Source organism: Glycomyces lechevalierae (assembly GCF_027622945.1).
GTDB lineage: Bacteria > Actinomycetota > Actinomycetes > Mycobacteriales > Micromonosporaceae > Glycomyces > Glycomyces rutgersensis.
Genome location: NZ_JAPZVQ010000011.1, coordinates 108,569 through 165,753 on the forward strand (window position 1 = coordinate 108,569; position 57,185 = coordinate 165,753).

Sequence of the window (57,185 nt, forward strand, 5' to 3'; positions counted from 1 at the left end):
CACTCCCCCCCCAACGTCTTGGGGGCCTCGCCCGCCCGGGGGGGCCCCCCGGGGGGCCCCCCCCCCCCCCGCCCCTTGAACGTTTGTTCACCGCATTCGACGCGAGGGATACTCGCCCCGTGCCTCCCCGCTTCCTCCCCGAACGCGACCGCGACATCTGGCGCGACGCCCTCGCCATGTCGATCGGCATCTGCATCGTCGGCGTCTCCTTCGGCGCCCTGGCCACCTCGGCCGGGCTGCCCTGGTGGATCCCGGTCGCCATGTCCTTCCTGACCTTCGCGGCCACCTCCCAGTTCGCGATGCTCGCCGTCGTCACCGCCGGCGGCGGCGTGCTCGCCGGCCTCGCCGCGGGCGTGCTCGTCCACCTGCGCCACACCCCGTACGGGCTCGCCGTCGGGAACCTGTACTGGGACAAGTGGTGGACGCGGATCCTCGGCACGTTCATGCTCATCGACCAGTCGACGGCGTTCGCGCTCGCCGCGGGCGACGACCGCCGCAGGGCCAAGGCCGCGTACTGGATCACCTCGTCGATCATGTTCGTCGCGTGGAACGTCGGCACGGTCGTGGGCGTCCTCGCGGGCGGCTTCATCCCCGACCCGGACGTGTTCGGGCTCGACGCCGCGTTCCCCGCGCTGCTGCTCGCACTCGTCATGCCCGCGTTGAAGGACCGCGACACGCTCCTGGCCGCGCTCGTCGGCGCCGCGATCGCCGCCGCCACCGCGCCGTTCCTGCCCACCGGCGTCCCGGTCCTGCTGGCCCTCGCCGGGCTCCTCGCGACCTGGCCGCGCCGCAAACCGAAGGAGGACGCGGCATGACCATGACCGCCGTGCTCGCCCTCGCCGTCGGCGTGTTCCTCGTGCGCCTCGCCGGGCCGCTCATGCGCAGCCGCATCAACGTCTCCGAGCGGACCGAGACGCTCATGAAACGCGGCGCGATCGTCGTCCTCGCCGCACTCGTCATCACCGGCGCCCTGTTCGCCGATGGCGGCTTCGCGGGCTGGGCGCTCCCCGCCGGCGTCCTCGTCGGCGGGCTCCTCGCCTGGCGGCGCGCCCCGATCCTCGTCGTCGTCATCGCCGCCGCCGCGACGACCGCGCTCCTGCGCCTCGCCGGGATCGCCTGATTCAACCTCCGCCCGACGGGTACTCGGGCGCGATGCGTGCCCGCAACGGCCTCACCGCGCTCATCGGCCGCGACCTGCTGCGCGACACCGCCGCCTACAGCGTCGGCATCGCCGTCGCCGGCGCGTCCTTCGCCGCGCTCGCCACCGCGCAGGGGCTCCCCTGGTGGATCACCCTCGCCATGTCGATGCTCGTGTACGCCGGGACCGCCCAGTTCGCGGCCATCGGCGTCGCCGCCGCCGGGGGCGGGCCCGCGGCCGTCCTCGCGACCGGCCTGATCCTCAACCTCCGCCACCTCCCCTACGGGATGGCCGTCGGGCACCTCTACTGGGACCGCTGGTGGACCCGGCTGCTCGGCACGCACAACCTGCTCGACACGACGACCGCGTTCGCGCTCGCCGAAGCGGACCCGCGGCGCGCCAGGATCGCGTACTGGACGACCGGCGCGGGGAACTTCGCCGCATCGGCGGCCGGCAACGTCGTCGGCATCGCCGCCGGGCGGCAGATCGCCGACCCGGCCGCACTCGGGCTCGACGCGGCGCTCCCCGCGATCGTCCTGGCCCTCGTCCTGCCGTCCCTCAAGGAGAAGAGCACGCTGCTCGCGGCGCTGACGGGCGCGGCGATCGCCCTGGCCGCGAGTCCGTTCCTGCCCGCCGGGATCCCGGTGCTGCTGGCCCTCGCCGGGCTCGTGTTCGCCTGGCCGAGCGGGGAGACCGAACCGGAGGAGGCCGAACGGTGAGCATCTGGACGGTGCTGGCGCTGGCGGTCGGCACGTTCGCGATCCGGTACGCCGGGCCGCTGCTGCGCGACCGCGTGGCGATCTCGAAGCGCACCGAGACGTTCCTGAACCGGGCCGCCACGGTCGTGCTCGTGGCGCTGGTGGCGACCTCCGCGATCATGGTCGACGGCGCGTGGGCCGGGTGGGCGCTGCCGGCCGGGGTGCTGGTCGGCGGGTCCTGGCCTGGCGGAAGGCCTCGCTCGCGGTGGTCGTCATCGCCGCCGCAGCGACCACGGCGCTGCTGCGGCTGGCCGGGATCGCTTGAGGCGCACGAGAAAGGGCCGCGCGAGACGCGCGGCCCTTCCCGTTATCGAGTTAGCGGTCCCTCAACGGGAGCCGGTGCTACCAGTCCTGCGCGGCGCGGCGGCGGCGCATGATCAGGAAGATCGCGGCTGCGGCCACGATGAGCGCGGCGGCCGAGCCCAGCATGATCGTCATCGAGCTACCCGTGGTGGGGAGCTGCGGCTGCGCCGACGGGGTGTCGCTCGGCGAGGGGGTCTCCTCGTCGCACGGCAGCCAGTAGACGTCGCCGCCGATGGCGTCCTTCGGCGTCTCGACGTAGTAGTTCACCCACAGGTCCTCCTGGCCTTCACCGGAGACCTCGACGGTCTCGGACTCGCCCGGGGCGAGGGTGTAGGTCTGGGGGTCTTCGCCGAGGCTGGTCCAGATCTCGAAGTAGGTCTCCTCGCCGTCCTGGGGGACGGTGAGGGTGAAGGTCAGGCCGTCACAGGTGTCCTCGACCGAGATGTAGGAGCAGAGCGCGTTGTCGTACCACTCGAAGGTGTCGACCAGCTCGCCGTCGACGAGGACGTCGACCGAGAGGCCCGCGTCAGCGTCTTCGACGTAGAAGTACCAGCCGAAGCCCTCTTCGACCTCGGGGGTGTAGCTCTCCTCTTCGCCGTCGCTCGAGACGAAGGTGAACTCCGCCAGGGCGTCGGGGTTGAGGTTGTCGGCCCAGACCCAGATGCCGGCGCAGTCCACGTCGCTGTCGATCGAGAACTCGGGCTCGGGCTCGGCCGGGGGCTCCTCGGAGCAGCCGCCTTCGGGCTGGGAGACGATGGCCGCGCCACCGGTCTCGATGACCCCGTTCGACCACTCGACCGTGAGCTCGAGGCTCGCGGTGTCGACGTCGGCGGGGAGGATCTGGGTGCCCTTGAGGGTGTCGGCGGCGTCGATGGCGGGAAGCGCCGCGCCTTCGGCGAACAGGTCGCCGGAGACTTCGCCCTCGACCTCCCAGGACTTGACCTTGGCGGTCAGGTCGGCCGGCTTGCCCTGCCAGTCGCCGTCGGTGGCTTCCCAAGTGACGGTCCAGGTGCCGTCCTCGTTGCAGGACGAGGTGCCCCAGTACTCAGAGTGGTGGGCTTGGGCGGCGGAAGCGAAGGTGACCGCTCCTGCGAGGCCGAGGACGACGCTGCCGCTCAGTCCCAGCACCCGCTTGAGGGTACGGTTCATGGTTCTCCTAAGGATGGCAATTGCATTGGGGGGATTGGAAGCCGCGCGGCCGAGGATGTGAGCGCTCGACCGGCTTCGGCAACTTACCAAAAGAGACACGCCGCAATGCGAGGAGAGGTCGCATAACGATCGCATAACGGGACGGGCGCGGCCGCGAGTGACTCGATGAGACCCGAAGGGGCGCAGTGAAACGCCTGGCCGCGCAGGGAAACGACCGGCGGCGCGGCAAACGGCTGAAACAGCCGGGGCGCAGCGAAACGGCCGGGCTCGCGCCCGGCCGTGGAGGACTCGTCGCTTTCGGGACGGTCAGCCCTCGTCGTCGGGGGCGTCGTCGATGCCCTCCTCGGTGGCGTAGCCGGAGTCGACCACGATCTCCTGGTAGTTCTCGGCGGTCACGTCCACCGGGTCGAGCAGGTAGGACGGGACGAACTTGAACCCGTTGTCGTACGTGCCGAGGTCGTTCACGTCCGGGGTCGAGCCCTCGACGATCGACTGCACCATCTTCACGGCGACCTCGGCGAGCAGGCGGGTGTCCTTGAAGACCGTCTCCGACTGGCCGGTGCCCTCCTTGATCGCCTTGAGCGACCGCAGCTCGGCGTCCTGGCCGGTGATGACCGGGAAGTCGTCCGAGCCGGGCTCGTAGTCGGCGGCGACCAGCGCCTCGACGATGCCGCGGCTGATGCCGTCGTACGGCGAGAGCACGGCGTGCAGCGGGCGGTCCTGGTAGAACTCCTCGAGCAGCCCGGTCATGCGGTCCCGCGCGACCTCGCGGCTCCACTTGTCCGTGGAGGTGGGCTCGAGCTCGGTCTGGTTGGAGGGGATGACGACCGCGCCGCTGTAGATGTAGGGCTCGAGGGTGTCGAGGCCGCCCTGGAAGAAGTACTGCGAGTTGTTGTCGTCCAGGGACCCGGCGAACAACTCGATGTTGAACGTCTCGCCGGTGTTCTGGTCGAGGCCGAGCTTGGAGATGATGTGCTTGGCCTGCAGCACGCCGACCTGGTTGTTGTCGAACGAGGCGTAGTAGTCGACGTCGGGGGTCTCGAGGATGAGGCGGTCGTACGAGATGATCGTGACCCCCTTGTCCTTGGCATGGCTCAGGACCTCGCCCAGGGAGGTGTTGCCGATGGCGGCGACGATCAGGAACTCCACGCCCTTGTCGATCATCGACTGGATCTGGCGGACCTGGGTGGGGATGTCGTCCTCGCCGTTCTCCAGGATCGTCTTGTAGCCGAGGGCCTGCAGCCGCTTCTCCAGGTCGGCGCCCTCCAGCACCCACCGGTCGGAGGTGGTGGTGGGCATGGCGATGCCCGTGTAGCCCGTGAGCTTGTCCGACTCCTCGCCAGCGCCGCAGGCGGCGAGCGATACGGCTGCGACGCCTGCCGATCCGTACAGCAGGCCGCGACGACTGAGGTGCATGGGGGAAGTACTCCTTCGTACAGGTGAGGGGGTTGGATCACACCCTCGAAATTTACACGAGTGGAAACTCGCCAAATCGGGTCATTCCGTGATCGAACCGTGTCCTGGAAGGAGGGACGAAACGGGATTCGCAGGCGCATCGACGCCTTATTACCCCGCTGCGTTCAAGGACCGTGTCCGGCGATTTCGCGGTATTCCCAATCGAACGTAGAACCCTCCTGTAACACGGTTCCCGGCGGCCCCCGCGCAAAGCGACGGGACTCGCTCCCACTTAGATGCGGTGATCACCGTCGATATGTCCGGGCGCGGACCGCATACCATTGCGCCCATGAGTGATCGGTGGATCGAAGTGGCCCCCCGCGTGTGGGTGCGGCGCCTGGAGGAACTGGACCAGTCCGTGGGGCTGGTCATCGGCGACGAGTGCTGCCTGGTGATCGACACGGGCATCAGCGCCGAGTCCGGGTTCGCCCTCGCCACGGCCGTGCGCGAGAAGACGGACCTGCCGTGGCAGGTCGCGTACACGCACGACCACTTCGACCACTGGTTCGGGACGTCCGCGTTCGGGGAGTCCGCGATCTGGGCCGTCGGGGACGGCGCGCACTACGTGAGCGTCGGCGACGAGCAGCGCAAGGCCTGGGCCGCCCGGTACCGCCGGGAGGGCCGGGAGGAGGACGCGCGGCGCATCGGCGCCACGAAGCTCGTGCCGCCGAACTGCCGCGTGAGCGGCGCGATCGGGCTCGACCTGGGCGGTCGCACCGTGGTGCTGCGCCAGGTCGGCTTGGCGCACAGCGACAACGACATGGTCGTCGAGGTGCCCGACGCGGGCGTCCTGTTCGCCGGGGACCTGCTGGAGAACGGCGCGCCGCCGTCCTACGACGGGGCGTTCCCGTACGAGTGGCCGCAGGCCGTCGAGTACCTGCTGAGCTGGAAGCCCGCGATCGTGGTCCCCGGGCACGGCGACCCGGCGGACTACTGGTGGGCGCGGGCGCAGGCGCGCGACCTCGCCGAGATCGCGCGGCTCTGCGGCGAGGTGGCGCAGGGGTTCCTCTCTGAGGAAGAGGCCTTGGCGCACAACCCGTTCGGCGAGGCGGTCATGCGCACGGCCCTCGACCGCTGCAAGGCCCTGGCCCCGGCCGCGCCCGAGCCGCAGGCGCCCGCGGCGGCGCCGACGCCTCCGCCGCCGGCGGTCGTGTACGAGGTCTTCGACTACAGCGTGGACCTCACGCAGCGCTAATCCCCGAACGGCTGGTCCTCGAATCCGAGGTGGAGCTTGCGCAGGAGCGCGCCGAGCTGGGCGCGCTCCGCTTCGGTGAGCACTGACAGCGTCTCGAGTTGCAGGTCGATGCCGGTGCGCACGGCCTCCTCGATGACCTCGCGGCCGCGTTCGGTCATGCGCACCTTCAGGCCGCGCCGGTCCGCCGGGTCGGGCAGCCGCTCGACGAACCCGGCGGCCTCAAGTTTGTCGAGCCGCCCGGTGAGTCCGCCGGAACTGAGCATCAGGGTCGCCCCGATCTCCTTGGGCGAGAGCGTGAACGGCTCCCCTGAGCGCCGGATCGAGGCGAGCACGTCGAACTCGTTGCGGCCGAGTCCCTGCTGCGCCCGCAGCTCGTGGAGGCGCGCGCCGAGCTTCTGCGAGATCCGGTGGATGCGCCCGTAGAGGGCCATGGACTCGAGCTCGAGGTCGGGCAGCTCGCGGTGCCACTGCGCGACGATCCTGTCAACGGCGTCTTCGGTCATGCCGGTCATTATGGCCTGCTCCCGTGATCTAACTCAAGTCCAAGTATCTTGACTAAAAGTATCTTTAGAGTAAGCTACTTCTTGTCAAGCTACTTCAAGGAGCCCCCGATGAACCGCAGCACGAAAGACCTCCTCCTCACCGCCCTCGCCCCCGTCATGTGGGGCACCACCTACGTAGTCACCACCGAGTTCCTCCCCGCCGACCGCCCCTTCCTCACCGCCATGCTCCGCGCACTCCCCGCCGGACTCCTCCTCATACTCCTGTCACGAAGGCTCCCAACCGGATCCTGGTGGTGGAAGTCCGCCGTCATCGGCACCCTCAACATCGCCGCGTTCTTCGCCCTGCTCTTCATCGCCACCTACCGCCTCCCCGGCGGCGTCGCCGCCGTCGCCGCAGCCGTCGGCCCCCTCGTCACCGCCGCAGCGACCATGCTGATCCTCCACCAGAAGGTCACCCTCCGCTCCTGGCTCCTCGGCCTCGCCGGCGTCGCGGGCGTCGCCATGGTCGTCCTCACCGCCGAAGCCCGCCTCGACCTCATCGGCGCCCTCGCCGGCATCGGCGGCGCCGTCTCCATGGCCATCGCCGTCACCCTCACCAAGCGCTGGGGCATGCCCAAGGAAGCCGGACCGGCCGCCCTCGCCGGGTGGCAGCTCACCGCCGGCGGCCTCCTCCTCATCCCCCTCGCCTTCGCCGCCGAAGGCGCCATCCCCGCCCTCACCGGCACCAACCTCCTCGGCTACGCCTACCTCGGCCTCATCAACACCGCACTCGGCTACTGGCTCTGGTTCCGCGGCATCGGACGCCTCTCCGTCGTGCCCCTGAGCTTCCTCGGCCTGCTCTCCCCGCTCACCGCCGCCACCGTCGGCTGGATCGCCCTCGGCCAGACCTTCACGCCCTGGCAGACCGCGGGCTTCGCTGTGGCGCTGGCCGCCACGGTCGCCGCCCAGCTCCACGCCAAGCCCAAGACCCCTGCCACGCCCGCTCCGCAGCTCGCCCGCGTCTGAGAGGAAACCCCAATGCGCCTCATCATCTTCGGAGCCGCCGGCAGCGTCGGCTACCGCACCGCCGCAGAAGCCCTCGAACGCGGCCACGAGGTGACCGCAGTGGTCCGCAGGCCCACTGATCAACTCCCCCAAGGCGTCAAGGTCGAAATCGGCGACGCCGCGGACCCGGCCCAAGTGGCCGGGCTCAGCGCAGGCCACGACGCCGCCGTCAGCGCGATCCGCGCCCCCGCAGGCCGCGAACACGAACAGGTCGACGCCACCGACGCGCTCCTCAAAGGCGTCGCCGAAGCCTCCGTACGCCTCCTCATCGTCGGCGGCGCCGCGACGCTGAAAGTCCCCGACAGCGGCAAGCTGGTCCTCGAGGACGCCCGCTACATCTCCGAGGAATGGCGCGCGGTGGCCGAAGCCAGTGCGGCCCAGCACTACCGCTGCATCGCCGAGCAGACCGCCGACTGGACCTACCTCAGCCCGCCCGCGAACCTCGAACCCGGCGAGCGGACCGGCCGGTACCGCAAGGGAACCGACGACCTCCTCGTCACCGACGGCACGTCGCGAATCTCAGTCGAAGACCTCGCCGTGGCCGTGGTCGACGAACTCGAGAATCCCGCCCACCACCGCACCCGATTCACCGTCGCCCACTGAGCCCGGGGCCGGTCGGTCGCCGACCGGCCCTGTCAGTAACCTCAGCTCCTGTGAGCGAGCCAGAGTTCCTTTCCACCACCCGATCCGGATACAACGCGAGGGCGGAGGAGTACCACGACCTCGTGCGCGAGACCTGGGGCGAGAACCTCTTCGACCTGGCGATGCTGGACGTCTTCGCCGGTCTCGTCAAAGCCGTCGAACCCCGCAGGGTCGCCGACATCGGCTGCGGCCCAGGCCATGTGACCGCCCACCTCCGCACCCTCGGGCTCGAAGCCGCCGGCATCGACCTCTCCCCCGAGCTCCTGGCCATCGCCCGCCGCGAGCACCCCGAGGTCCCCTACAGCGAAGGCACGATGACGGCCCTCGACCTCCCCGACGCGTCCCTGGGCGGCGTCCTCGCGCGCTGGTCGATCATCCACACCCCGCCGGAACAACTCCCCGAGGTCTTCGCGGAATTCAGCCGCGTCCTCGTCCCGGGCGGCGTCCTCCTCCTCGGGTTCTTCGCCCACACCAACGACTCCCGCATCGGCTGGCAGTTCGACCACACCGTCGCCCCCGCCTGGCGCCTCTCCACCAACCGCATCGCCCGCCTCCTCGAGGAAGCCGGCTTCCGCGAGAAGGCCCGCCTCATCGAATCCGCGTCACCCCACAGCAAACGCGGCTTCGAAGCGGGCCACCTCCTGCTCCACAAGGAACAACCGTGATCGACGAGTTCGCCAAAGACCTCCTCCACGGCCGACTCCGCCGCGACCGCGAAGCGCTCCTCTGGAAGCTCGACGGCCTCTCCGAATACGACGTCCGCCGCCCCCTCACCGCCACGGGCACCAACCTCCTCGGCCTGGTCAAGCGCGTCGCCACCGTCGAAGCCCGATACTTCGGCGAGGTCTTCGACCGCCCCTCTCCGGAACCACTCCACCCCTGGCAGGACTCCGACGGCAGCGACCAATGGGCGGCCCCCGACGAGACCCGCGACCAGATCACCGACTTCTACCGCCGCACCTGGGAGCACTCCGACGCGACGATCACCGCCCTCCCGATCGACGCGCCCGGCTGCGTCCCCTGGTGGTCAGACCCCCACGCCCACACCAACCTCTTCGCCATCCTGATCCACGTCCTCGGCGAAACCACCCGCCACGCCGGCCACGCTGACATCCTCCGAGAGTCCCTCGACGGCCGAACCGGCCTCCGCCCCGAACACGAACAGCAGATCAACGAACAAGCCCGAGCCGCCCACCGCGCCAACCTCGAACAGATCGCGAAGTCGGCCGACCAATGACTGGCGGCTGCTTTCTGCGCCGTGTGGGGCCCGACTTAAGGCGGGCAGCGACAAAGAGGTCTGAGGGCGGGTGGGGTGTGCCCAGCGGCTGACAGGCAGCGCGGAGCTGAGGGTGGCGGGGCAGCGATCTTCTCTTGGTTGGCCTTGCGCCCCAAGGTGGTCGAGGGTGCTGGTAGGGCGGACATTGATAGTCCTCTATGGAATATTCACTCTATCGGGTGATGACACTGTCGCGGTGGGATGTCATCATTGAAGTACGAACAAGGAAGCGAAAACAGGCAGATCATTCGAGAACAGGTGAGGAGGCGAGACCCATGGCCGCATGCAACACCCACACCACTCCGGCCCTCTCCTCCGCCTCGAACCTCTCTGCTTCTGCCGATCGCAGGTCTCAGGCTGCGGCGATCCGTTCGGCTCTCGATGAGGCCGCCTCGCTGATCAACACCCAGCACGCTTCGGTACTGGCCTCGGTCATCGCGATGAAGGAGCAGGGCCTGCACCGTTCGGAGTTCGGGTTCTCGGCGCTGCGGGATCTGTTGCTGTCGCAGTTCGACTTCACGTTCAACACGGCTGGATCCATCGCGGTCATCGCGAGACTGTCAGGGAAGTTCCGGATCCTGGCCAAGGCGGCAACGACAGGAACAGCCAGGATCGACCAGGTCGCCTATGCCGTCCGCCAGCTCGACCAGACCCCCGCCATGAGACTCTTCGCCCGCACCCCCTTCAGGGCCCCGGTCGCTTCCCCCTTCGACCCCGAGATCCTGTGCGCGACTCCGGAAGCAATGGTGGCTGAGTATTGCGCTCATGCTTCGTTCAAGGAGCTGCGCCGCCACCTGGATGAGCTGTGGGCCTCGATCGCCGAGGAGACCGAACTCTTCGACGAGTTGGGTGAGCAGTCCCTCCAGCGGCTCGAACTCACCGAGACCGGCAACGGCATGTGGCACCTCGAAGGCACCCTCTCAGAGGCGACCGGTCGTCTGCTCGACAAGTACCTGAAGACCGCCTGCCCACCGCCCCGCCAAGAAGACACCGAGGCTGAGGCTGATACTGAGGGCGGGGAAGGGCTCCTGCCTGCGCAGGCGAACCGCAATGCCGAAGCCCTCCACCAGCTCCTGGCCGGGTACGGGTCCTCCCCGCAAGCCGCCACCCGCCACGGCCATACCGCCACCCTGGACCTGGTCGTGGACATCGAGACTCTGCAGGGCAAAGACACCGGCCGCCTCCCCCTCCTGGAAGGCCAGCCCATCAGTGTCGCCCGCGCCCGCCTGCTCGCCTGCGAAGCCGGGGTCATCCCCTCGGTCTTCAACTACACCACCGGCGAAGCCGTCGAGCTCGGCCGGGCTATGCGCCTGCCGAACGCTTCGCTGCGTCGCAAGCTGGAACTGGAGCAACCGGAAGGGTGCGCTTGGCACGGCTGCGACCGCCCGGTCGCCTGGACAGAGGCGCACCACATCCAGCACTGGGCCGACGGCGGCGTGACGGCCGCCGAGAACCTGATCCTGCTCTGCCGATTCCACCACGGCCGCATCCACACCCAGGGTTGGTCGGTAGAGAAGACCGGCCCCGGCCAGGCCATCATCACCCACCACGACGGCCACGAACCGGCCTTGAGCGCCCCCGGTGAATCCGGGTGCGGCTGCTCGGACTGGCGCACCGACCACGACATGGACACGGAACACCAAGACTCGGACTGGGATGTGTTCCCGACCGGGCTCTACCGCTCGGAATGGTCCGAGACCATGAAGCCCGACCTGGATGGGATGGCCGAGGCCATCGACAGAGACCGGGCATTCAAAGCAATGCGGGCCGCCAAAGCAAGATGCCGAGAGAAGTTCAGGGCACCGAGCCCGCCCTCCCCGATACCGGTCTTAGGCTGCCCCAGCAGGCAGACTGCTGGGGGAAGCGCCGCAAAGCAACACCACGCAGCGCAGCTCGAACCTCCCCTTGAGGTTCGGGCCCCTCGGCATGCCCAAGGCAGGAAACCGACACCTGCTAACCACTTCCAGTCACTGCCCGCCCGAACCCCGAACCGAACCGACAAGGAAGCCGGAGGCAGACCAAAGCCCCGCCACCACCTCGTTGTCGCTGCCAGGTTGAACCTCGAGACGATCAGACCAAGCAGCCGGAGACCGGCCAGGACCGCCTGAGGCCTGGTTGTCGCTGCCAGACTGAACGCGGACCGGATCGGACCGGGTGGCCGGAGAGAGGCAATGACCTTATGAGGCCTTGTTGTCGCTGCCAGACTGAGGTTGAACCCCGGCCCACTCTGACTGGAAGGCCGGAGGCAGACCAAAGCCCCGCCACCACCTCATCGTCGCTGACAGATTGAACCTCGAAACGAACGGACCGGGCATCCGGAGACCGGCCGGGATCGCATGAGGCCTTGTTGTAGCCGCCACTCCTATGCCCAGGCGCCCGGGCCGCCAGCGAGGATTACCTGGCCGGTTTCGATGTCTGCAACCGCAGCTTCTGCGACGTGGGCGGCGAACTCTTCAACTGAGAGGAGCCCACCGGCAGCCTCTCGCCGTTGCTCGATTGTGCCCGGTTGCGCTCGCTCAAGCAGTGTGGCGGTGATGGTTCCCTCGATCATGTCTCCCGAGACGGTGACAAAGTCGATGCCGCACTCGGTGAAGGCCGGGATCATGGCACGCAGGGCGTCCTCTCCTGCACGCTTGGAGCGGGCCACCGGTGCGTAGGTGTCGAGCGATTCGCTTGATGTGTCGGCGAAGTGGGCGGGGTGGCTGGTGATGTACACGATCCTGCCGCCCTCGCGCATGAGCGGGAGGGCCTTGGTGGCGAGGTCGACTTGCGCGTCGCGGTTGAGTCGGTACGCGTAGTCGGGGTCGACGTCTCGTTCGAGGCCGCCGGACGCGTTGAGGACCAGCACTGCCAGATCTCCGACCTCTGCAAACATGCGGTCCACGTCCGAGGCTCGGGTGATGTCGGCCTGTACCGCAGTCGCGGAGCCACCGGATGCCGCGATCTCGGCCACGACGGCGTGGGCGCGCTTCGCCTTGTCGCGGTAGTTGACTACGACATGCGCGCCCTCACCCGCGAGAAGGCGGGCGGTGGCCGCGCCGATGCCGCGGGAGGCGCCGGTGATGAGCACGGTCTGGTCCGTCAGCTTCCCCAATGCATGACCTCTCTCCACTTTGTGTTGATGCCGCGCCAGCCTACGAGGAGAAGCATCCCGGGCGAATCGATGCGGCTGGGAGTGTGGCGAATCGGCGCGGACACAAGAACCGGACAGCCGTGAGATCGGCACGGCGTTTATGCGGATGAAAGTCGCCGCAGGGCCAGTTAGCATGACGCCGTGACATACAACTTCTTCCGCCTCGGTTAGCGCCCCGCTAGCCGCCCAGAGGGATATCCCCGTGGCTGGCGATGTGGCGCGGCTGTTCGCCGCTCCAGGTCGTTCACCCGGAGCCTTGTCATGTCATCGAACCGTCCTTCGACGGTGGGCGCGTTCGCGCCCGAGCCTCAGCACCTCTTCGCCAGCACCGTTCATGGACTCGAACATCTCGCAGCCGAGGAACTCACCGAGCTCGGCTATCGCGTGGTCTCCATCCGGAAGCGCCAGATACTGCTCACCGCTGCAGATCCTGATGTTCTCGATCGACCCAGAACGGTCGACGACTTGCTCATTCAGGTACTGCAGACAGCCGACCCCGGTCCCACCAAAGCCGACCTCCAACGGCTTCGTCGCCTGTTCCGACCCGTCGTCGCCCTGGGGCCGGTCAAGGCCGACTTCGATTGCGGCGAGCCGGTGTTCACCGTCTCGGCCTCCATGGGCGGTCGGCGCACCTACAACCGCCATGATCTCGAAGACGTCGTCGGTGCGTTCCTGTCCGAACGCCTCGGGGCCCGGTTCGCCTCCCGCCGCGGCGGCGTACGCCCGCCCGAAGGTGCCGCCGAATGGCGCGCGGTGCTCTCCCCCGAGGGCCTGCTCCTGGGCTACCGGGGCCGCCGGCCGCCGCTGCATCGCCGGGTGTGGAAGACCGCTTCGATCCGGGGCACGCTGCATCCGCCGGTCGCTGCAGCCATGGCGCGGCTCGCCGGCATCGAATCCGGGATGACCGTGCTCGACCCGTGCTGCGGTGCGGGAACGATCCTCATCGAAGCGCGAGAACTCGCTCCCGCGGCCACCTACACCGGTTCGGATCTCGACCGGAACGCACTCGCGTCTGCAACCCGGAATGCGCGACACCGCAACGGGATCGCGTTGGCGCAAGCCGATGCCGCCCGCCTGCGACTGCCTTCCGGATCCATCGACCGGATCGTGACCAACCCCGCATGGGGCCGCCAAGTCGCCGCGCCGCAGCAGTTCCCCGCGCTCCTCGCTGAGTGGCGGCGGGTCATCGCTCCAGACGGACGGCTCGTATGCCTGATACCGCCTGAACTGTTGCGGCACTTCGAAACGTCGCGTTGGCGTCTGACGGGCACCCGGCAGCTCAGCCTGTCAGGGCAGCATCCGGTGATCGCGATCGCGAGGCCGAACCCATGACCCGGCGGTCAGACCATCTTGCGCTTGTAGGCGCGCATGGCGAGTGGGGCCGTGACTGCGAAGATCGCGACCGCCCAGACGAAGGTCCACATGAGCGGTTCGGTGATGGGGCCGAAGGAGAGGAGGCCTCTCATGGTGTCGGCGAGGTGGGTGACCGGGTTGACCTTGGCCCAGGCCTGCATGAAGCCGGGCATGGTGTTGATGTCGACGAAGGCGCTGGAGGTGAAGGTCAGCGGCATGATGATGACGAAGGCGTAGATCTGAACCTTCTCCTCCGAGTCGGCGACCACGCCCATGAGGACCGAGATCCACGAGATCGCCAGCGCGAACACCACGAGCACCAGGGCCGCAAGCAAGGCGCCCGCGACGCTGCGCAGTTCGAAGCCCATCAAGAGCCCCAGGCCGAGCATGACCACGATCGACCAGACCTGCTTGAACATGTCCGCGAAGATCTTCCCGGCCAGAGGCGCCGAGCGGGCGATGGGCAGGGACCGGAAGCGGTCGTACACGCCTTTTCGCAGGTCGGCGTTGATGCCGGTGCCCGTGTACATGGTGAGGAAGATGGCGTTCTGGGCGATGAGGCCGCCGAGGACGTACTGGAGGTAGTCCGAGGTGGATCCGGCCATCTGGCCGCCGAAGACGTAGACGAACAGCAGCAGGAACATGATCGGGCTGAGGCTGAGGTCGACGAGTTCGAACGGGTTGTGCTTGATGCGGACCATCTGGCGCCAGGCCATGGAGAGGACCTGACTGATCGTGGAGCCGAGGCCCGGGCGGTGGACGACGGGGGCCTCGATGGTTGCGGCGGTCATTTGGCGGGCTCCTCGGTCTCGTCAGCGCCTTCGGCATCGGCGTCTTCGGTTTCGGTGCGGCGGCCGGTGAGGGTCAGGAAGACCTCGTCGAGGCTGGAGAGGCCGAGGTGGAACTCGGTGAGGGCGATGCCGCGGTCGCGGAGGTCGGCGGCGAGGGCGGGCATGATGCCGTCGTCGTTGACGCCGATGGTGATGGCCCCGGCCTCGACCACGGGGTCGAGTTCGGGGAAGCGGGCGGCGACGAGGTCGCGCACGTCGCCGAGGAGGCTGTGCTCTTCGGGTTGGATGCGGAGGCTCTGGCCGCCGATCTTGGCTTTGAGCTGGGTGGGGGTGCCGGTGGCGATGACCTTGCCGTGGTCGATGACGGCGATCTCGTGGGCGAGCTGGTCGGCCTCTTCGAGGTACTGGGTGGTGAGCAGGACGGTGGTGCCGTCGGCGACGAGGTCGCGTACGAGGCCCCAGAGTTCACCGCGGGCGCGCGGGTCGAGCCCGGTCGTGGGTTCGTCGAGGAAGAGGATGCGGGGCCGTCCGACGAGGCTGGCGGCGAGGTCGAGGCGGCGGCGCATGCCGCCGGAGTAGGCCTTGGCGGGTTTCTCGGCGGCGTCGGAGAGGTTGAACTGGGCGAGCAGTTCGCGGGCGCGGGCCTTGGCGTCGCGGGTGGGCATGCCGAGGAGGCGGCCGATGAAGCGCAGGTTCTCCTCGCCGGTGAGGAGTTCGTCGACGCCGGCGAACTGGCCGGTGAGGCCGATGAAGGTGCGCACCTGGGCGCCGTCTTTGACGATGTCGTAGCCGCCGACGCGGGCGGTGCCGGACGTGGGTTGGGAGAGGGTGGCGAGCATGCGGACCATGGTGGTCTTGCCGGCGCCGTTGGGGCCGAGGACGCCGAGGACGGTCCCGGTGCGGGCCGTGAGGTCGACGTGGTCGAGGGCGACGAGGTCGCCGAAGTGCTTGGTCAGGCCCTCGGTTTCGATGGCGTTGTCGGTAGAGGCGCTGTATTGCGACACTTCGTCCTCCTTGGAGTGGTGTCGTCGTGTGGAAGGGTTCTGGTTTCCGGGCGTCGCGCGCCCGAGTTCATGATGTCATATTGACGCGTGCTTGACATCACCTTTGCGGTGTCGATTCGCCGCCCCCTGCGCGGCTACACCGGAACTCGATCATGCACCCCGGGTGTGACATCCGGGAGCGAATGCCCGCTAGAGGGTCTGGAGGAGCTTCCGGATCCGCTTCTCGCTCACCTGGTAGCGGGTGCCGAGCTGCTGGGCGAAGAAGCTGACGCGCAGTTCCTCGAGCATCCAGCGGACCTCGCGGCCCTCACCGGAGCGGAGCGCGGCGGGACGGGTGCGCGCGAGCGAGTCCCGTTCGGCCTCTAGGGACTGGATGACTTCCATCTTGCCCTTGTCGGCGGCGATGTCGGCGACCGCGCGCTTGGCGCGGAAGCTGATGGCCTTGACGTAGCGGTGGAGGTCGTCGAGGCGCCACCAGCCGGTGGTGCCGATGAAGCCGTCCGCGCCGATGAGCCCTTCGAGCTGGCGGCGCATGTCGCTCAACGCGGGGAGGGCGCGGAGGTCGAACTTGCCTTCGAGGAGGCGGGAGGCCTCGCGGGCCTCGGTCAGGACCGCGGCGGCCTTGCGGGCGACGGCGGCGGACTCGCCGGCGACCTCGGGTTTCGCGCGTTTGAGGAGGGCTTCGAAGCCTTCACGGTCCCAGGCCGGGCCGCCGCCTTCGATGAGGACCTTGTCGAGGACGGTGCGCACGCAGTCGGCGAGGAGCGCGTCGACGTTCGCGTAGGGGCCGGTCGCGAGGGCGAGCTGCTCGTTGCGGGTGAGGGCGTCCTTGAGGCGGGGGTCGGGGATGTTGAGGCGCAGGAGGCGGCGGGTGCCGGCCCACATGTTCGCGGCCTGGGAGCCGGGGTCGGGGAAGGCCTTGATCCCGACGGAGCCGCCTTCGTCGACGAGTCCGGGGTAGGCCTTCGCGGTGTAGCCCTTGCGCGGGGTCTCGTGGAGCTTGGGGAGGGCGTCGAAGTCCCAGGTCTTGAGGCCGGTGCGTTCGAGGTCGAAGGCCTCGGAGGCGGCCTCCTGGGTCTTGGGGGCGAGCTGGCGCTGCAGGGCGCCGAGCTCCTTGCCTTCGGCGAGGACCTTGCCTTCCTCGTCCTTGACCTGGAAGGTGACGAGCAGGTGCCCGGGGACCTTGGTGAGGTCGAAGGCGTCGGCGGGGACGTGCACGCTCGTCATCGACTTGAGGGTGTCCGCGAGCGCGGCCATCATGGGCCGGCCGGGGGCGGGGGCCATGCGGGCGACGGCGGCCCTCGCGAAGTCCGGGGCGGGCACGAAGCTGCGGCGCAGGGACTTGGGGAGGCTCTTGATGAGCGCTTCGGCGAACTCGGCGCGCAGGCCGGGGACCTGCCAGGTGAAGGCGTCCTGGTCGAGCTGCTGGAGGGCCGGGAGCGGGACGGCGACGGTGACGCCGTCCCGGGCGGAGCCGGGCTCGAACTCGTAGTCGAGTTCGAGGTCGGCGCCTTCGGAGGTCCAGACCTCGGGGTAGGAGTCGGCGGCGACGCCTTCGGCGCGGTCGCCGAGGAGCAGGGCCTCGTCGAAGTCGAGGAGGGTCTTGTCCTTCTCCTTCTTCCACCAGGAGTCGAAGTGGCGGCCGGAGACGATGTCGGCGGGGAGGCGCTCGTCGTAGAAGTCGAAGAGGGTCTGCTCGTCGGCGAGGAGGCCGCGCTGGCGGATCCGGTTCTCGAGGTCCTCGACCTCGCTGATCTTGGCGAGGTTCCGGGCGAGGAACTTGTGGTGGGTGTCCCATTCGGCCTGGACGAGGGCGTGCCGGATGAACAGCTCGCGGCTGGTCTCGATGTCGATGCGTCCGAAGTTGACCTTGCGGCGGGCGACGATCGGGACGCCGTAGAGCGTGACGCGCTCGAACGCGAGCACGGCCCCGGCCTTCTTCGACCAGTGCGGCTCGGAGTAGGTGCGCTTGCTGAGGTGCTCGGCGAGCGGTTCGACCCATTCGGGTTCGATCTTGGCGCAGACGCGGCCCCAGAGGCGGCTGGTCTCGACGAGCTCGCCGGCGACGACCCAGCGCGGCTGCTTCTTGGCGAGGCCGGAGCCGGGGAAGATCGCGAACTTGGCGTTGCGGCCGCCGAGGTATTCGCGGGTGTCGGCCTCTTTGACGCCGATGTGGGAGAGGAGCCCGGCGAGGAGCGCGGTGTGGACGCGTTTGGGGTCCGGCGTGGAGTCGGGCGGCTCGATCTCGATCTTCAGGCTCTTGAGGACGCCGAGGATCTGGCGCACCAGGTCCTGCCACTCGCGGATGCGCAGGTAGTGCAGGTACTCCTGTTTGCACATGCGGCGGAAGGAGCTCGAGGAGCGGGTCTTGCGCTCGTTCTCGAGGTACCGCCACAGGTTCAGGTACGCGGAGAAGTCGGAGTCGGGGTCGTTGAAGCGCGCGTGGGACTGGTCGGCCTGGGCGCGCTTGTCCGCCGGGCGCTCCTTCGGGTCCTGAATGGACATCGCGGCGGTGATGACGGCGACGGCGTGCACGCACTGCTCGTCGCGGGCCTGCAGGATCATGCGGGCCAGGCGCGGGTCGATCGGCAGGCGCGCGATGTCGCGGCCGGCCTTGGTGAGGCGCCGCTCGCCGGCGCGCACGTCCTCGAGCGCGCCGAGCTCCACCAGGAGGTCCATGCCGTCCTTGATGTTGCGCGAGTCGGGCGCGTCCACGAACGGGAAGGACTCGACCCGGCCGAGCTTCGCGGCGGTCATCTGCAGGATGACGCTGGCGAGGTTGGTCCGCAGGATCTCCGCGTCCGTGAACTCGGGGCGGGCGTTGAAGTCGTCCTCGGAGTACAGGCGGATGCAGATGCCCTCGGCAACGCGGCCGCAGCGGCCCGCGCGCTGGTTGGCGCTGGCCTGGCTGATCGCCTCGATCGGCAGGCGCTGCACCTTGGTGCGCGCGGAGTAGCGCGAGATGCGGGCGTACCCGGCGTCGATCACGTACCGGATGCCCGGCACCGTCAGGGAGGTCTCGGCGACGTTGGTGGAGAGGATGATCCGGCGGCCGGTGTGCGAGGAGAAGACCCGGTGCTGCTCCTGGGCGGAGAGGCGCGCGTAGAGCGGGACGACCTCGGTGTGCCGGAGCTTCGCCTTCTCGAGGGCGTCGGCGGTGTCGCGGATCTCCTGCTCACCGGAGAGGAAGACGAGGATGTCGCCGTCGCCGACGCGGCCGAGCTCGTTGACGGCGTCGAGGATGCCGTCGATCTGGTCGCGCTGCTCCTCGCCGTCCTCGTCCCGCAGCGGCCGGTACCGGACCTCGACGGGGAAGGTGCGGCCGGAGACCTCGAGGATCGGCGCGGGCGCGTCCTCCGATCCGAAGTGCTTGGCGAACCGCTCGGGGTCGATCGTCGCGGAGGTGACGATGACCTTGAGGTCCGGGCGCTTGGGGAGGATCTGCTTCAGGCAGCCGAGGATGAAGTCGATGTTGAGGCTGCGCTCGTGCGCCTCGTCGATGATGATCGTGTCGTAGGCGCTCAGGAGCCGGTCGTGCTGGATCTCCGTGAGCAGGATGCCGTCCGTCATGAGCTTCACATAGCTCTTGTCCGAGACCTGGTCGGTGAAGCGGACCTTCCAGCCCACGGCCTCGCCGAGCGGCGAACCCACCTCTTCGGCGATGCGCTCGGCGACCGCGCGGGCCGCGATGCGGCGCGGCTGCGTGTGCCCGATCATGCCGCGCACCCCGCGGCCCAGCTCGAGGCAGATCTTCGGGATCTGCGTGGTCTTGCCCGAACCGGTCTCACCGGCGATGATCACGACCTGGTGGTCCCTGATCGCCTCCAGGATGTCGTCCTTGCGCTGCGACACCGGCAGCGCCTCGGGGTAGACGATCCTCGGCACGCCCGCTGCGCGGGCCGCCAGCGCGGCCTCCTTGCGCTCCACGTCGGCCTCGAGCTTCGCGAAGGCCTCGGCGCGGGCCGGGCCCTCGAGTTCGCGGGCCTCCCGCAGGCGGCGGCGCAGCGCACGCTGATCGGCCGTACGCAGGGCGAAGACGCGCTCGCGCAGGCTGGTTCGGGAGTCAGGGACGCTGCTGGGCATGACGATCGTCAACGATACTTGGACGGCGCGCCCGGCCGCCATCCATTAAGCGCCGCAGTGACCGACACGGCGCGGCGGCCGTGCGGCCTAGTCCTCCTCGAGGTCCCCGCACAGCACCCGGTTCGCGTCCAGGCCCTCGGACTGCATGAGGGCATCGGGGGCGTGGACGACGACGCTCTCGGCGCGGTCGTCGAGGACGAGGCCGCTCGAGACGGTGGCCGAGCCGACGCCCGTGTCCGAGGTGGTGAAGGACAGCTCGATGATGTTCCCGGCCGCGTCCTCGCCGTCGGGGTCGGAAAGCCAGTGGCCGCCGCCGGGCGGGTCCTCGTCGCATTCGCCGTCGTGGACGTGCGCCGTGTACTCGGTGCCGGGCGCGAGGCCGGCGACCGCGAGCCGCACCGAGGTGCTGCCGGTCGAGGAGATGTCGGCGGTGCCGGTCGCGTGCGGGGCGACCTGGCTCCAGTCGGCGGTGACCGCGAGCGTGGCGGTCCAGGCGCCGCCGAGTTCATCGCTCTTGGGGTCCTCGCCGCCGCAGCCGGCGAGGGCTCCGGCGAGGACGACCGCGGCAACGGGCAGTGCTCGGGTGGACGGCATCGGCGCTCCTTCGTCAGTGCCCCTGTTCTGCGGGCGCACCCAGTATCGGCCCGCCGGTGCCGTCCTCCCGGTATTCCACGCCGGTCGCTACGCCGCGACCGGCACGTCGACCGCGATCCCCTCCCCGCGCGTGAGCTCGACCCGGCGGGTCAGGCCGAGCCCGTCGAGGAACGCCTCGTCGTGGCTGACGACCACGAGCGCCCCCTGGAACGCGGTGAGCGCCTGCTGGAGCTGCCGGATCGAGCTCATGTCGAGGTTGTTCGTCGGCTCGTCGAGCAGCAGCAGCTGCGGCGCGGGCTGGGACGAGAGGACCGCGGCGAGGGCGGCGCGCAGGCGCTGGCCGCCGGAGAGGGTCGAGACACGCTGGAAGACCGCGTCGCGGCGCATGCCGAAGCGGGCCAGGCGGGTCCGCAGGACCTTCTCTTCGGCGTCGGGCGCTTTGGCGCGCACGTTGTCGAGCACGCTCGCGTCGTCGTCGAGCAGTTCGAGCCGCTGGGTGAGGAACCCGTGCGGGACGCGGGCGGCGTCGGCGACGGCGCGCAGCAGCGTGGTCTTGCCCGCGCCGTTGTCCCCGGTGATCGCGACGCGCTCAGGGCCGCGGAGGTGGAGTCCGAGGCCGTCCCCGTAGAGGTCGCTCACTTTGAGGCCCTTGAGGATCACGATGTCGCGGTGACTGGAGACGCTGGTCTCGGGCAGGTCGACGTTGATGCCGCCGTCGTCGCGCAGCGCCTCCTCGGCCTCGTCGAGGCGCTCGCGGGCTTCGGCGACGTCGTCGAGTTTGGCGTTGAGGATCTTCGCGGAGGAGACCTCGCCGGCGTTCTTCTTGCCGTTGAGCAGGATCTTCGGTGTGCCGCCGCGCTCGCGTTCGCGGCGCCAGGACGCGGCGCCCTTGTCGTTCTGGACGCGGGTGGCGATGAGCTCCTTCTTCTGGCGGGTCAGGTCCTGCTTGGCGTCGCGCACCATGCGGGCCGCGACCTCCTGCTCGACGGCGATGACCTCCTCGTAGGCGCTGTAGTTGCCTTCGAAGACGCGGATGCTCCCCTTGTAGAGCTCGGCGACGGCGTCGACGTGCTCGAGGAGCGCCCGGTCGTGGCTGACGACCACGAGGGTGCCGTTGAAGCGCCGGATCGCCTGGTACAGGCGCTTTCTCGCCGAGGCGTCGAGGTTGTTCGACGGTTCGTCGAGGAGCAGCACGTCCGGGCGGCGGGCGAGCCTCCCGGCGAGTCCCACGAGCATCGACTCGCCGCCGGACAGGGTCGCGACGGTGCGGTCGAAGCCCACGTGGTCGAGGCCGAGTTCGTCGAGCGCGACGCGGGCGCGGTCCAGGAAGTCCCAGTCGTCGCCGATCACGTTGAAGTTGGCCTCGTCCGCGTCGCCGGCTTCGATGGCGGCCAGCGCGCGGCGCTTCTCTGCGATGTCGAGGAGGTCGGACACGGTGTCGCCCAAGCGGAGCGGGAGCTCCTGCGGCAGGTACTCGATGAGGCCGGAGGCCGTGATCGTGCCGGATTCGGGTTTGACGAGCCCGGCCACGAGTTTGAGCAGTGTGGACTTGCCGGTGCCGTTGTCGCCGATGAGGGCGGTGCGGCCGTCGGAGAAGACGACGTCGAGGCCGTCGAAGATCCGCTCGCCCTCCGGCCACAGGAAGCGGAGCTGCTGAACGTTGATATAGGTGGTCATGAGACCTCTCTCAGGTCGATGCTGAACGGGATCGAGATGAGAGACATCGCGCCGGAACGGCGAAAAGGGAGTCCTCCCGGGCTGGCTTCTTCCAGCGGGCACTCTCTTGATCGAAGACACACCGGTCACGTGCACAGAGACGTGATGGCGCGATGTCTACGACCTAGAGCTTCAAGTGAGTGCCTAACGTCGGGAACAAGGACGTCGTCAAGGTTAGGTCAGGGACGCATCGGTCGTCAAGGGAGATGCGCGACACGGGCCCCCTGCGGTGAGGCGGGCGGCCCGTGTCTCTCAGGCGATGACGAGGCCGCACACGGTTCGTGTGCGGCCATCGTCGATGGACAGTCGCCGAACGTCAGTCCTCGTGCTGCTCGGGATTCCTGATGAGCGCGATGATCGAGACGAGCAGACCGCCGCCGACCACCGCGAGCGCGACGATCATCATCGCAATGGCGCTGGGAGTCACAGGTCCACCTCCTTCTCGATCGCAACGAATCCCGCGTCGTCGAAGACCTCTTCAGGCACGGCCGGCGGCCCCTCCTTGCGACGCAGCACGACCGCCATGACCAGCGCGAACGCGAGCGAGCCGCCCGCGACCGCCCAGCCGAAGGCCTGGTACTCGCGGTAGTCGGCGAGCGGGCTGTCGGGCCCGGCCGTGAGCAGGTCCTGGACGTTGAAGAACAGGATGACCGCCAGCGCGAGCGGCGTGATCACGCCCAGGCAGGCGAACCAGATCGGGCCGATCTTGAAGGCCGAGGTGGCGTTCGCGTCGTCGCGCAGTTCCTTCCACCGCCACAGGACCCACACCACGGCGATGATCGCGACCGGAGCGGCCACCGCGATGCCGTAGTTGTTGATGAAGTGGTCGGTCACGTCGAGCACCATGAGGCCGTTCACCGTCGGGAACAGGATGAGCGAGACCACGGCCATGCCGCCGCCGACGATCATGACGGTCTTCCTGCGGCCCCAGCCGAAGCGGTCCTCGAAGGCCGCGACCGGGACCTCGACCACGCTGATGAGGGAGGCCCACCCCGCGACCACGAGGGACACGAAGAAGAGCACGCCGAACAGGCCCGCGAGGTACGGCAGCGTGTTGATGATCGCCGGGAAGGCGATGAACGCCAGGCCCACGCCCTGATACGACTGCTCATCGATCGGCACACCGGTCTCGAGCGCGAGGAAGCCGAGCACCGAGAAGACCGCGATGCCGGCCAGGATCTCGCCGAACGAGTTCGACATGCCCACGGTCCATGCGGAGGTGGTGATGTCGGACTTGCGTTTGAGGTAGGAGCCGTAGGTGATCATGATGCCGAAGCCGACGGACAGCGTGAAGAAGATCTGCGCGTAGGCGGCGAGCCACACCTGCGGGCCGCGGATGGCCTCCCAGTCGGGCGTGAAGAACGCGTTCAGGCCGTCGACCGCGCCGTCGAGCGTGAGGGACTGGACAAGGAGCGCGCCGAAGAGCACGACCAGGAGCGGGATGAAGATCTTGCTGGTGGCTTCGATGCCCTTCTTGACGCCCGCGCCGATCACCGCGAGGGTGGCGAACCACACCAGCGCGAGGGCGACGGCCAGGCCCGGGAGCCAGGTCCCGAAGTCGTAGAGGCCTCCGGCCTGGAGGAAGTCGACCATGAGGAACTGGGCGGGGTCCTCTCCCCACTGCTGCTCCAGGGAGAAGTACGCGTACCAGGCGGCCCAGGCGATGATGACCGCGTAGTAGACGCCGATGACGATCGAGATCGCCACCTGCCACCAGCCGATGAACTCGGTGTTCCTGTTCAGGCGGCGGAAGGCCAGCGGGGCCGAGCCCCGGAAGCGGCGCCCGATCGTGAATTCGAGGATCAGCAGCGGGATGCCTGCCGTGCAGAGGGCGACCAGGTAGGGGATGAGGAACGCGCCGCCGCCGTTCTCGTAGGCGACGCCGGGGAAGCGCCAGATGTTCCCCAGGCCGAGGGCGGAGCCGACGGCGGCGAGGATGAACCCGAGCCTGCTCCCCCAGTTCTCTCTGACATTCGGTTCTCTCGCCATGGGCGGTCTCTCCAAGTACATCGGGGTCAGGGCACTGATAACGGCCTATACCGTAGCGAAGCCCATGGTCCTGGAGCGCGCGAGTACCTCGGATCCGCTGTGCGCACGGTCTCCGCGGACGCGGCAAGAGGAGACGATGCGTCCTCGCAAGCGCTAAGCTTTTTCAGTTGCGCACTCCGCGGCCTCGGCGGCACTGGCGAGTCGAATTCCTCGCAGAACCCGGGCACTCGCGCACCGTTCGCGCATCAATCCGCCCGCTCCGCATCAGAGGAGAGCCGTGTCCGCTGCCATCAACCCGGCCGTCAAGCAGGCAGTCCTGTACGAGCAGCGCCGCCTCGACGAGTTGTACGCCCGCCTCGACAACCTCCGCGACGAGGCCGCCGGACGCCTCGGCGAGTCCCGCCGCAAGCATGTGGAGAACGACCAGGAGCGCTCGCAGCGCGACGCCGAGACCCACCTGTACCGCCGCCGCCTCACCGAGCTCGACGCCGTCGAGGAGGGCCTGTGCTTCGGGCGCCTCGACTACCTCGCCTCGGACGCGCCGATGTACCTGGGCCGCATCGGGATCCACGCCGAAGGCGGCGAGCAGCTGCTCGTCGACTGGCGCAGCGAGGCCGGCCGCCGGTTCTACCTCGCCACCGCCGCGTCCCCGGCCGGGGTGCGCCGCCGGCGCCACCTGCACACCAAGGGCCGCCGCATCCGCTCGGTGAACGACGAGGTCCTGGACCTGGACGCCGCGAGCGAATCCGCCTCCACGATCGGCTCCGAAGGCGCGCTCATGGCCGCCCTCGACGCCGCCCGCACGGGCACGATGCAGGACATCGTGGCCACGATCCAGGCCGAGCAGGACCGGATCATCCGCGCGCCCTTGGAGGGGATCATGATCGTCGACGGCGCGCCGGGCACCGGCAAGACCGCCGTCGCCCTCCACCGCGCCGCGTACCTCCTGTACGAGCACCGCGAACGGCTCAAGCGCCAGGGCGTGCTCATCATCGGCCCCGGCAAGCAGTTCCTGCGCTACATCTCCGAGGTCCTGCCGGGCCTCGCCGAGACGGACGTGCTGCTGCGCACGCCCGCGCAGCTCTTCCCCGGCGTCGTCGCCGACCGCCCCGAGACCGAGGCCGCGGCCGCCGTCAAGGGCCGGGCCGTCATGGCCGGGGTCATCGCCAGCGCCGTCGCCGACCGCCAGGTGGTGCCGCGCGAGCCCGTGCCCGTGGACTTCGAAGGCCACGAGCTGTACCTGCGGCCCGAGAAGATCACGGCCGCGCGGGACGCGGCGCGCGAGACGGGCCTGCCGCACAACGAGGCCCGCGAGACCTTCCACAAGCGGGTGATCGCCGACCTCGCGACGCAGTACGCGGACATCATCGGCGAGGACCCGCTCGGCGGGGAGAACCTGCTGGGCCTGGAGGACCGGGCGCAGTTCGCGGTCGAGATCGCCTCGGACCCGGTGATCCGGGGCCAGATCGAGGTGCTGTGGCCGGAGCTGACGGCGAAGGAGCTGCTGGAGGACCTGTTCTCGTCCCGGGAGCTCATCGCCTCGGCGGCCGCGGTGCTGCGGAAGGAGGAGCGGGCGCTCCTCCACCGGCAGCCGGGCGGCTGGAGCGAGGCGGACGTGGCGCTGCTCGACGAGGCCGCGGAGCACTTGGGCGAGATCGAGGCGCCGAAGCGGATCGGCGAGCTGACGGCCGAGCAGATCGCGTACGCGCAGGACGTGCTCACGATCGCGGCCGGCTCGGCCTCGTTCGACTTCGAGGACGAGGAGTCGGAGATCCTGCAGGCCACGGACGTGATCGACGAGTTCTGGCTCGGCGAGCGGCAGGTCGACGAAGCGTTCGTGTCCGTCGCCGAGCGCGCGGCCGCCGACCGGCGCTGGATCTTCGGGCACGTGATCGTCGACGAGGCCCAGGAACTGTCCCCTATGGAGTGGCGGGCGCTGCTGCGGCGGTGCGTGACGCGCTCGTTCACCGTCGCCGGGGACCTCGCGCAGGCCGCGGGCCCGACGGCGCCCGCGAGCTGGGGCGAGGTGTTCGGGAACTCGGGGCTCGACTGGCGGGCCGAGCAGCTGACGGTCTCGTACCGGACCCCGGCCGAGATCATGGAGGTCGCGGCGCGGGTGCTCGACGCGATCGACGTCCAGGCGGCGCGGCCGCGCTCGGTGCGCGAGTCCGGGCACCGGCCGTGGCTGGAGATCGCCCAGGTGGACCTGGACGCGCGGGTCGAAGCGCTCGTCGCGGCCGAGAAGGCCGCGGTCGGTGAAGGCAGCGTGGCGATCGTGACGACCGCCGAGCGGGCCGCCGGGCTCGCGGGGATCAATGATGCGTCGGTGCTCACGGTCAAGCAGGCCAAGGGACTCGAGTTCGACAGCGTGATCGTCGTCGACCCGGACGCCATCGCGGCCTCGGGCCTGCGGAACCTGTACGTGGCGCTCACGCGCGCGACGAAGCGGCTCGGCGTTGTGGCGCCCGACAAGCCTGTGTTCCCCGGCGCAGAGGTCCTGTGAGAGTCGTATCAAGCTCCTACACTGATCACCAGGTGTAGGGCCACGGCGCCCGCTGGCCGGCCGTAAATGAGTGAGGTGCGGGTTGACAACGACGACTGGGGACTTGACCGGTGCGCGCGTCGACGGGCGGTACCGGCTCGCGCGGCTCATCGCGCGCGGCGGGATGGCCGACGTCTACGAGGCGCAGGACGAGCGCCTCGACCGCACCGTGGCGGTGAAGATCATCACGAACGCGGCCGTGGCCGGGTTCGACGTGAAGGCCTTCGCGAACGAGGCCAAGACCATCGCCCGGCTCTCGCACCCGAATGTGGTGGCCGTGTTCGACCAGGGCGTCCACCAGGGACTGCCGTACGTCGTCATGGAGTACGTGCCCGGCACCACCTTGCGCGACCTGCTCAACCGGCGGCGGCGCCTGCGCCTCGAGGAGGCCGTGGAGCTGTGCGGGCAGGTCCTCGACGGGCTGCAGGCCGCGCACGACGCCGGGCTCGTGCACCGCGACATCAAGCCCGAGAACATCCTGCTCAAGAACGGCGGCCGGGGCGACCGCGTCAAGGTCGTGGACTTCGGTCTGGCCGAAGCGGTCCACGGCGACCGCGACACCGGCGGGCCGCTCGTCGCCACCGCCGCGTACGTCGCCCCGGAGCTGGTGAACGGCAAGCCCGCGACCACCGCGAGCGACGTGTACTCGACCGCGATCCTCCTCTATGAACTGCTCACCGGTGAGGTGCCGTTCGACGGCCCCGACTCGGGCGCGGTGGCGCGCAGGCACGTCGAGGAGGACGTGCCGTCCCCGCAGTTGAAGGCCCCTGACGTGCCGGAAGGCCTCGCGGAGCTCGTGACCGCGGCGGCCGCGCGGCGGCCCGGCGCCAGGCCGGTCGACGCGGGCGCGTTCCTGCGGCGGCTCCAGGCGGTCGACGTGCGGCCCGCGAAGGGCAGCACCGGCAAGGTCCCGCGGCCCACGAGGGTGGTGCAGACGACGATGGTCGTCGAGCCGCCCAAGGCGCAGCGGTCGTGGAAGGCGCTGCTCACGTTGGGGCTCATCGCGACCCTGCTCGTGGGCGTCGCGGCGGCCGGATGGTGGATCGGCATCGGCCGGTACACGGCCACGCCGTCGCTGCTCGACCAGACGCAGGAGTCCGTCGAGGCGTACGCCGAAGGCGAGGGCTTCGAGGTCGACCTCGTGGACGGCTACAGCGAGAGCGTGCCCGTCGGCGGGATCGTCTCCCAGGACCCCGGCGTGGGCGACCGGATCCGGCGCGGCGCGACCATCACCGTCGTCGTCTCCCAAGGGCCCGAGCGGTACCAGGTGCCGAACCTGGCCGGGATGACCGAGGAGCAGGCCCGCGAGGAGCTCGCGAAGTTCGACGCGGCAGTGAAGGTGGAGCGCGAGTACAGCGCCGACTACGAGGCCAACCAGGTCACCCGCACCGACCCGGTCGCGGGCGAGGAGGTCAAGGCGGGGACGCCGGTGACGGTCTTCGTCTCGGACGGGTACCCGCCGCTCACCGTCCCGGACGTGGTGGGCCAGGACGAGGCGGCCGCGACCACCGCGATCGAGGACGAGGGCCTCACGGTCGGCGAGGTCACCCGCAGCTACAGCGACACCATCGAGGCGGGGCTCGTCATCTCGCAGACCCCGGCCGCACAGGACCCGGCGGGCCCGAGCGACGCCGTGGACCTCGTCGTGAGCGACGGACCCGAGCCGGTCGAGGTCCCGGACGTGGTCGGGATGGACATCGAGGACGCCACCGATGAGCTGGAAGGCCTGGGCTTCACGGTGAAGACCGCGCAGATCTGGTTCACCGGCACCGTGTTCGACCAGTCCCTCGACGCCGGGACGGAGCACCCGAAGGGCTCCGAGATCTGGCTCTGGGCCAGGTAAGAGGCCTTCCGAGGGGTGCCGGGATCCGGGCCCAGGCCGGATGAGAGACAGCGAAGCGGGGCCGGACGAGTGATCGTCCGGCCCCGCTTCTGCTTGCGCTAGTTCGCTCCCGCGGCCTTCAGTTCGGTCATCGTGAACAGCGGCCGCACCTCGACGCCGATGTCGGCCAGGTTCTTCAACCCGCCCGACTCGCGGTCGATCACGCACAGCCCGCCGTCGACGATCCCGCCCCGGTTCCGCAGCTCCGCCACCGCGTCGAGCACCGCGCCACCGGAGGTGATCACGTCCTCCACGATGAACAGCTTGCGGCCCTCGACCTCGCCGCCCTCGGCCAGACGGCACGTGCCGTACGTCTTGGCCGCCTTGCGGACGAACAGGGCCGGGAGGCCCGTCACCTGCGAGAGGGCCGTGACGACGGGGATGCCGCCCATCTCCAGGCCCGCCAGCGCGTCCACGCCGTGCGCGGGCACCAGGGGCGCCAGCGCCTCGGCGATGCGCCGCAGCAGGACCGGGTCGGACTCGAACAGGTACTTGTCGAAGTACTCGTGCGCGACCACACCGGACCGGAGGGTGAACTCCCCGGTCAGGTGCGAGCGGTTGAAGATGTCGCGCGCGAGGTCGGCGTCAGTGGTGCTCATGCCGTCAGCCTGCCACGTGCGGGCCCTTACGGGCGCAGCGGCGGGTAATCCGGGTCGAGGAGGTCACGCTCGGCCAGCCAGTTGTACAGCGGCGTCTCCTTCGGCCAGTGCCCCCAGCCGTGGTCGCCGGTGGCCATGTGGCCGCCGAGCATCTGCTGCTGGACCGGGTCGAGGTCGTTCCACCACGGCTCGTTCGGCAGGTGGTCGACGAGGTCGCGGGCGCGGATCCAGCGCGGCGTGAACCCGAAGAACGCGACCTTGCGGGTCAGGTCCGAGTAGTTGTCGCTGCGGGCGTGCCAGATGCGGCGGTCGAAGAACATGACGTCGCCGGCGTTGCCGGTGACCTCGATGGCGCCTTCGGGGTCGGGCCACTCCATGTCGCGGCGCGGCGGGCCGTCGATCTGGTTCCACTTGTGGGAGCCGGGGATGATCTTGGTGTTGCCGCGGCCCTCTTCGGCCAGGTCGGTGAAGAAGAAGGCGAGCTTGACCGAGAGGCGCGGGCGCGGGTCGGTCTCGGTCTCGCGGTTCTGGCGGCCGCCGTCCTGGTGCCATTCGAAGCGGAAGGGGCGTTTGCCTTGAATCGGCGGGTGCTTGTCCACGTGGGAGTGGTAGACGTGGAAGTTCCAGCCCAGGATCGACCACACATAGTGGAAGGTCTTGGGGTGGTTGAGAAGGAACGCGAGTTCCGGGCAGGAAGTGACGGCGTCGAGGCGGTGCATCGCGCCTTCGGGGCTGAGTCGCCCGGCTTCCTTCTCGATCTCGTACACGCGGTCCAGAGCGTCGTTGCAACGCTGGATCTCAGCGGCGTCGAGCGCGCCGCGGATCATCAGATAGCCGTCGCGATCGAAGGCTTCTCGCTGCTCAGGAGTGAGAGCTGCGGCACCGACCGATGTCAATGCGGTCATCTCAATGCCTTTCGGTTTCCAAGGGGGGTCTGTCGTCTACCTAGACGCGGGATCCGCCCTTCGCGGTTGCACCGCGGGAGTCGGAAAATCCAGGCAAGGATCCCGCGGTGCCGATTACCGGAAAGCGTAGTTCTGATCGGTTCGATTGCGCTGGAGAAATACTCGAAGTTCCATGGGAAGTCTTGGAAATGCGCATGGAATACGCGAATCCGGACGGGTCCGTCATTGCCCGAAAAGGTCGGTGATCCAGTCCAACCACCCGAAGTCGAGCGAAATCCAATTCCAACTGAGCTGATCGAGGTAGCTCATGCCGACCATGAAGAGGAAGACGCCCGTGGCGAGGTGCGCGAGGCGCGCCGACTTGCGCTTGGCGTGGAGCCAGCGGCCCCAGAGGATGCCGCCGGCGATGCGGATCAGGAAGAACACGCCGATCGCGACGGCGAGCACGAACAGGTAGCTGAAGACCTGGCTGCGCAGGGTCTCCATGCCCTGCTGGATCGCCCAGATGAGCCACATGATGAGCGAGAAGAGGCCGCCGATGACGGAGAGCTCGAAGCCCTTCGAGAGCGATCCGGGCGGGCCGAGCAGCGGGGGCCGGTCGGCCTTGTCGAGTTCGCGTTCGCTCGGCTCCTCGGGGTCGGTGGCGAGCTTGAGGCGCGGCAGGGGGCCGCGCTCGGGGCTCGGGCCGCCGGAGCGTCCGGGCGAGTAGCCGTCGGAGCGCTCGTTCTGGCCGGGGACGCGCACGCGGCCGGTGATCGGCTTGTCGTGCATGGGCGCCGGCGCGCCGGCCTCCATGACGCGGGTGCCGTCGGCCGCCGCGCGGTGGTCGCCCATGACGCGGGTGCCGTCCGCGGGCGGTCCCGAGGCGGGCGCGGCCGGCATGGGCGGGCCGACCGGCAGGTCGAGGCGGCGGGTCGCGGCGGAGTCGATCGGGCGGCCCATCGGGGCCGAATGCACACCCGCGGTGTGCTCGGTGTCCCAGTCGACGCCGAGATCGGGGAGGTTGGAACGGGTCATGACCGCGCACAGCTCGCCGATCCAGCGCGGCAGCTCCTCGGTGCGGGGCCGGTTCTCCGGGTCGTCGTCGAGTGTCGCGGTGAGCAGGTCGCGCAGGCGCGGGTTCGCCTCCAGCGCCGGGTGCTTGCGCAGCCGCGCCCACGGCACGGACTGCTCCTGGCCGGGCGAGTCGGTGCGGGCGCTCGCGCCGGTCACGAGGTAGAACGCGATCGAGCCGAAGCCGTGCACGTCGTAGGCGGGGCCCACGCTGCCCTGGTGCGCTTCGGGTCCGGCGGTCTCGCGGGTGTAGGCGATCGTGGTCAGGTGCGCGGGCGTGTAGTAGCGGGCGCCGGTGAAGTCGATGACCTTCGCCGAGCCGTCCGGGCCGATGATCACGTTGGCGGGCTTGAGGTCCATGTGCAGGACCGGGTGCGCGCCCACGGGCGGGTGGTGCATCGCCCGCATGACCTCGGCGACGGACTTGAGGGTGCGGGCGGCGTCGACCCGGCCGATGCGCCACTGCAGCAGTTGACGCAGGTCGTGGCCGGGCAGGTACTCGAGGACCTGGAACGGGACGGGTTCGCCCTGCGGGGCCTGGCCGGGCGGGTGCGGCAGGCGGCCGTAGAACGCGTCGATGCGGCGGCAGATCGCGCCCACGTTCCGGCCGTGGAGGTCCATGAGGACGGCGTCGCCCTTGTCCCAGGAGCGGAACTGGTGCTCGCGGGTGTCGTGCGGGTTGAGGCGGAGCACCTTGACGCTCAGGGGGGCGGAGGCGACCCCGGCGGAGACGCGAACGGCCTGGTACACGTCGGCCTGCCCGCCCGAGCCGAGCAGGCCGGTCAGCCGGTAGCTCTGCTCTGACCCCGGCAGGGGGTCGGCCGGGCCGCAGACGAGGTCGACGGTGGCGTTCGACATGAGTGGTCCTTCGCGATGAATGGCTCCGGGCCCGCCCGCGGCGACGCCTGCGGGCCGTGAATCCATATAGCGTAACGCCCGGTATCCACCTTCCACGGCCCCCAGAGGCGGTGCTGTTCGCAGCGTCTCAGCTGACAACCCCGGCCCGCCGGAACGCGTCAGCGGCCCGAACCCCAGGGGCTGGTCCCGGCCTGCGGCGAGGAGGACGGCGCCATGCCGCCGGCCGAGGGCTGGCCGTAGGAGCTGGCGGGCGGGGCGGGCGCGGCCGAGGCGTTCATCGGCTCGAACACACCGCCGGGCTGCTGCTGGGGCTGGGGCTGGGGCTGGACAGTCGAGCCCTGGACGCGGTCGAACGAGCCGGTGGAGGCGGGGGCGGCCTGGCCGCCGCGGCGGACCAGGGACCAGAGCGCGGGCGAAGTGGCGATCGAGAGGAGCGCGAATCCCAGGATCCACGTGTCGACGAAGCGCTGCTCGCCTTCGGTGGCGCCGAAGTCCACGTACGCCATGAGGAAGCTGAAGGTCATGAAGAGCAGGGCGCCCAGGATGAACAGCACCTGGAAGACCTGGAGGAGAACCCGAAAACCCTTATTCATGTGTCGACGCTACCAACACCCGTCCAATTACTCCAGATCCGATGTGCCGAATTCGCCTGGTTTTCGCGCAAGCGGAAAGGCCCGGGCCGAAGCCCGGGCCTTGACCTAGATGCGTTGCCGCCTAAGGGAGTTCGGGCAGCTCGTGAGTGGCCTCCCACTCGGTGAGCATGTCGATGCGGCGCTGGTGGCGCTCGGCCCCGGAGAAGGACTCGTCCACGAACGCGTCGGCGAAGCTGGTGGCCTCGTCGAGCGAGTGCATGCGGCCGCCGATGGCGACCACGTTCGCGTCGTTGTGCTGGCGGCCGAGCTTCGCGGTCTCGACGCTCCAGGCCAGGGCCGCGCGGCAGCCCGGGACCTTGTTCGCGGCGATCTGCTCGCCGTTGCCGGAGCCGCCGATCACGATGCCGAGGCTGCCCGGGTCCGCGACGACCTGCGAGGCGGCGTTGAGGCAGAACGGCGGGTAGTCGTCCTCGGCGTCGTACCGGTGCGGGCCGACGTCGACGATCTCGAAGCCGCGGCCGCTCAAGTGCTTGACCAGGTGGTCCTTGAGCTCGAGGCCCGCGTGGTCGGAGGCGAGATAAATGCGCACGATGGGACCTTAGCCTTTCGGGAGCTCGACGATGGCGAGACCGGCGCGCGCCTTCGGCACGAACCAGGTGGACTTGCGCGGCATCTTGAGCCGCTGGAGGTTCACGTCGATGAAGTCGGGGACCGTGACCGGCGCGATGAGGATCGCCAGGTCGGCCTTGCCCGCGTCGACCTGCTCGGCGAGCCAGGACGCCGGGTAGTCGCCGCCCACGTACGTGATGCGCTTGTCCCCCGCGTCCCAGCCGAGCAGGCCGGTGAAGACCTCGTTCTCGACCTGCGTGTGGTCGAGCTTGTCGACCACGGAGCCCTCGACCGCCGGGAACGCGATCTCCCAGGTGCGGCCCTGGCCGTAGACGACCACGGTGCCGCCCTCGGACGGGGTCTCCGGCGGGCCGTCGGTCTCGATGACGCTCGCGCCGATCTGCCCGATCTGCTCGACGAGCTGCGCGGCCGAACCCGGCAGGCCCTTCACGAGGCGGTGGTACGGGCGGATGACGACCGACTGCGGAGTGGTGATCACCGCGAGGAACCGGTCGAGCTCGCCGACCTGCGCGGCCAGCGAGCGGTGGTTGCCGTCGGCGACGATGAGGTCGCCGTCCCCGGCCAGCGCGGTCAGGGCCTCGCCGGCGTCGCCGCCGATCGCCCAGATCTCGTGCGCGCGCCCGGCCTCGTCGACGTCCTTCGCGACGGGCTCGCCCGCGCCGGCGATGGCGGTCTCGATCGCGGCGTGCAGCTCTTCGCCGCGGCTCGACTGGAGCAGCAGGACGGGGCTGAGGAGGTGGCGCAGGCGCTGGTTGAGCTCGTTGCGCTGCTTGACCTTCTCGATGAAGACGTCCTCGTTGCGGATGACCTTGCCGGGCTCCTCGGCGGAGGAGGAGATCTCGGCGGTGTCGACGAGGCAGAACACGCCGTACGCGGTCGGTTCTTCGCCGCCGGAGATCCGGTAGGCGACGGCCACGTCGCCGAACGCGGCGAAGCGTCCGGCCTCCTTCAGCGCGGCGAGGCGCTCGGCCGCGGCGGGCAGCGCCTGCTCGAAGGTGAGTCCGGCGGCCACCGCCTCGGGCGTGTGGGCGGGCATCTCGACGCCCAGCATGGACGCCGGGTTGGCCTCGATGATCCGCGTGATCTCGGTTTCGTCGGGGAACTCGTCGTAGTTCTTCGCACCAGTGTTCCCGGTGGAGAGCCAGGCCTGGTCGATCGGGTGTGCAGCAGTCACGCCACGAGCGTAATCGACCCTGTTCATCGGCGACGTGGCCGCTTAATGAACTTCCAAGATGTGACACACTTCTTTCATATCCGAACCCTGACTGGAGGCATTGTGGCGGCAACGCACATTCTCACTCGAGACGAGGCTCAGCGGCGCGCTGAGCTGCTCCACGTCGAGTCCTACACCGTGGAGCTCGACCTCACCGGGCACGAGCAGGGCGACACCTTCGGCTCGCGCACCGCCGTCAAGTTCTCCTGCACCGAACCGGGCGCGACCAGTTTCATCGAGATCGCCGCCGAGCGCATCGAGGACGCGTTCCTCAACGGCGAGCCGGTCGACCTCACGGCCTACGACCCCAAGGACGGGCTGAAGATCACCGGCCTCGCGGCCGAGAACGAACTGGTCGTCAACGCGGTGTTCGCGTACTCGACCGACGGCCAGGGCCTGCACCGCATGACCGACCCGGTCGACAAGGAGACGTACCTCTACTCGCAGTTCGAGGTCGCCGACGCGCAGCGCGTGTACGCGTGCTTCGACCAGCCGGACCTCAAGGCCGCGTTCACGTTCCAGGTGCGCACCCCCAAGCACTGGACCGTGATCTCGAACATGCCGACCGAGTCCGTCCACGTCGTCGAGGACGTCAACCTCAAGGTGACGCTGTTCGAGCAGTCGGTGCGGATGAGCCCGTACATCACCGCGATCTGCGCGGGCCCGTACTACGGGGTGCACGAGGAGCACGACGGGATCGGCCTGGGCCTGTACTGCCGCCAGTCCATGAAGGACTACCTGGACCCGGAAGGGGTCTTCGAGGTCACCCGCCAGGGCTTCGACCACTTCCACGAGCACTTCGGGGTGCGGTACCCGCTGCCGAAGTACGACCAGGTCTTCGCCCCCGAGTACAACTTCGGCGCGATGGAGAACTTCGGCTGCATCACGATCGCCGAGGCCTCGTTCCTGTTCCGCAGCCAGGTCACCGACTTCGAGCTCGAGCAGCGCGCCAACGTGATCCTGCACGAGATGGCGCACATGTGGTTCGGCGACCTCGTCACCATGCGCTGGTGGGACGACCTGTGGCTCAACGAGTCCTTCGCCGAGTGGGCCAGCCACTGGGCGAACGTCGAGGCCACCCGCTTCGACGGGGCGTGGACCACGTTCCTCTCGGCGCGCAAGAACTGGGGCTACGGCGCCGACCAGCAGCCGACCACGCACCCGGTGTACACCGCCGCCGGTGACACCGAGGAGATCCAGGCCAACTTCGACGGCATCACCTACTCCAAGGGCGCCTCGATCCTCAAGCAGCTCGTCGCCTACGTCGGCATCGACCCGTTCCTGGCGGGCCTGCGCGCGTACTTCGCGAAGCACCAGTTCGGCAACGCGGTCTTCCAGGACCTGCTCGGCGAGCTGGAGGCCGCGAGCGGCAAGGCGCTCAAGGACTTCGCGGACACGTGGCTGCGCACCGCCGGCGTCTCGACCCTGCGTCCCGACGTGGCGGTCGACGCCGACGGGAACTACACGAAGGTGACGGTGCTGCAGGAGGTCCCGGCCGAGCACCCGACGCACCGCACGCACCGCATCGCGATCGGCCTGTACGACCTCGAGGGCGACGCCCTCGTGCGCCGCGACCGGATCGAAGTCGACGTCACGGGCGAAGCGACCGAGATCACCGCGCTCGCAGGGGTCAAGCAGCCGGACTTCCTGCTGCTCAACGACGACGACCTGACGTACGCGAAGCTGCGCCTGGACGAGCGGTCGCTCGCCACGGCCGTCGAGCACACCTCGGCGCTCGAGGACTCGCTCGCGCGGGCCCTGATCTGGGCGGCCGCGTGGGACATGCTGCGCGACGCCGAACTGCCCGCGACCCAGTTCGTGGAGCTCGGCTGCCGCTCGCTGACCACCGAGACGGACATCAACATCGTCACGGTGGCGCAGCGGCAGGTCGCCGGGGCGCTCGCCTACGCCGACCCCGCCAACCGGGCCGCCCTGCGCGAGTCCTGGGCGCAGGCCGCGAAGACCGCGATGGAGGCCGCCGCGCCGGGCTCGGACCCGCAGCGGTCGTGGGCGAAGGCCTACGCGTCCGCGTCGCGCTCCGAAGCCGACCTGGCCCGCATCGCCGGATGGCTCGAAGGCAACGAGGTCCCCGAAGGCCTGGCCGTGGACGCCGACCTGCGGTGGGCCCTGCTCACCGGGCTCGTCGGCAACGGGGCCGTGGCCGAGGACGCCGTCGACGCCGAACTCGACCGCGACTCGACCGCCGACGGCCAGCGCCTGGCGATCATCGCCCGCGCGGTGGTGCCGAACGCGGAAGCGAAGCAGCGCGCCTGGGAGCGGATCACCGACCCCAACTCGGAGAACTGGGTCCGCCGGTCCTCGATGCTCGGCTTCGCGCCGCTCGACCAGGCCGACCTGGTGCGCCCGTACCTGCAGCCGTACCTGGACGCCGTGCCGGAGCTGTGGGAGAAGCTGGGCGCGCAGCAGGCCGTCGAGTTCTCGAAGCTCGCGTTCCCGTCGAACCTCATCGAGGCCGAGACGCTCGAGAAGCTCGACGCGTGGCTCGCCGAGGACCGGCCCGCGCCGGTCAAGCGCGGCGTCGCCGAGGGCCGGGCGGACGTCGCCCGCGCCCTGAAGGGCCGCGAACTGGACAAGTCCGCTTAAAACCGGATCGAGTCTCTCGGGGCTCCGGGACCGCCGCGCACAACGGCGGTCCCGGAGCCCCGAGCGCTTTTCGCGCCGTTGATAAGCTCGCCGTGACCCACCCCCGTGTGCCTCCCTGGCGATCCTGCGCCTTCCAACACAGAGGAGAGAGCCGTCTTGTCCGCGCTTTTGCCGGTGGCCGTCCTGAGCGCCACCTTGGTCGCGTTGTTCGGGATCGTCCTGCCGCTCCTGCTGCTCGGGCCCGTGCTCGCCTCGCGCACCCGCCCGCAGCCGCAGCAGCTGATGTTCGCCGTCGTGCTGCTCATCCCCACCGTGCTCATCGGCTCGGGCTTCATGGCCTGGTGGGCCGTGGACTGGCTGCGCCGCTACGACGTGCCCGCGCCCGAGCTCGTCGGCATCGCCCTGGTCGCCGCGGCCGTGATCGGGCTGATGGCGCCGTTGCGCCTGCCCGGCGGGAACGGGCCGTTCTGGCTCAAGCCGCTCCTCGGGCTCGCCTCGGGCGTGCTCGTGCCGATGTCGATCATCTGGTCCATCGACGCGGGCCTGCACGAGGTCGCCGCGTGCGGCATCGGCGTGCTCGTCCTCGCCGTGCTCGTGGTCGCGTTCCGGCTCGTCGCGAAGCCCCTCGCCGACCGCCGCCAGGCCAAGCAGGCCCGGAACTCGGTGCGGCGCTTCCAGGGGCAGCTCGTGGACGTCACGGACGCGGCCTGGAGCCTGTCGAGCGCGCGCGGGGACGCGAACCGGATCGTGCTCACCTACAACGGCGAGTCCGGCGGCAAGTCCGTGGGCGCGGCCCTCATGCTCAAGCGCGACATGGAGTGGGTGCCGAAGGCCAAGGAGAACGAGTCGGCCGTGTTCGAACTCGCGAAGGGCCTCAACGGCCAGCCGACCGAAGCGGTCCTGGCCCAGAAGCAGATCGGCTCCCCCGCGACGCTGACGATGCGCATCCCCGGGACGACGATCCTGTCGATCCGCGAGACCGTCGCCGATTCCCTCTCGTGGGTCGAGTTCATCTCCAAGCTCGAGCTCACCGAGGCCGACGACCTGCTCAAGCGGCAGTTCCCCGAGGACGCCAAACGCAAGTAGCCCAAAGCGAAGCGAAGGCCCGGAAGCGGAAGCTTCCGGGCCTTCGTCGTATGCGCGCTAGCGGCTCGCGGCGGTCTCGGCGAGCATCCGCAGGCCGGTGATGATGCCCCCGGCCAGCTGGCCGGCGCCGAACGCGGCCTCCATCGAGAAGACCACGAGGGCCGCCGAGCGGTCCGGGACCTTCTCCTGGGCGAGCTTGCCGGTCACGATCTCCAGCTGCCGCTGCTCGGGCGAGACGGCGACGAGGATCGAGCGGTCCGGGTCGGCGAGCTTGTCGTGCAGCGCCTCGGCCGCGCCGCGGACCGGGTCGTGCAGCGGGCCGACGTAGACGCTGTAGTGCAGGCCGCCGCCGTCGCGCTCGGCCACGGACAGGGCCTCGTCGATGTGGAGCAGCTGATGGGTGTCGAAGGGTCCTTCGAGCATCGCGGGCCGGACGTTCTCCGGGCTCTTGTCGACGCCCTCGACGATCGCCACCTGGTTACCACTTGCCATGCGAGCCTCCCTTGGGTCCACTGGCGAAGGTCTCGGCGCCGTGGGCGCCGGACTCGAGTTCGGCCAAGCCGGACTCGCCTGCCACCGCGCCATTGCGGGCGACGAACCACACCGGTTTGAAGTTGTAGGGCTCACCCGCGCGGTAGCGGGACTGGGGCCTCGGGTGTCGCAGGAAGATCAGGGCGAAGACCGCGACCACGACCAGGATCGGGGCGCCGAAAAGTATCAGCCAGTCCTGGAAATTCATGTTGCTCCCCTAAATTCAGGTACAGGATGACTCGGCGGACTTGCGACTGGCAAGGGGCGCCGTCACCATGTCCCTCAGACTAATCCAATTACGCCCCTCACATCGCCGCAGGTGGTAACTCGGTGCAGCCGGTCGCACCAGTCGCGAATGCGTCGGTGCGCCAAGGCGAGTACGCGAACAGGGCCCGCCGGACGTCTTTCGACGTTCGGCGGGCCCTGCGCGTCCGATGGCGACGGGCGCCCGTTACGAGAGGCGGGCGCGCTCCTTCCCATGGCGGGGCAGCCAGGCCTCCCACGCCGGGTCCGGGCGGCGCTGGCCGCGGAAGCCGCGCAGCTGCCAGCCCGAAGGCGGGCGGGGCACGCGCGGCAGGCGCCAGCCGAGCTCGGCCAGGGTCTTGTCGCTCTTGCGGTGGTTGCAGGGGGCGCACGCCGCCACGACGTTGTCCCACGTGTGCGTCCCGCCGCGCGAGCGGGGCACCACGTGGTCGATGGTCTCCGCCGACGCGTTGCAGTACACGCATCGCCAGTCGTCACGCGCGAACACGCCGCGCCGAGACGGGCTCGACCCGACCTGCCTGGGGATCGGGACGTAGCGGTTGAGGCGGACCACCGAGGGGACGGGAATGTGCATGGTTTCCGAGCGCAGAAAACCGTCACCAGGAGTGACGGTTTCGGCCTTCCGAGTGAGCAGCAGCACTGCCGCCCGCTTGACCGGTATCACGCACAGCGGCTCGTAGCTCTGGTTCAGAACGAGGGCGGAGCCCAGCGTGGCGTTGTGCGTGAAGAGATTCGGGAGCAACCCTGGGGCAGGGTCATCGCTGTCGAGCGTGCTCCTATGTCGAGGACCTATCACGGTGACGTACCTCCAAGCCATCGGTCCCGTCAAGTTTGACCTAAATCTCAGAAAATTGCACCCTGGTTCCGTGGGATCTTGAATGACACGCGAATATCGTCTGTGCGGACCCGCGACGACGCCGGATCGGACGGACGTCGGTAAGGGTGCGCGCGGGGCGTGAACACTGCCATCGCGCCTCGATGACCTTGAGAAGGACGAACGTGGAACTGCTTGCCGCCAACGAGGGGACCCCGCCCTGCGACGCGGGGTTCAACTCGTGCTCGCTGCTGTACAAGATCACCGGCAGCGAGGGCTTCGCCGTCGACGGCGGCGTCGTCCTCGACAAGATCGGGCAGGTCCTGCTCATCATCGTGGCGGCCTTCTTCCTGCGCTGGCTCGTCAACCGCGCCATAGGCCGCATCATCAAGCAGGTCACCTCCATCAAGGGCCCCCAGTCGATCGCCGAACTCGCGGACAAGCTCGGCTCCGGCAACGCCCGCCGGGACGAACTCCTCGGCGACCGCAGCGACAAACGGGCCGAAACCCTCACCGGCGTGCTCCAGCACGTCGCCGGGATCGTCATCTTCACGGTCGCGTTCATGCTGGTCCTCAGCGCCTTCAACGTCAACCTCGCCCCGATCCTCGCCAGCGCCGGCATCGCCGGCATCGCGATCGGCTTCGGCGCCCAGAACCTCGTGCAGGACTACCTGGCCGGGATCTTCATCCTCATCGAGGACCAGTACGGCGTCGGCGACAACGTCGACGTCGGCGACGCCCAGGGCACCGTGGTCGACATGGGCCTGCGCGTCACCACGCTGCGGTCGCTCGACGGGACCCTCTGGTACGTGCGCAACGGCCAGATCCTGCGCGTCGGCAACTCGAGCCAGAGCTGGGCGTACGTGGTGGTGGACACGCCGCTGCCGCCGACCGCGGACATCGACAAGGCCGGCGAGGTCATCACCCAGGTCGCGGAGGGCTTCGTCGAGGACGAGGAGTGGAGCCCCCACATCCTCAAGGAGCCCGAGTACCTCGGCCCGATCGAGATGACCATCGACGAGATCAAGGTGCGCCTCGGCGTGCGGACCACCTCCGACCAGCAGTGGGCCGCCGGGCGCGAGCTGCGGCTGCGGGTCACCGAGGCGCTTCGGGAGGCCGGGGTCATCGACCTGGCGTCCTCCGGGCGGATCTACGTGCCCCGCTCGGCGGCGGGAGGGGCCGCTGGTGCGGCAGGGGCGGCCGGGACGACCGCGTAGTCCTGCGTCGTCGACGTGCGGTGCAGTGCCGTTCAGTGCTGTGCCGTCTGAGTGATATACGGCCCATTCGGTGTGACGCGTGCCGGATCGGCTTCCGTGTCGGTCCCGCCCTTGGCACGATTGGGAGATGCCTAGTGACAGCCCGCGAGCCGTGGTCGCCTTGACCCCGACCGGACAGCCTGCGCCCACGCAGTCCTTCTACGAGGCCGTGGGCGGCGAAGCGACCTTCGAGCGCCTGACGACCGCGTTCTACGCGCAGGTGGCCGACGACCCGATCATGCGCCCGATGTACCCCGAAGAGGACCTGGCCCCGGCCGCCCGGCGGCTGAAGATGTTCCTCGAGCAGTACTGGGGCGGCCCCCACACGTACTCCGAGGAACGGGGCCACCCGCGCCTGCGGATGCGCCACGCGCCTTACACGATCGGCGAACGCGAGCGCGACGCCTGGCTGCGCTGCATGCGCCACGCCATGGACGAGATCGCGCTCACTCCCGAGTACGACAAGGTCATGTGGGAGTACATGGAGCGAGCTGCGGACTTCATGCGGAACGCATGAAGCTTGAGCACAGTATGTGGAACTCGTAGAAGTCGTTCTGCGGCAAGTCAATTCAACGTGAGAACGGAGCGGCGGGTCATCCCGCCGCTCCGTTCTTTCCTCTGCTACTCAGCTCAGGCGAGGCATTGGCGCTCGACCTCGCGGTAGAGCTCGTCGTGGGCCTCGGCCCATTCGATGTACTCGGCGCTGCCGAGGTCTTCGAAGCTGTCGACGGTGCCCGGGTACTCGTCGTCGATCAGGATGTCGAGCGCGTCGGAGCAGGCCTGGCGGGCGTCGGAGTCGAGTTGGAGGGTGTCGCGCTCCAACTGGAGGGCGACGATCTCGTCCTCGAGCTCGTTGCGTTCGGCCTCGACGGCCGCGAGCTCGTCGGCCTGCGCGTCGAAGTCGTTCGTCTTCTCCGAGTAGAGGATCCCGAAGGTCGCCACGCCGGCGAGCAGGGCGAGGGCGATGACGCCGAAGGTGATCGCGGCCTTGTTGCGGGGCTTGCGAGGGGCCATCGGCAGCGGCATGGGCCCGGTCTGCATGACGGGCGGCGGGGGGCCGACCGGTGAGCCGACTGAGGGGGCCATCGGCGGCGGGGTCATCGCGTAGCCCTGGGCGGGCGGGGGCGCCGGCGAGGGGAGTGTCGCCTGCGGCATGGCGCTCGGCGGCGCGGCGGGGGCCGGGCCTTGGGGTGCGACTGCCGGAAGCGGTGCCTCCGTGAGGAAGCCGTCGTTCGATTCGAACGCGGACTGCGGCGACGCGACGGGTGAAGGCGCGTGCTGAGGCGGCGGGGAGGACTGCGGCGCGGCGCCCGGGACGACCTTCACGGTGGCGTCGTTCTCGCCCGAGAACACGGAGGGCTGGACCGGGATCGTCGCATCTGCTTGGGGCACTTGGGGTTCGGGTGCCGCGGCGGGCTCGGGGGGACGGTCGCCCTGGGGGTCGGGGGTCATGGGGTGCTCCTATCCAATTTGGAGATGGGGGTTCCTCATGATCGTACCGGCCCAAAGCGAACCGCACCTGCTCAAAGCGCCGCCCCGGGCTCCGACGGGAGCCCGGGGCGGCGGTGCACAACGGTCAGACCGGCAGGGTCTACAGCAGTTCGCCTTCCAGCCACTCGACGAATGTGCCCGAGATCGCTGTGCCGCAATCGATGAGCTCTTCGAGGAGGGCGGTGGTGATGCCGGGGCGGACGGGGACCTGGATCTCGCCGAAGACCGGGAGCGCGCCCGATTCGGTCGGCTCGCCGAGGTAGGCCTTGAGGAAGCGGCGGGTGCGGTTCCACTCGTTCATGGCCGCGTAGCCGCGCTCGGCCCACTCGCGGGGGACGGTCTGGTACGCGCGGGCGCGCAGCACCAGGATGTCGGCGTCGGGGCCCTCGGCGCGGACCTGGACGATGTGGCGCTCCCAGAGGGCCACGATCCCGCCGTTCTCGTCGACGAGGTAGCGGATGTCGAGGCTCTTCAGGGCCGCGATGATGCGGTCCGAGTCGAGCGGGGCGGCGTCGTCGGTCTCCTGGGCGACCGCCTCGGCGGCGATCTGCTCCAGGTCCGTGATGAACTCCGGGTCGATCTCCTCGAGGTCGCGCTTGATGAGGTGCCAGCGGTCGACCTCGGAGATCTGCTCGTGCTCGGGGCCGAGCAGGAGCTGTTCCGCCGTGAGTTCCTGGCGCAGCTCGCGGGAGGCGAACTCGAGGTCGACCTCGTACTCCTCGGTGTCGAGCTCGGATTCCTCGTGCTGCTCGGCGCGCGGGCTCGGGACCGCGCTGGGCTGGCTGCCGCGCGCCTGGGCGCGTTCGGCGGCACCGCCGAGCTCGGTGTCGGCTTCGGCGACCGCCTCGGCGATCGACTCTTGCTGTGCGTCGCGTTTTCTGCTGCGCCACCATGCCATGGTGTTGTCCGCCTTCCCACCCAAAATGCGAATCACTGGCAGTGTTGGGTAATACGTTGGCATTCATCCTGAGCTGAACCATTGGATGTGATTGGTTGTGCTTCGCGGGGCATAGCCAAGTTACGTCGTGTTGCAGTGAGCAGACTAGGGCTCGCTACTGACATGGCACAACCGTCAACCAATCCTGACCAAAAGTATGAACCGTCGTGCGTTTGTTCGCAGGCGCGAACGGGGTACTGTCACCGGTTTCATATGTATCAGAACAGGAAGGGCGGTCCCATCCTCCGGACGTCGGGTATCCGTCACTGATCGGTACAACGATCACCGTGTGTTCCGAATCGGTCACAGCAACGGTAGGCCGCGGTCCCTGTCCCAGACGGCGCCGTAGGTGGCGGCGAGTCCGATGCGGCGCCCGGCCTTGACGACCCGGACGGGGTCCTCGCCGAGGAAGCCCATGCGGCACAGGCCGGCGACGAGTCGGAACTCGACGGGGTAGATCCGGCCGTCGTGTTCGACGCGGAGGGTCACGTGGTCGAGCATGGCGTCGCGCAGGCGGCGGTCGCCGATCCCCTGGCCGCGCCGCTCCCGCAGGGCCTGTGCGGCCTTGCGGTCGATGTCGGCGATGTCGGCGGCGGGCACGGACTCCACGGTCGTCCACGGCGGCCTGGGGAGCCGCCCGCGCCATGCCGCGGCGGGCCGGGGCGCCGGGGAGCCGGCGGCGAGGTCGCCGGCGCGGTAGAGCCCTTCGGCGAGCGGCGAGGCCCCGGCGTCGCGGACGGCGAGGACGCCGATGGGCAGGGCGGCCCAGAGGCGGCCGCCCTGCGCGAGCACGAGCGTGTCGGGGTCGAGCCTGGCGGCGCGGGCCGCGAAGGCGGCCTCGTCCCCGGCGTTCAGCGGGTCGTTCATCGGAGGATCGGCATGCCGCGTCAGTCGGTCCACTGCTCGAGGTACGCCCGCTCCTCGGCGGTGATGCGGCGGGGCCGCTGCGAGACGATGTCGAACGGCACCATGACGGTCTTGGCGCGCAGGGCGAGCTTGTCGTTCGCGGTGAGCTCGTAGGCGAACGAGAACGAGGAGTTCCCGATCCGCTCGACCCAGAGCTCCACGCGGGTCTCGGCGGGCACGGTCACGGGCAGCAGGAAGTCCACCTCGTGGCGGGCCACGACGACGCCTTCGCGGAACCCGGGGATGCCGGATTCCGCGGCGGCGGAGAACATCATCGCGACCCGGGCCTCTTCGAGCAGGACCATGAACTGGTTGTTGTTCACGTGCCCGAAGGCGTCCATGTCCGACCAGCGCAGGGGGACGTCGACCTTGAAGCGCGCCACGGCTAGTCCCGGGTGAGCTTCCGGTGGGTGACGCGGTGCGGGTTCGCGGCGTCGGGGCCCAGGCGCTCGATCTTGTTCTTCTCGTAGGACTCGAAGTTGCCCTCGAACCAGAACCACTTCGGCAGGCCGTCCGCGCCCTCGCCCTCCCAGGCGAGGATGTGGGTGGCGACCTTGTCGAGGAAGGCCCGGTCGTGGGAGATCACGACGGCGCAGCCGGGGAACTCCAGCAGGGCGTTCTCGAGGCTCGAGAGGGTCTCGACGTCGAGGTCGTTGGTGGGCTCGTCGAGCAGCAGCACGTTGCCGCCCTGCTTGAGGGTGAGCGCCAGGTTGAGGCGGTTGCGCTCGCCGCCCGAGAGGACCTTGGTGGGCTTCTGCTGGTCCGGGCCCTTGAAGCCGAACGCGGCGATGTATGCGCGCGAAGGCATCTCGACCTTGCCGACCATGAGGTAGTCGAGGCCGTCCGAGACGACCTGCCACACGGACTTGTCGCCGTCGAGGCCCGACCGGTTCTGGTCCACATAGGAGATGTCGACCGTGCCGCCGATGTTCACGGTGCCCGAGTCGGGCTTCTCGAGGCCGACGATGGTCTTGAACAGGGTGGTCTTGCCGACGCCGTTCGGGCCGATGATGCCGATGATGCCGTTGCGCGGCAGGTTGAAGTCCAGGCCGTTGATGAGCGTCTCGCCGTCGAAGCCCTTGACGAGGTCCTTGACCTCGATCACGGTGGAGCCCAGGCGCGGGCCCGGCGGGATCTGGATCTCCTCGAAGTCGAGCTTGCGGGTCTTCTCGGCTTCGGCGGCCATCTCCTCGTAGCGGCCGAGGCGGGCCTTCGACTTGGTCTGGCGGCCCTTGGCGTTCGAGCGGACCCACTCGAGCTCGTCCCTGAGGCGCTTCTGGAGCTTGGAGTCCTTGCGGCCCTCCACCTTCATGCGCTCGGCCTTCTTCTCCAGGTACGTGGAGTAGTTGCCCTCGTAGGGGTAGGTGCGGCCGCGGTCGAGCTCGAGGATCCACTCCGCGACGTTGTCGAGGAAGTACCGGTCGTGCGTGATGGCGATGACGGCGCCGGCGTAGGAGGCGAGGTGGCGCTCCAGCCAGAGCACGGACTCGGCGTCCAGGTGGTTGGTGGGCTCGTCGAGGAGCAGCAGGTCGGGCGCTTCGAGCAGCAGCTTGCAGAGCGCCACGCGGCGGCGCTCGCCGCCGGAGAGGTTGGTGACGGGCCAGTCGCCGGGCGGGCAGCGCAGCGCGTCCATGGCCTGCTCGATCTTCGAGTCGAGCTCCCAGGCGTTGGCGGCGTCGAGCTCCTCCTGCAGGCGGCCCATCTCGGTCATGAGCTCGTCGGTGTAGTCGGTGGCCATCTCCATGGCGACCTCGTTGAACCGGTCGAGCTTGCCCTGGATGTCCGAGACGGCCTCCATGACGTTCTCCATCACGGTCTTCGACTCGTTCAGCGGCGGCTCCTGCGCGAGCATGCCCACCGTGGCGCCGTTGGCGAGCTTCGCCTCGCCGTTGGAGACCTGGTCCTGCCCCGCCATGATGCGCAGCAGACTGGACTTGCCGGCGCCGTTGGGGCCGACCACGCCGATCTTCGCACCCGGGTTGAAGTACAGGGTGACGTCGTCGAGGACGACCTTGTCACCGTGCGCTTTACGCGCCTTTTCCAAGGTGTAGATGAACTGCGCCACGCTGATCCTTCGCTTGAGCGACGAACTGTACTGAACTGACCGGTGTCAATGATGTCAAGTCCCCGGGGGTATCCGCCAATGGGGCCGTCGCGGGGACCGCCTGCGTCACCGCCACCGCCCGATCACCCGTCCCGGTAGGCTTGCGAAAAGGAGGGAACACGAATTGAGCAACGCATCCTTCATTGTCGTGGCCAACCGCCTCCCCGTCGACGCCGTCGTCGACGACGAGGGAAACCGAACCTGGCGCCGATCCCCTGGCGGCCTCGTCACCGCCCTCGAACCCGTTCTCCAGGCCAACCGCGGCACGTGGATCGGCTGGGCCGGCATCGCCGGCGAGGCCCCCGACGCCTTCGAGGCCGACGGCGTGACCCTCATGCCGGTGCCGCTCAGCGAGAACGAGGTCCTGCGCTACTACGAGGGGTTCTCGAACGCCTCGCTGTGGCCGCTCTACCACGACGCGGTCGAACCGCGCGTCTTCCGCCGCTCCTGGTGGAAGTCCTACTACGAGGTCAACGAGCGGTTCGCCGACGTCTGCGCCCGCGAGGCCGCCCCCGGGGCGGTCGTGTGGGTCCAGGACTACCAGCTCCAGCTCGTCCCCGGGATGCTCCGCGAGAAGCGCCCGGACCTGCGGATCGGGTTCTTCCTGCACATCCCGTTCCCGCCCGTGGAGCTGTTCATGCAGCTCCCGCACCGCATGGAGATCCTCAAGGGCCTCCTCGGCGCCGACCTGGTCGGCTTCCAGCGGCCGCTCGCGGCGCAGAACTTCCTGGCGCTCACCCGGCACCTCCTCGGCTACCGGCCGCGGGGGCACTACGTCACCGTCGACGACCGGCTCGTGCGCGCGGACGCCTTCCCCATCTCGATCGACACCGCGCACAACGAGGAGATCGCCGGAAGCGAGCGGGTCCGCCAGCGCGCCAAGGAGATCCGGGCCGAGCTCGGCGAGCCGGAGACGATCTTCCTCGGCGTGGACCGGCTCGACTACACCAAGGGCATCGAGCAGCGGCTCAAGGCCTTCCGGGAGCTCCTGGAGGACGGCCGGCTGCAGGTGCCGAACGCGGTGATGGTCCAGGTCGCGACCCCCAGTCGCGAGCGGGTGGACCAGTACATGAAGCTGCGCGAGCGGGTCGAGCGCCAGGTCGGGCGCATCAACGGCGAGTACGGGCAGGTCGGCCTCCCGGCCGTGCACTACCTGCACCAGAGCTTCGACCGGTACGAGCTGGCGGCGCTGTACCAGGCGGCCGACGTGATGGCGGTGACCCCGCTGCGCGACGGCATGAACCTGGTGGCGAAGGAGTACGTGGCGAGCCGCGTCGACAACCGCGGCGCGCTCGTCTTGAGCGAGTTCGCCGGTGCCGCAGGCGATCTGAGGCAAGCGTTCCTGGTGAATCCGCATGATTTGACCGATTTGAAAGACGGATTTGTGACAGCCGCGAACGCGCCTCTCGACGATAAGATGAAACGGATGCGCGCCATGAGGCGTTATCTGCGCAAGCACGATGTCAGTCGCTGGGCGCGCAGTTTCCTCACAGCGCTAGGAGTTCCGGAGCGCAGCGCGGCGTACAATCCGGGCAGCCCGCCTGCCGAAGTCTGATACCCGGCGGTCGGGCGGCAGGCACAGACATTTCCGCAACGACGGTGTTGGAGAGATACGCCACGATGACCGCACCACGCCCTGAGGGCCCCGATTTCAGCTCCTCCGAAGAGCTGCGCTCGGCCCTCACACTGCTCGCACGCGTTCCGCAACTGCTGATCGCGTGCGACTACGACGGCACGCTCGCGCCGATCGTCACCGATCCTTCGCAGGCCATGCCGGTTCCCGAGTCGGTCTCGGCCCTGCGGACGCTGGCGAACCTGCCGCAGACGAAGGTCGCGGTCATCTCCGGCCGGGCGCTGCGGGACCTGGCGGCGCTCTCCCGCCTGCCTTCCGAGATCCACCTGGTCGGATCCCACGGATCCGAGTTCGACATCGGCTTCACCCGGGCGCTCTCCAGCGAGGACCAGCGGTTGCGCGACAAGCTCGTGGCAGAGCTGTCGGCGATCGCCGAACGCTACGAGGGCGCCCGGATCGAGCCCAAGCCGGCCGGCTGCGCGCTGCACGTCCGCGAAGCGTCGGAGCAGGACGCGATGCGGGCCGTCGAGGACGTCCGCGAAGGTCCGTCCACTTGGGACGGCGTGCAGACCACCGAGGGCAAGGCCGTCATCGACCTGTCCGTGGTCGCCACCCACAAGGGCGACGCGCTCGACAAGCTGCGCCACCAGCTGGGGGCCTCCGCGGTCCTCTTCCTGGGCGACGACGTGACCGACGAGAATGCGTTTGCGCACCTCCACGGTCCCGACGTGGGCGTCCGCGTCGGCCCCGGCCCGACCCGCGCCGCGTTCCGCATCTCCGACCCCGAGGACGTGGCGAAGCTCCTCGCGCGCCTCGTCGACACCCGCCGCGCCTGGCTGCAAGGCGAGCAGGCCCAGCTGATCGAGCGGCACACGATGCTCGCCGACGGCGCCAACCACGCGCTCCTCACCCCTGACGGGCGCGTCACCTGGATGTGCCACCCGCGTCCGGACTCCGGCTCGGTCTTCGCCGACCTCCTCGGCGGCGAGCACGCCGGCCACTTCAGCGTCCAGCCCGTCAACGCCGGCATCCCGCTCGGGCAGCGGTACGTGTCCGGCACGATGACCGTCGAGACCCGCTGGCCGGGCCTGTCGGTCACCGACTGGCTCGACTCGACCCCGCGCCGCCGCGGCGACCTCAACGCCACCGTCCTCGTGCGCGAGATCAACGGCGAGGTCCCCGTCAAGATCACGTTCGCGCCCCGCCCCGAGTTCGGGCAGCTGCCGGTGCAGCTCCAGCCCGTCGGGGACGACGGCCTGCACGTCCTCGGCGGCCGCGAGCCCATCAGCCTGCGCTCGCCGGGCGTGGACTGGCACATCGAGTACGACGGGCAGCACTCGCTCGCCGTCGCCGTCGTGGACCTCGCCGCCGTCGGCGGGAACCTGGTCCTCGAGATGCGCGCCGGCTCGTCGAGCCTCGACGACTGGAAGCCGGGCGTGGGCGTCCGCCGCCGCACCACCGAAGCCGGGTGGCGCAACTGGTCGGACTCGCTCAAGCTCCCGCGCGTCGAGACCGAGATGGTGTCGCGTTCCGCGCTGGCGCTCAAGGCGCTGTGCTTCCAGCCGACCGGCGCGATCCTCGCCGCGGGCACCACCTCGCTCCCCGAGGAGCTCGGCGGCGTGCGCAACTGGGACTACCGGTTCTGCTGGATCCGCGACGCCGCGATGACCGCGAACGCCCTCGTCGACCTCGGCTCGCTGCAGGAGGCCGAGTCGTACTTCGCGTGGGTCGCCGGGATCATCGAGCGCACCGCGGGCCACCCCGAGCGGCTCGCCCCGCTGTACGACATCGAGGGCATGGCCCCGAGCCCCGAGGCGATCATCGACACGCTCCCCGGTTACGCCGGGGCGCGGCCGGTGCGCATCAACAACGCCGCGTCGAACCAGGTCCAGCTGGACGTGTTCGGCCCCGTGGCGATGCTCGTCGAGGCCGTGGCGCAGCGCCGCGGGCACCTCTCGGACTTCGAGAGCCAGGTCCTCGGCAGCATGGTCGAGGCCGTCGCGAAGCGCTGGCACGAGCCCGACCACGGCATCTGGGAGGCCCGCCAGGCCCCCCGGCACCACGTGTACTCGAAGGTCATGTGCTGGGTGACCGTGGACCGCGCGCTCAAGGTCGCCGAGCAGTTCGGCATGGAGTACGGGCCCGACTGGCACGAGCTGCGCGACCAGATCGCGAAGAACGTGCTCGAGCTCGGCTGGAACGACGAGGCCGGGGCCTACACGGCCGCGTACGGCCACGAGGACCTCGACGCCGCGTCCCTGTGGATCGGCCTCTCCGGGCTGCTCCCGCCGGACGACCCGCGCTACCTCCGGACCGTCCTCAAGATCGAGGCCGGCCTGCGCTCGGGCCCGACCGTGTACCGCTACCACCGCGACGACGGCCTGCCGGGCACCGAGGGCGGGTTCATCATCTGCGCCGCATGGCTCGCCGAGGCGTACCTGCAGGTGGGCCGCCGGACCGACGCCGAGGAGCTGTTCGAGCAGATCCTCGCGTGCGCGGGCCCGACGGGCCTCCTGCCCGAGCAGTGGGACCCGATCGCCGAGCGCGGCCTGGGCAACCACCCGCAGGCGTACTCGCACCTGGGCCTCATCCGGGTCGCGAACCTGCTGAACGGCCAAAGCGGCCGCATCTGAGGCACCCTCAAGGCGAGGGCTACTCTGTTCAGGACGATACGGCGAAGCTTGCGAGCCGTGCAGGGACACAGTCCGACTCCTGACAGGAAGCCCTCGCCTTGAGCTCCCCCACTCCTGCCATTCCCGGCTACCGCGACTTCGCGATGGTCGCGCACGGTTCGACCGCGTTCGTGTACACGGCCGTCCAGGAGCGCCTCGACCGGACGGTCGCGATCAAGGTCCTGCTCGTCGACGACGACATGACCACCGCGGAGTCGGTCGAGAAGGAGCTCGAGGCCACCGTCGCGGTCTCGAACCACCCGCACATCGTCTCGATCATCGACACCGGCCACACCGAGGCCGGGCAGCCGTACATCGTCATGGAGTACTGCGAGGGCGGCTCGTACTCGGCGATCCTGAAGGCCAACGGGCCCTTGCCCGTCGACGACGTGATCGACGTGGGCGTCAAGATCGGGCAGGCGCTCCAGGCCGCGCACAACGCGGACATCCTCCACCGGGACGTCAAGCCGCAGAACATCCTCCGCGGCCAGTACGGTCCCGCCCTGGCGGACTTCGGCATCGCGCGCACGCCCGCCTCGCTGGCGGCGACGGCCGCGATCGACAAGCTCACGCCGCTGCACGCCTCCCCTGAAGCGCTCCTGCGCCAGGCCCAGACCTCCGCGAGCGACCTGTTCAGCCTCGCGTCGAGCATGTGGCACCTCCTCGCCGGGTACGCGCCGTTCGCGAACCCCGAGGGCGGCACCGACCCCGACACGCACCGCGAGCGCGTCACCTCCGATGCGCCGCCGCCGAAGCTCCCGCGCGAAGACGTGCCCGAGTGGCTCGAGAGCCTGCTCGTGCGCGGCCTCTCCCGCGACCCGGACCGCCGTCCCGCCTCGGGGCAGGCGTTCGCCGAGGAGCTGCAGCGCGGCATGTACGGCGGCGGGGTCGGCAAGGCCTCCGCGCCGGCCGTGATCGGCGACGTGAGCAACGAGGAGACGGTCTACCGGCCCGAGGTCGCCTCGCGCGGCACCCGGGTTCCGTTGGACCCGTTCGCACCCGTGCAGCCCGTGCCGCAGCCCGAACGCGGCGGCACCCTCGGCAGCGGCCTCACCGGCGGCCGCACCGGCGGGTACGGCGCGGAGCTCGGCCACGCGGTCGACCCGCGGTACGCGCAGCTCGACGGGAGCACGCAGGGCGGCCCGGTCTCGGCCGCGCCGTTCTCGGGCGCCCCGATGAGCGCCCAGCCGTTCTCGGGGGCGCCGATGAGCGCCCAGCCGTTCTCCGGTGCGCCGCAGCAGATGGCGCCCAACATCGCACCCTACTCGGCGCCGCCGCAGGCGCCGGTGAGCATGCAGCCGCCGCCGATGCCGTGGGGCCAGCAGTCGCCCCAGCAGCAGGCGGCCCGGCAGGAGCAGGTGTTCGCCCCGCCGGTGATCGGCCGAGACGGCACCAAACCGCGGAAGACCAAGGCGTACAAGGCGCCCAAGCAGATCCAGCCGAAGCAGAAGGACGAGCGGAGCCTCAAGGGGTACGTGTACCTCGGGCTCGCGATCACCGTGCTGCTCGGCGGGATCATGAGCGTGTGGCTGTGGATCCTCACGCCGAACAAGGACGCCGACGACCTGGAGCAGGCGAACACCGAGGGCGGCGGGGCCGCGCAGGAGGTCGCGATCGAGTCGTGGAGTGACGGCGAGGTGTCCCTGACGTGGACGCCGGCCGCGGACGCCGACGGCCTGCGGTACATCGTCTTCGCCCAGCGCGTCGGCGACGAGCAGGCCGAGCCGCTCAACCCGGACGGCACCACCGAGACCGAGTTCAGCACGGCGGGCCTGATCCCCACCGAGGACTACTGCTTCACCATCGGCGTACTGCGGAGCATCGACGACGTGCCGATGTCCGAACCGGTCTGCACCGCGGATCTGGGCGACTGAGACGCCCGCCCCATTGGGGATCGTCCGATCGGGTGAGGCGCACCGCTTCAGACGGCTTATTCGGAGTGCCTTCGATAAACCGATCACGGAATGCCGAAGCGCCATTCTCGAACAGGCGATCGAGCAATTCCGGGAGCGGTGAAACCCGGGCAAGAGAAAAGCGCCCCACGCCCTGGCGGGCATGGAGCGCGAACGTCGCGGGTGCGAAACCTAAGCGGCGACGGCCTCGGCAGCGAACGCGTCCGCCTCTTCGAGGGTCTTGAGGGTGGTGTCCCAGCCCTGCTCCGCGGGGAGCTTGGCGGCGAGGCCCTCGATCTCGGCCTTGATCTTGGCGCCGTGACCGGCGGCGGCGAGGGCCTTGACGGCCTCGGTGAACGCCTCGGAGCCGGTGGCGAGGTGCAGGGTCTTGCCGTCGACCAGGTTGCGCAGGTACACGTGCTTCCCGTTGTTGAGCGGGATCAGGTACTTGAACTCGCCGAGGACGTTGAGGCCGCCAGCGGCCCCGCCCTTCTGGCCGGCCTTGACGGAAGCGCGTGCTGTCTTGGAAGTGTTGGCTGCCACGCCGGTCTCCTCACCATGTCGTGTAAGACGAATCTTCGGCCCGGCGCAGGGAGAGCAGCTCGAAAGGCGGGCTCTGAACCTGGGTTGGACCACAAAAGAAAACCGACAGTCCGCCGGTCATGCGCAAGTCTAGCTCAGCCCTGCGGTGCGGCAACTAGCACACGTACCGGGTGTGACGCATCGAATGATCGAAAAAGTGAGCCGCCGGGGCGCTTTAAGCCTAGCGCGATGCTTTCGAAGCTGTCAGTATGTAACTGAGCGGAATAGCGTGCCGGGTTCGAGTTCATCCCACTCTCATCCCGGCCGATGCTCGTTGCACGGCTTTAAGTCGTAGCGAAATGACCACAAGGAGTGAGCCAGTACTCAGAGACGCCGATTCCCGAGGAGGTGCGCGATGCAGACACGCGGCGTGATCTACATCCACTCCAGCCCGTCTGCGGTCTGCCCGCATGTCGAGTGGGCGATCGGCCGGGTCCTGGAGCGCTCCGGCTCCAACGCGAGCCAGGGCGTGAAGCTGGGGTGGACCCCGCAGAACGCCGAGCGCGCCACCATGCGCGCCGAGCGCCCCTGGACCGGCTACGCCGGCATGGGCGCCGAGTTCGCGAAGGCCCTCGCCCAGTGGCCGATGCTGCGCTTCGAGATCACCGAGGATCCGAGCGCGGGCGTCGACGGCGAGCGGATCATGCACGTCCCGGGCCGGGGTATCTACCGTGCGGCGATGAGCGCCGGCGGCGAGATCATGATCGCCGAGGACCGCATCCGCGCGCTCCTGGCGACCACGACCAGCGCCGAGGCGCTGCGCAACGGACTGGACCAGCTGCTGGGCCTGGAATGGGACCGCGAACTGCGCCCCTACCGGCAGGCCGCCGGCGGCACCGAGCAGTCCTGGCTGTCGCAGGTCGGCTAGTCAGGCCCTTATAGACGAAGCGATTCGGGCCCCGCGTGGCGATCACGCGGGGCCCGAACGCGTCGTGGCCCTCAAGGGCTGTCGTACCCGCGAGCGATCATCGATTCGGGGGCGGTCGCGTTCGGACACACCCGACCCCGGGGAGCGGAGGCTTCACAACGCACGACGATGCCCGCGACGCTTTGCGTCGCGGGCATCGCTGTTCGTTCTGCTTGCGGCCCTTACAGATCGGCCGTCAGGTTGTCGAAGTTCGGGCCGTCCGTGCGGGAGCGCTTGAGCTCGTAGAAGCCCGGAGTGGTGGCCACGGCGTAGACGCCGTCCCAGAGCTTCGCGGCGGCCTCGCCCATCGGGGCGGGGGTGACCACGGGGCCGAAGAGGCCGACCTTGACGCCCTCGTCGTTCTCGACCGCGACGACCGGGGTGCCGACATCGGTGCCGACGAGGTCCATGCCGCGGTGGTGCGAGGCCTTCAGCGCCTCGTCCCACTCCTCCGTCTTGCCGGCGTCGGCCAGCTCGGCGGGAAGGCCGACGGCCTCGAGCGCGGCAGGGAGGTAGACCTCGGCGTCCTTCTCGCCGCCGAGGTGGATGCGGTTGCCCAGGGCGGTGTAGAGGCGGCCCAGGGTCTCGTTGTCGTACTGCTGCGCCACCGCGGTCGCGACCCGCACGGCCGGAACGGTCTTCGGCAGCAGGTTCTGGTAGAACTCGGGGAGCTCGTCGAGCTTCGGCTCGTTGAGCACGAAGAGGCTCATCACGTTCCAGCGGACGTTGATCGGGCGGAGCTTCGCGGCCTCGAGGATCCAGCGGGAGGTCATCCACGCCCACGGGCAGGCGGGGTCGAACCAGAAGTCGACGGTCTTGGTTTCAGCCATGCGCACTACACTACTTCAAATTTAAACAACCTTCCTGGGCGGCTCGACCCTATGATCGAGACACAACGCGGAACCACGATAAAAGGGATAAACTTGCCGTCGATGCTGGTGAATACGCGACAAGATGACATAACGGGCCGCCTTTTCACGCCCTCCCCGGAGCCGGCTCCGCTGGACGGCCGCGGCCCGCTGATCGAGATCCTCACGCTCTCGCGCCTGCGCGCGGGCGGCGACGCGCCCGCCCTCGCGCGGCCGTTCCGCTCCGACCGGCACTGCCTGCTCACCCTCAACTCGGGCGCGGTGCGGCACAGCGTGGACTTCACCGAGCACGACCTCGCGCCGGGCCAGTGGCTGTGGGCGCGGCCGGGCCAGGTCCAGCAGTGGGGCGGCCTCGAACAGGCCGAAGGCACCGTCATCCGCTTCGCGACCGAGTTCCTGGACCCCGACACCGCGATCGGCGTCTGCGTCGACGACCCGCACGCCCCCGTCGTGCGCGTCCCTTCGAGCGAGGACCACGCGCTGCTACGCGCGGCGACCACGCAACTGCAGTGGGAGCACTCGGCGGACCGGCTGCCGCTGGACACCCGGCTGCAGGTGCTCCGCCACCTCCTCGCGGTGCTCGTGCTGCGCATCGCGAGCCTGCCCGCGCCGCAGGCCGGGCCGGACCCGAGCGAGGTGTACCTGGCGTTCCGCGACGCCGTCGAACGCGACTACGCGAACTCGCGGCGGCTCAGCGACTACGCCGAGGCGCTCGCCTACTCCCCCAGGACGCTCTCGCGGGCCACGCTCGCGGCGGCGGGGATCCCCGCGAAGGAGTTCATCGACCGCCGGGTCATCTTGGAGGCCAAGCGGATGCTCGCCTGCTCCCCGATCCCGGCCGCCCGCATCGGCGACCGGCTCGGCTTCAGCAGCGCCACCAACTTCAACAAGTTCTTCGCCCAGCGGACCGGGATGACCCCGATCGCCTTCCGGGCCTCGGCCCAGACCAGGGGCGCCTAGCTCGCCGCCGCGAAGACCGTCTCCGGCTTCGCCTTGCCGTCCTGCTCGATCATGACCGCGAGGAGGTCGCCGGCCCCGCTGAGGACGGCGTACCGGCCGTCGATCCCGGCGGCGTCGAGCGGCTTGCCGTAGGACAGCGCCTTGGCTTCGACCTCGGTCGCCGTGCGCGTGGGCATGAGCCGCGCGGCCGCGTCGCCCATCGTGAGCGCGCCCAGGGGTTCGCCCGCCTCGGACCGCTCCGCGAGCGCCTCCAGGGTCGCGGCGGTGTCGATGCCGAAGCCGCCGATCCTGGTGCGCCGCAACGCGGTCAGGTGTCCGCCGACGCCGAGGGCGGCGCCGAGGTCACGGGCGATCGCGCGGATGTAGGTGCCCGAGGAGCACGAGACGTCCACGTCCACGTCAACGAATTCGCCCTCGCGGCGGATGGCTTCGATCGCGATCGAGGCGATCGTGACACGCCGGGCCTTCAGCTCGACGGTCTCGCCGTCGCGCACGCGCTTGTAGGCGCGCTGGCCGTCGATCTTGACAGCGCTCACCGCGCTCGGCACCTGGTCGATCTCGCCGGTCATCGCGGCGAGGCCCGCGCGGATCGCGTCGTCGGCGACCGCCGACGCATCGGCGCTCGCGGTCACGTCGCCTTCGGCGTCGTCCGTGACCGTGGCCTGGCCGAGCCGGATCGTCGCGGCGTAGGACTTGTCAAGGCCGGAAACGTAGGTCAGCAGTTTGGTGGCCTTGCCGACGGCGACGATGAGCACGCCGGTCGCCATGGGGTCGAGCGTGCCGCCGTGGCCGACCTTGCGGGTGCCGCAGATGCGGCGCATCCGGGACACCACGCCATGCGAGGTGATGCCCTGCGGCTTGTCGACGACGACGAGTCCCGGCTGCGGCGCGGGTTTGGCGGATCTGGGCGGCACTGTGGTCACGGTCGTAGAGGCTAACCGCGCCCCGCACCGCACCCGCCGCGCGGGTCGCTACTGGTGCCGGTCGAGCGATTCCTGAAGGGCGCGCAGGGCCGCCGCCTTCTCCTCGTCCCAATTATCGGGACGAGTGCGGCGCTTCCGTCGGGTCGATGAATGAGTCTTCATCCTCGACACCTTAACGAAGGTTCAGGCGGAGTTCCGCGCACAATTCACATAGTGGGATGCGCATTGTCAGGCGCGCTCGGCGCCGGTGACGGCCCACTCACCCGAGCGCAGACGCCAGAGGATCATGCCGAGACGCACGAGCATGAACACGGCGATGCCGCCCCAGATGCCGGTGAGGCCCCACCCGAAGACGAGCGTGAGCCACGTGAACGGCAGGCCGCTGGCGATCGAGATGACGGTCATGTTCCGCA

50 protein-coding genes and 1 pseudogene (1 of these 51 cut by a window edge) are annotated in these 57,185 nt (G+C 69.5%); 22 read left to right on the plus strand and 29 right to left on the minus strand.

The genetic code is table 11. The features are described from left to right. The first annotated feature begins 119 nt into the window (after window positions 1-119). From O2L01_RS17435 to O2L01_RS17450, 4 genes and pseudogenes are all read left to right on the plus strand, one after another. Window positions 120-815, plus strand: a complete 696-nt coding sequence (locus tag O2L01_RS17435) for an AzlC family ABC transporter permease (RefSeq protein WP_270123268.1) — start codon at window positions 120-122, stop codon at window positions 813-815. Continuing rightward, entirely contained in the window at window positions 812-1,120 is a 309-nt protein-coding gene (locus O2L01_RS17440; RefSeq protein WP_270123269.1) for an AzlD domain-containing protein, read from the plus strand. The genes O2L01_RS17435 and O2L01_RS17440 overlap by 4 nt, the downstream gene beginning before the upstream one ends. Before the next feature lie 32 nt (window positions 1,121-1,152). Further along, window positions 1,153-1,857 carry an AzlC family ABC transporter permease gene (locus tag O2L01_RS17445; protein ID WP_270123270.1) on the plus strand — a complete coding sequence of 235 codons (705 nt, stop codon included), beginning with the start codon at window positions 1,153-1,155 and terminating at the stop codon, window positions 1,855-1,857. Then, window positions 1,854-2,161, plus strand: a pseudogene (locus tag O2L01_RS17450) (AzlD domain-containing protein). The gene O2L01_RS17445 and the pseudogene O2L01_RS17450 overlap by 4 nt, the downstream one beginning before the upstream one ends. A gap of 77 nt (window positions 2,162-2,238) precedes the next feature. Here the strand turns inward: O2L01_RS17450 and O2L01_RS17455 are convergent. Both O2L01_RS17455 and O2L01_RS17460 read right to left on the minus strand, forming a co-directional pair. Further along, window positions 2,239-3,348, minus strand: coding sequence for an LPXTG cell wall anchor domain-containing protein (locus O2L01_RS17455; protein ID WP_270123272.1), 1,110 nt, complete (start codon window positions 3,346-3,348; stop codon window positions 2,239-2,241). A gap of 306 nt (window positions 3,349-3,654) precedes the next feature. Beyond that, window positions 3,655-4,764 carry a substrate-binding domain-containing protein gene (locus tag O2L01_RS17460; RefSeq protein WP_270123273.1) on the minus strand — a complete coding sequence of 370 codons (1,110 nt, stop codon included), beginning with the start codon at window positions 4,762-4,764 and terminating at the stop codon, window positions 3,655-3,657. Between the two features lie 328 nt (window positions 4,765-5,092). Between O2L01_RS17460 and O2L01_RS17465 the strand changes: the two genes are divergently transcribed. Next, a complete protein-coding gene (locus tag O2L01_RS17465) occupies window positions 5,093-5,998 on the plus strand; it encodes an MBL fold metallo-hydrolase (RefSeq protein ID WP_270123274.1) in 906 nt (301 codons plus the stop codon). Here the strand turns inward: O2L01_RS17465 and O2L01_RS17470 are convergent. Then, window positions 5,995-6,501, minus strand: a complete 507-nt coding sequence (locus O2L01_RS17470) for a MarR family winged helix-turn-helix transcriptional regulator (protein WP_270123275.1) — start codon at window positions 6,499-6,501, stop codon at window positions 5,995-5,997. The two genes, O2L01_RS17465 and O2L01_RS17470, sit on opposite strands and share 4 nt — an antisense overlap. Before the next feature lie 108 nt (window positions 6,502-6,609). Here O2L01_RS17470 and O2L01_RS17475 point away from each other — a divergent pair, with 108 nt between their 5' ends. The 5 genes from O2L01_RS17475 to O2L01_RS17495 all read left to right on the plus strand — a co-directional run bounded on the left by O2L01_RS17475 (window position 6,610) and on the right by O2L01_RS17495 (window position 11,571). Beyond that, a complete protein-coding gene (locus O2L01_RS17475) occupies window positions 6,610-7,506 on the plus strand; it encodes an EamA family transporter (protein WP_270123276.1) in 897 nt (298 codons plus the stop codon). Between the two features lie 12 nt (window positions 7,507-7,518). Next, window positions 7,519-8,148 carry an NAD(P)-dependent oxidoreductase gene (locus O2L01_RS17480; RefSeq protein WP_270123277.1) on the plus strand — a complete coding sequence of 210 codons (630 nt, stop codon included), beginning with the start codon at window positions 7,519-7,521 and terminating at the stop codon, window positions 8,146-8,148. 50 nt (window positions 8,149-8,198) lie between these two features. Beyond that, window positions 8,199-8,852, plus strand: a complete 654-nt coding sequence (locus O2L01_RS17485) for a class I SAM-dependent DNA methyltransferase (RefSeq protein ID WP_270123278.1) — start codon at window positions 8,199-8,201, stop codon at window positions 8,850-8,852. Then, window positions 8,849-9,424, plus strand: a complete 576-nt coding sequence (locus tag O2L01_RS17490) for a DinB family protein (RefSeq protein WP_270123279.1) — start codon at window positions 8,849-8,851, stop codon at window positions 9,422-9,424. Before O2L01_RS17485 ends, O2L01_RS17490 begins: the two co-directional genes overlap by 4 nt. A 314-nt stretch (window positions 9,425-9,738) precedes the next feature. Next, window positions 9,739-11,571 carry an HNH endonuclease signature motif containing protein gene (locus O2L01_RS17495; RefSeq protein WP_270123280.1) on the plus strand — a complete coding sequence of 611 codons (1,833 nt, stop codon included), beginning with the start codon at window positions 9,739-9,741 and terminating at the stop codon, window positions 11,569-11,571. A gap of 254 nt (window positions 11,572-11,825) precedes the next feature. On the opposite strand, the gene O2L01_RS17500 is transcribed toward O2L01_RS17495, so the two are convergent. Beyond that, window positions 11,826-12,557: an SDR family oxidoreductase gene (locus tag O2L01_RS17500; RefSeq protein WP_270123281.1), complete on the minus strand. Its 732-nt coding sequence runs from the start codon at window positions 12,555-12,557 to the stop codon at window positions 11,826-11,828. Window positions 12,558-12,857: 300 nt separating this feature from the next. Here O2L01_RS17500 and O2L01_RS17505 point away from each other — a divergent pair, with 300 nt between their 5' ends. After that, the gene (locus tag O2L01_RS17505; RefSeq protein ID WP_270123282.1) at window positions 12,858-13,928 is read left to right on the plus strand and encodes a THUMP domain-containing class I SAM-dependent methyltransferase; all 1,071 of its coding nucleotides are present in this window, start codon (window positions 12,858-12,860) and stop codon (window positions 13,926-13,928) included. Between the two features lie 8 nt (window positions 13,929-13,936). Here the strand turns inward: O2L01_RS17505 and O2L01_RS17510 are convergent, their stop codons facing one another. The 7 genes from O2L01_RS17510 to O2L01_RS17540 form a co-directional block, all read right to left on the minus strand. Further along, complete coding sequence (locus O2L01_RS17510) at window positions 13,937-14,740, minus strand: ABC transporter permease (RefSeq protein ID WP_270123283.1); 804 nt, start codon at window positions 14,738-14,740, stop codon at window positions 13,937-13,939. Beyond that, window positions 14,737-15,744, minus strand: coding sequence for an ATP-binding cassette domain-containing protein (locus O2L01_RS17515; protein WP_270123284.1), 1,008 nt, complete (start codon window positions 15,742-15,744; stop codon window positions 14,737-14,739). The genes O2L01_RS17510 and O2L01_RS17515 overlap by 4 nt, the downstream gene beginning before the upstream one ends. Window positions 15,745-15,933: 189 nt before the next feature. Beyond that, window positions 15,934-19,827, minus strand: coding sequence for an ATP-dependent RNA helicase HrpA (hrpA, locus tag O2L01_RS17520; RefSeq protein ID WP_270123285.1), 3,894 nt, complete (start codon window positions 19,825-19,827; stop codon window positions 15,934-15,936). An 87-nt stretch (window positions 19,828-19,914) separates the two neighbouring features. Beyond that, complete coding sequence (locus tag O2L01_RS17525; protein WP_270123286.1) at window positions 19,915-20,421, minus strand: hypothetical protein; 507 nt, start codon at window positions 20,419-20,421, stop codon at window positions 19,915-19,917. A gap of 87 nt (window positions 20,422-20,508) precedes the next feature. Beyond that, the gene (locus O2L01_RS17530; protein ID WP_270123287.1) at window positions 20,509-22,098 is read right to left on the minus strand and encodes an ABC-F family ATP-binding cassette domain-containing protein; all 1,590 of its coding nucleotides are present in this window, start codon (window positions 22,096-22,098) and stop codon (window positions 20,509-20,511) included. Window positions 22,099-22,453: 355 nt separating this feature from the next. Next, complete coding sequence (locus O2L01_RS17535) at window positions 22,454-22,564, minus strand: methionine/alanine import family NSS transporter small subunit (RefSeq protein WP_270123288.1); 111 nt, start codon at window positions 22,562-22,564, stop codon at window positions 22,454-22,456. Beyond that, window positions 22,561-24,126 carry a sodium-dependent transporter gene (locus tag O2L01_RS17540; RefSeq protein ID WP_270123289.1) on the minus strand — a complete coding sequence of 522 codons (1,566 nt, stop codon included), beginning with the start codon at window positions 24,124-24,126 and terminating at the stop codon, window positions 22,561-22,563. Before O2L01_RS17540 ends, O2L01_RS17535 begins: the two co-directional genes overlap by 4 nt. 277 nt (window positions 24,127-24,403) lie before the next feature. Here O2L01_RS17540 and O2L01_RS17545 point away from each other — a divergent pair, with 277 nt between their 5' ends. Beyond that, the gene (locus O2L01_RS17545) at window positions 24,404-26,629 is read left to right on the plus strand and encodes a HelD family protein (RefSeq protein WP_270123290.1); all 2,226 of its coding nucleotides are present in this window, start codon (window positions 24,404-24,406) and stop codon (window positions 26,627-26,629) included. A 103-nt stretch (window positions 26,630-26,732) separates the two neighbouring features. Continuing rightward, complete coding sequence (locus O2L01_RS17550; protein ID WP_270123291.1) at window positions 26,733-28,511, plus strand: Stk1 family PASTA domain-containing Ser/Thr kinase; 1,779 nt, start codon at window positions 26,733-26,735, stop codon at window positions 28,509-28,511. A 98-nt stretch (window positions 28,512-28,609) separates the two neighbouring features. On the opposite strand, the gene pyrE is transcribed toward O2L01_RS17550, so the two are convergent. From pyrE to O2L01_RS17580, 6 genes are all read right to left on the minus strand, one after another. Further along, window positions 28,610-29,149, minus strand: a complete 540-nt coding sequence (pyrE, locus tag O2L01_RS17555) for an orotate phosphoribosyltransferase (protein ID WP_270123292.1) — start codon at window positions 29,147-29,149, stop codon at window positions 28,610-28,612. Window positions 29,150-29,175: 26 nt separating this feature from the next. Beyond that, window positions 29,176-30,054 carry a phytanoyl-CoA dioxygenase family protein gene (locus O2L01_RS17560; protein ID WP_270123293.1) on the minus strand — a complete coding sequence of 293 codons (879 nt, stop codon included), beginning with the start codon at window positions 30,052-30,054 and terminating at the stop codon, window positions 29,176-29,178. 222 nt (window positions 30,055-30,276) lie between these two features. After that, a complete protein-coding gene (locus O2L01_RS17565) occupies window positions 30,277-31,965 on the minus strand; it encodes a serine/threonine protein kinase (RefSeq protein ID WP_270123294.1) in 1,689 nt (562 codons plus the stop codon). 158 nt (window positions 31,966-32,123) lie between these two features. After that, window positions 32,124-32,558: a hypothetical protein gene (locus O2L01_RS17570; RefSeq protein ID WP_270123295.1), complete on the minus strand. Its 435-nt coding sequence runs from the start codon at window positions 32,556-32,558 to the stop codon at window positions 32,124-32,126. Window positions 32,559-32,679: 121 nt separating this feature from the next. Continuing rightward, window positions 32,680-33,147, minus strand: coding sequence for a ribose-5-phosphate isomerase (locus O2L01_RS17575; RefSeq protein WP_270123296.1), 468 nt, complete (start codon window positions 33,145-33,147; stop codon window positions 32,680-32,682). Between the two features lie 9 nt (window positions 33,148-33,156). Further along, the gene (locus O2L01_RS17580; RefSeq protein ID WP_270123297.1) at window positions 33,157-34,362 is read right to left on the minus strand and encodes a DUF1015 family protein; all 1,206 of its coding nucleotides are present in this window, start codon (window positions 34,360-34,362) and stop codon (window positions 33,157-33,159) included. 102 nt (window positions 34,363-34,464) lie between these two features. Between O2L01_RS17580 and pepN the strand changes: the two genes are divergently transcribed. Both pepN and O2L01_RS17590 read left to right on the plus strand, forming a co-directional pair. Beyond that, a complete protein-coding gene (pepN, locus tag O2L01_RS17585; RefSeq protein WP_270123299.1) occupies window positions 34,465-37,005 on the plus strand; it encodes an aminopeptidase N in 2,541 nt (846 codons plus the stop codon). 156 nt (window positions 37,006-37,161) lie between these two features. Next, window positions 37,162-38,091 (plus strand): hypothetical protein, encoded by a 930-nt coding sequence (locus tag O2L01_RS17590; RefSeq protein ID WP_270123300.1) that lies wholly within the window; start codon window positions 37,162-37,164, stop codon window positions 38,089-38,091. A 57-nt stretch (window positions 38,092-38,148) separates the two neighbouring features. Here O2L01_RS17590 and O2L01_RS17595 read toward each other — a convergent pair whose 3' ends face one another. The 3 genes from O2L01_RS17595 to O2L01_RS17605 all read right to left on the minus strand — a co-directional run bounded on the left by O2L01_RS17595 (window position 38,149) and on the right by O2L01_RS17605 (window position 39,595). Further along, the gene (locus tag O2L01_RS17595) at window positions 38,149-38,514 is read right to left on the minus strand and encodes a DUF5130 family protein (protein ID WP_344469210.1); all 366 of its coding nucleotides are present in this window, start codon (window positions 38,512-38,514) and stop codon (window positions 38,149-38,151) included. A gap of 55 nt (window positions 38,515-38,569) precedes the next feature. Next, window positions 38,570-38,830: an aa3-type cytochrome oxidase subunit CtaJ gene (ctaJ, locus tag O2L01_RS17600; RefSeq protein ID WP_270123303.1), complete on the minus strand. Its 261-nt coding sequence runs from the start codon at window positions 38,828-38,830 to the stop codon at window positions 38,570-38,572. A gap of 243 nt (window positions 38,831-39,073) precedes the next feature. Continuing rightward, the gene (locus O2L01_RS17605; protein WP_344469212.1) at window positions 39,074-39,595 is read right to left on the minus strand and encodes an HNH endonuclease; all 522 of its coding nucleotides are present in this window, start codon (window positions 39,593-39,595) and stop codon (window positions 39,074-39,076) included. A 290-nt stretch (window positions 39,596-39,885) separates the two neighbouring features. Here O2L01_RS17605 and O2L01_RS17610 point away from each other — a divergent pair, with 290 nt between their 5' ends. After that, on the plus strand, window positions 39,886-40,917 hold the full coding sequence (locus O2L01_RS17610; RefSeq protein ID WP_270123305.1) for a mechanosensitive ion channel family protein: 1,032 nt from the start codon (window positions 39,886-39,888) through the stop codon (window positions 40,915-40,917). A 127-nt stretch (window positions 40,918-41,044) separates the two neighbouring features. Then, entirely contained in the window at window positions 41,045-41,473 is a 429-nt protein-coding gene (locus O2L01_RS17615) for a globin (protein WP_270123306.1), read from the plus strand. A gap of 113 nt (window positions 41,474-41,586) precedes the next feature. Here the strand turns inward: O2L01_RS17615 and O2L01_RS17620 are convergent, their stop codons facing one another. The 5 genes from O2L01_RS17620 to ettA form a co-directional block, all read right to left on the minus strand. After that, window positions 41,587-42,408: a hypothetical protein gene (locus O2L01_RS17620; protein ID WP_270123307.1), complete on the minus strand. Its 822-nt coding sequence runs from the start codon at window positions 42,406-42,408 to the stop codon at window positions 41,587-41,589. A 139-nt stretch (window positions 42,409-42,547) separates the two neighbouring features. Continuing rightward, window positions 42,548-43,345, minus strand: a complete 798-nt coding sequence (locus O2L01_RS17625) for a type III secretion system chaperone family protein (protein WP_270123308.1) — start codon at window positions 43,343-43,345, stop codon at window positions 42,548-42,550. A gap of 342 nt (window positions 43,346-43,687) precedes the next feature. Next, window positions 43,688-44,251 carry a hypothetical protein gene (locus tag O2L01_RS17630; RefSeq protein ID WP_270123309.1) on the minus strand — a complete coding sequence of 188 codons (564 nt, stop codon included), beginning with the start codon at window positions 44,249-44,251 and terminating at the stop codon, window positions 43,688-43,690. Window positions 44,252-44,271: 20 nt separating this feature from the next. After that, window positions 44,272-44,673 carry an acyl-CoA thioesterase gene (locus tag O2L01_RS17635; RefSeq protein ID WP_270123310.1) on the minus strand — a complete coding sequence of 134 codons (402 nt, stop codon included), beginning with the start codon at window positions 44,671-44,673 and terminating at the stop codon, window positions 44,272-44,274. Between the two features lie 2 nt (window positions 44,674-44,675). Continuing rightward, entirely contained in the window at window positions 44,676-46,355 is a 1,680-nt protein-coding gene (gene ettA, locus O2L01_RS17640) for an energy-dependent translational throttle protein EttA (protein WP_270123311.1), read from the minus strand. A gap of 163 nt (window positions 46,356-46,518) precedes the next feature. Here ettA and O2L01_RS17645 point away from each other — a divergent pair, with 163 nt between their 5' ends. The 3 genes from O2L01_RS17645 to O2L01_RS17655 all read left to right on the plus strand — a co-directional run bounded on the left by O2L01_RS17645 (window position 46,519) and on the right by O2L01_RS17655 (window position 52,513). Further along, window positions 46,519-47,949, plus strand: a complete 1,431-nt coding sequence (locus tag O2L01_RS17645) for an alpha,alpha-trehalose-phosphate synthase (UDP-forming) (RefSeq protein WP_270123312.1) — start codon at window positions 46,519-46,521, stop codon at window positions 47,947-47,949. Between the two features lie 65 nt (window positions 47,950-48,014). Next, complete coding sequence (otsB, locus tag O2L01_RS17650; protein ID WP_270123313.1) at window positions 48,015-50,600, plus strand: trehalose-phosphatase; 2,586 nt, start codon at window positions 48,015-48,017, stop codon at window positions 50,598-50,600. A gap of 98 nt (window positions 50,601-50,698) precedes the next feature. Then, a complete protein-coding gene (locus O2L01_RS17655; protein ID WP_270123314.1) occupies window positions 50,699-52,513 on the plus strand; it encodes a protein kinase domain-containing protein in 1,815 nt (604 codons plus the stop codon). A 210-nt stretch (window positions 52,514-52,723) separates the two neighbouring features. On the opposite strand, the gene O2L01_RS17660 is transcribed toward O2L01_RS17655, so the two are convergent. Continuing rightward, on the minus strand, window positions 52,724-53,074 hold the full coding sequence (locus tag O2L01_RS17660) for a hypothetical protein (protein ID WP_270123315.1): 351 nt from the start codon (window positions 53,072-53,074) through the stop codon (window positions 52,724-52,726). Between the two features lie 394 nt (window positions 53,075-53,468). On the opposite strand from O2L01_RS17660, the gene O2L01_RS17665 reads away from it, so the two are divergent. After that, entirely contained in the window at window positions 53,469-53,981 is a 513-nt protein-coding gene (locus O2L01_RS17665; RefSeq protein WP_270123316.1) for a DUF3145 domain-containing protein, read from the plus strand. Window positions 53,982-54,202: 221 nt separating this feature from the next. Here O2L01_RS17665 and O2L01_RS17670 read toward each other — a convergent pair whose 3' ends face one another. After that, window positions 54,203-54,850: a mycothiol-dependent nitroreductase Rv2466c family protein gene (locus tag O2L01_RS17670; protein WP_270123318.1), complete on the minus strand. Its 648-nt coding sequence runs from the start codon at window positions 54,848-54,850 to the stop codon at window positions 54,203-54,205. A gap of 102 nt (window positions 54,851-54,952) precedes the next feature. Between O2L01_RS17670 and O2L01_RS17675 the strand changes: the two genes are divergently transcribed. Then, complete coding sequence (locus O2L01_RS17675) at window positions 54,953-55,849, plus strand: helix-turn-helix domain-containing protein (protein ID WP_270123319.1); 897 nt, start codon at window positions 54,953-54,955, stop codon at window positions 55,847-55,849. Here O2L01_RS17675 and truB read toward each other — a convergent pair. Further along, complete coding sequence (truB, locus tag O2L01_RS17680; RefSeq protein WP_270123321.1) at window positions 55,846-56,772, minus strand: tRNA pseudouridine(55) synthase TruB; 927 nt, start codon at window positions 56,770-56,772, stop codon at window positions 55,846-55,848. The two genes, O2L01_RS17675 and truB, sit on opposite strands and share 4 nt — an antisense overlap. A 228-nt stretch (window positions 56,773-57,000) precedes the next feature. Further along, window positions 57,001-57,185 carry the 3' end of an MATE family efflux transporter gene (locus O2L01_RS17685; RefSeq protein ID WP_270123322.1) on the minus strand. The gene runs 1,138 nt beyond the window's last position, so 185 of the gene's 1,323 nt are visible here — the last part of the coding sequence; its start codon lies off the right edge, out of view; the stop codon is at window positions 57,001-57,003.

What these genes read in the sequence shown, in the direction of transcription:
- O2L01_RS17440 (WP_270123269.1), top strand. Translation starts at nt 812, where the DNA reads ATGACCATGACCGCCGTGCTCGCCCTCGCCGTCGGCGTGTTCCTCGTG.
- O2L01_RS17445 (WP_270123270.1), top strand. Translation starts at nt 1,153, where the DNA reads ATGCGTGCCCGCAACGGCCTCACCGCGCTCATCGGCCGCGACCTGCTG.
- O2L01_RS17455 (WP_270123272.1), bottom strand. Translation starts at nt 3,348, where the DNA reads ATGAACCGTACCCTCAAGCGGGTGCTGGGACTGAGCGGCAGCGTCGTC.
- O2L01_RS17460 (WP_270123273.1), bottom strand. Translation starts at nt 4,764, where the DNA reads ATGCACCTCAGTCGTCGCGGCCTGCTGTACGGATCGGCAGGCGTCGCA.
- O2L01_RS17465 (WP_270123274.1), top strand. Translation starts at nt 5,093, where the DNA reads ATGAGTGATCGGTGGATCGAAGTGGCCCCCCGCGTGTGGGTGCGGCGC.
- O2L01_RS17470 (WP_270123275.1), bottom strand. Translation starts at nt 6,501, where the DNA reads ATGACCGAAGACGCCGTTGACAGGATCGTCGCGCAGTGGCACCGCGAG.
- O2L01_RS17475 (WP_270123276.1), top strand. Translation starts at nt 6,610, where the DNA reads ATGAACCGCAGCACGAAAGACCTCCTCCTCACCGCCCTCGCCCCCGTC.
- O2L01_RS17480 (WP_270123277.1), top strand. Translation starts at nt 7,519, where the DNA reads ATGCGCCTCATCATCTTCGGAGCCGCCGGCAGCGTCGGCTACCGCACC.
- O2L01_RS17495 (WP_270123280.1), top strand. Translation starts at nt 9,739, where the DNA reads ATGGCCGCATGCAACACCCACACCACTCCGGCCCTCTCCTCCGCCTCG.
- O2L01_RS17505 (WP_270123282.1), top strand. Translation starts at nt 12,858, where the DNA reads ATGTCATCGAACCGTCCTTCGACGGTGGGCGCGTTCGCGCCCGAGCCT.
- O2L01_RS17510 (WP_270123283.1), bottom strand. Translation starts at nt 14,740, where the DNA reads ATGACCGCCGCAACCATCGAGGCCCCCGTCGTCCACCGCCCGGGCCTC.
- hrpA (WP_270123285.1), bottom strand. Translation starts at nt 19,827, where the DNA reads ATGCCCAGCAGCGTCCCTGACTCCCGAACCAGCCTGCGCGAGCGCGTC.
- O2L01_RS17525 (WP_270123286.1), bottom strand. Translation starts at nt 20,421, where the DNA reads ATGCCGTCCACCCGAGCACTGCCCGTTGCCGCGGTCGTCCTCGCCGGA.
- O2L01_RS17530 (WP_270123287.1), bottom strand. Translation starts at nt 22,098, where the DNA reads ATGACCACCTATATCAACGTTCAGCAGCTCCGCTTCCTGTGGCCGGAG.
- O2L01_RS17540 (WP_270123289.1), bottom strand. Translation starts at nt 24,126, where the DNA reads ATGGCGAGAGAACCGAATGTCAGAGAGAACTGGGGGAGCAGGCTCGGG.
- pyrE (WP_270123292.1), bottom strand. Translation starts at nt 29,149, where the DNA reads ATGAGCACCACTGACGCCGACCTCGCGCGCGACATCTTCAACCGCTCG.
- O2L01_RS17560 (WP_270123293.1), bottom strand. Translation starts at nt 30,054, where the DNA reads ATGACCGCATTGACATCGGTCGGTGCCGCAGCTCTCACTCCTGAGCAG.
- O2L01_RS17565 (WP_270123294.1), bottom strand. Translation starts at nt 31,965, where the DNA reads ATGTCGAACGCCACCGTCGACCTCGTCTGCGGCCCGGCCGACCCCCTG.
- O2L01_RS17570 (WP_270123295.1), bottom strand. Translation starts at nt 32,558, where the DNA reads ATGAATAAGGGTTTTCGGGTTCTCCTCCAGGTCTTCCAGGTGCTGTTC.
- O2L01_RS17595 (WP_344469210.1), bottom strand. Translation starts at nt 38,514, where the DNA reads ATGCTCGAAGGACCCTTCGACACCCATCAGCTGCTCCACATCGACGAG.
- ctaJ (WP_270123303.1), bottom strand. Translation starts at nt 38,830, where the DNA reads ATGAATTTCCAGGACTGGCTGATACTTTTCGGCGCCCCGATCCTGGTC.
- O2L01_RS17615 (WP_270123306.1), top strand. Translation starts at nt 41,045, where the DNA reads ATGCCTAGTGACAGCCCGCGAGCCGTGGTCGCCTTGACCCCGACCGGA.
- O2L01_RS17620 (WP_270123307.1), bottom strand. Translation starts at nt 42,408, where the DNA reads ATGACCCCCGACCCCCAGGGCGACCGTCCCCCCGAGCCCGCCGCGGCA.
- O2L01_RS17625 (WP_270123308.1), bottom strand. Translation starts at nt 43,345, where the DNA reads ATGGCATGGTGGCGCAGCAGAAAACGCGACGCACAGCAAGAGTCGATC.
- O2L01_RS17630 (WP_270123309.1), bottom strand. Translation starts at nt 44,251, where the DNA reads ATGAACGACCCGCTGAACGCCGGGGACGAGGCCGCCTTCGCGGCCCGC.
- otsB (WP_270123313.1), top strand. Translation starts at nt 48,015, where the DNA reads ATGACCGCACCACGCCCTGAGGGCCCCGATTTCAGCTCCTCCGAAGAG.
- O2L01_RS17665 (WP_270123316.1), top strand. Translation starts at nt 53,469, where the DNA reads ATGCAGACACGCGGCGTGATCTACATCCACTCCAGCCCGTCTGCGGTC.
- O2L01_RS17670 (WP_270123318.1), bottom strand. Translation starts at nt 54,850, where the DNA reads ATGGCTGAAACCAAGACCGTCGACTTCTGGTTCGACCCCGCCTGCCCG.
- O2L01_RS17675 (WP_270123319.1), top strand. Translation starts at nt 54,953, where the DNA reads ATGCTGGTGAATACGCGACAAGATGACATAACGGGCCGCCTTTTCACG.